The following is a 57,671-nucleotide window of genomic DNA, read 5'->3' as shown; positions in this document are numbered from 1 at the left end:
CTTGCTGTTATCGTCAATAGCGAAGTCAAGGTTGATAATTTAACAACCGAGCAGTTGTGTGATATTTTTACTGGAAAAATCACCAACTGGAAAGAGCTGGGTGGACAAGATTTAGAGATTTCAATCATTAACCGTGCGGCAAGTTCTGGCTCACGTGCAACGTTTGATACGACTATCATGGACGGAAAGAGCGCTATTCGCAGCCAAGAGCAAGATTCAAACGGTATGGTCAAGTCAATCGTCTCACAAACACCTGGAGCGATTTCTTACCTTGCCTTTGCCTATGTTGATGACTCGGTTAAGACACTGAAGTTAAACGGTTATGAGCCAAGAGCTGCTAATGTTGCGACCAATAAGTGGATTTTATGGTCTTATGAGCACATGTACACCAAAGGTGCAGCCAAAGGCTTAACCAAAGAGTTCATCGACTTTATGCTCAGCGATGAAGTTCAAAATCATATCGTTAAAAATATGGGATATATCTCTATAAACGATATGAAAGTCACTAAAGATGCTGATGGCAATGTCACAGCTAAATGATTTTCAGATTGGAAAGAGAACATGGAAAATAAAGAACTGGTCAAACAATTAACCACGCCTTCAAAAAATTCACGCTTGGAAAAGTTTGGGAAAACCATCACTTTTCTTTGCCTAGGACTTATCGTCTTTATCGTTGCGATGATTTTAGTTTTTATCGCACAAAAAGGCTTGTCAACTTTCTTTGTTGATAAGGTCAATATTTTTGAATTTCTATTTAGTGGGACATGGGAGCCAAACAGCAAATCATTTGGTGCTGCTCCGATGATTTTGGGGTCATTTATTGTCACAATTCTTTCTGCTATTGTAGCGACGCCATTTGCCATCGGTGCTGCTGTCTTTATGACGGAAATCTCCCCAAAATATGGTGCTAAGATTTTGCAGCCCGCTGTTGAGCTATTGGTTGGTATCCCGTCTGTTGTTTATGGTTTTATCGGACTACAAGTTATCGTTCCTTTTGTCCGCTCTATTTTTGGAGGTACTGGGTTTGGTATCTTATCAGGGGTGTTTGTCCTCTTTGTTATGATTTTGCCGACCGTTACCTTTATGACAGTAGATAGTCTAAAAGCTGTTCCACGTCATTATAAGGAAGCGAGTCTAGCTATGGGAGCGACACGCTGGCAAACTATTTGGCGTGTTATCCTCAATGCAGCACGTCCTGGTATCTTTACAGCTATTGTCTTTGGGATGGCGCGTGCCTTTGGTGAAGCACTAGCTATTCAGATGGTTGTCGGAAACTCTGCAGTGATTCCTACCTCTCTAACAACACCTGCAGCGACACTGACCTCCGTTCTTACAATGGGAATCGGAAACACCGTTATGGGAACAGTCCAAAATAATGTCCTCTGGTCATTAGCACTTGTTCTTTTGGTGATGAGTCTTGCCTTTAATACAGTGATAAAATTGATTACTAGGGAGGGAAAGAAAAACTATGAACGCTAAAAAATGGGATAAAGTAGCTACGGCAACGCTTTATACGATTGCAGGTATTATCGTTCTTATTCTGGCATCTTTGCTCGTTTACATTTTAGTACGTGGTCTACCGCATGTGTCTTGGCACTTTTTGACTGGTAAATCTTCCTCTTATCAAGCAGGCGGAGGGATTGGTATCCAGTTGTACAACTCTTTCTTCCTCTTAGTGGTTACTTTGATTATCTCTATTCCTTTGTCATTAGGAGCGGGTGTTTATCTCTCAGAGTATGCTAAAAAGGGACGTATGACTAACTTTATCCGTACTTGTATTGAGATACTATCATCACTGCCATCAGTTGTTGTTGGTTTGTTTGGTTATTTGATTTTTGTTGTGCAGTTTGAATATGGTTTTTCTATCATTTCTGGTGCGCTAGCCTTGACGGTTTTCAACCTGCCACAGATGACACGTAGTGTTGAGGATAGCTTGCGTAATGTCCACCACACACAGCGTGAAGCGGGACTCGCACTTGGTATCTCACGTTGGGAGACCGTTCTTCATGTAGTTATTCCAGAAGCGCTGCCAAGTATTGTTACTGGTATTGTGCTTGCTTCTGGGCGTATCTTTGGTGAAGCGGCTGCGCTTATCTACACCGCTGGTCAGTCTGCACCAGCTCTTGACTGGTCCAACTGGAACCCACTAAGTGTTACTAGCCCAATCTCAATCTTCCGTCAAGCAGAAACCTTGTCTGTACACATTTGGAAAGTCAATAGCGAAGGAACAATTCCAGATGCGACACAAGTCTCTGCAGGAAGTGCTGCCGTTCTTTTGGTTGTTATCTTGATTTTCAACTTGTCAGCACGTACTATCGGAAAGAAACTACACAGCAAGTTAACGTCTGCGTAGAGTTAGAAAGTTTTTAAAGGAGTTTTTATGGCAGATTATAATTGGAATGAGCGCCATATTATCACTATCCCTGAAGATAAAATCACCCTTCAAACCAAAGATCTTCATGTTTATTATGGCAATAAAGAGGCGATTAAAGGGATTGATATGCAGTTTGAAAAAAATAAAATCACTGCCCTTATCGGTCCATCTGGATGTGGTAAATCCACTTATTTAAGAAGTCTTAATCGTATGAATGATACCATCGATATTGCCCGTGTGACAGGTGAGATTCTCTATGAAGGGATTGATGTCAATGCTGCAAACATCAATGTCTATGAAATGCGTAAACATATCGGTATGATCTTTCAACGTCCAAATCCTTTTGCAAAGTCTATTTACAAAAACATCACTTTTGCTTATGAGCGTGCTGGGGTGAAGGACAAGCAATTTCTGGATGAGATTGTTGAGACTTCGCTCAAGCAAGCAGCACTGTGGGATCAGGTCAAAGATGACCTTCACAAGTCAGCTTTTACTCTCTCAGGTGGTCAGCAACAGCGTCTTTGCATTGCTCGTGCCATTGCGGTAAAACCAGATATTTTGCTGATGGATGAGCCAGCGTCAGCGCTTGATCCGATTGCAACTATGCAACTCGAAGAGACGATGTTTGAGTTGAAGAAAGACTACTCTATTATCATCGTGACGCACAATATGCAACAAGCAGCACGTGCTAGTGACTACACCGCATTTTTCTATCTTGGAGATTTGATTGAGTATGATAAGACCAATAATATCTTCCAAAATGCGAAATTGCAATCTACTAGCGACTACGTTTCAGGACACTTTGGATAGGAGCATTCATGACAAAAAAGACAATTTTAGAAGTACATGATCTATCAGTTTATTTCAATAAGAAAAAAGCGCTAAACAGTGTGTCTATTGACTTTTATCCGAATGAAATTACGGCGCTTATCGGACCATCTGGTTCTGGAAAATCAACCTTGCTGCGTGCTATTAACCGCATGCATGACCTCAATCCAGAAGTTACTCTGACAGGTGCTGTCGATTACAATGGACACAATGTCTATAGTCCCAAAATGGATACAGTTGCTTTGCGTAAGGAAATCGGCATGGTCTTTCAACAGCCTAATCCTTTCCCAATGACTATCTATGAAAATGTCGTTTACGGACTACGATTAAAGGGAATCAAAGACAAGGAAATCCTTGATCAAGCAGTAGAGACTTCTCTGCGTGGAGCTTCTATCTGGGATGAGGTGAAAGATCGTCTACATGACTCCGCTGTTGGTCTCTCAGGAGGTCAGCAACAACGGGTATGTATCGCAAGAGTTTTGGCTACAAGTCCTAAAATTATCCTTCTTGATGAGCCAACGTCAGCGCTTGATCCGATTTCAGCAGGAAAAATCGAAGAAACCCTCTACGACCTAAAGGATCAATACACGATGTTAATCGTTACACGCTCTATGTCACAAGCCTCTCGTATTTCTGATCGCACAGGTTTCTTTTTAGATGGAAATCTCATCGAGTATGGCAATACCAAAGAACTCTTCCTCAATCCAAAACATAAGGAAACCGAAGAATACATCTCTGGTAAGTTTGGTTAATAAAAATAAAAGGAAAATAAAAGTATGATGTTACGTTCAAAATTTGAAGAAGAATTAGAAAAAATATACAACCAGTTCTACGCAATGGGAACTGAGGTCGTTGGACAACTCAACAAAGCTGTCCGCTCCTTTGTCACACATGATCGTGACTTGGCAAGAGAAGTCATCGAAGATGATGAAGTGGTCAATGAGTTTGAATCAAAACTAGAAAAGAAATCCCTTGAAATCATCGCCCTACAACAACCCGTTTCACAAGATTTACGCACAGTTATCACCGTTTTAAAAGCGTCTAGTGATGTGGAGCGTATGGGAGACCATGCAGCGTCTATCGCAAAAGCTACTATTCGCATGAAAGGTGAAGAACGTATCGAGGTTGTTGAAAAGCAAATCAGTGAGATGGGAAAAGCCGTCAAGCATATGCTTGAAGAAGCGTTTGAAGCTTATATCAATCTTGATAGCAACCGTTCCTATGAAATCGCCGCTTCAGATGAAAAGATTGACGATTACTTCCGTGATATTCAAAATCTAGCCATCGAAGAAATCAAAAAACAACCAGACGCTGTCTTTGCTGGTAAAGAATACTTCCAAGTCATCATGTTCTTGGAGCGCATTGGTGACTATGCTCGCAATATCTGTGAGTGGATTGTCTATCTTGAGACAGGAAAAATCGTTGAAATGTAAGGCTCTTAAAACCCTTATCTACCTCTTAAAACGAGGTAGATTTTTTAATTTTTAGCTAATCATTCACCAGAGATAACTAGCTCTAGCATTCTTCTTTGTTTTATGCTATAATACGGTCTTGAGAGTTGCATTTTTACGATATGAGATAGCTTGTGAGCTATCTTGACTTATAATTTTAAAATATTGAGAAATTAGTGAGGAAAATCATGCAAGTTGAGCATTTTGTAAACACTTTTGTTCCAGAAAATTACAATCTCTTTTTGGATATTAGTCGAAAAGACAAGGTTTTTACAGGTAATGTTGCGATAAATGGTGAAGCTCTGGATAATAAAATCTCGCTTCATCAAAAAGCATTAGCCATTCATTCGATTTTATTGGACAATCAAGAGTTGTCTTTTGAAATGGATGATGCTAATGAAGCTGTTCATATTGAATTGCCAGAGACAGGAAGCATGACACTGGTCATCGAGTTTTCTGGTAAGATTACAGACAATATGACAGGGATTTATCCGTCTTATTATACACTTGATGGTGTGACTAAGGAAATCATCTCAACTCAGTTTGAAAGTCATTTTGCAAGAGAGGCATTTCCATGTGTTGATGAGCCAGAAGCAAAAGCAACCTTTGATTTGAGTTTGAAATTTGACGAAGAAGAGGGAGATTTGGCGCTTTCAAATATGCCTGAGGTCGACGTTGAGCGCAGAAAAGAAACGGGTCTTTGGACCTTTGAGACGACACCACGCATGTCGTCTTATCTCCTAGCGTTTGCTTTTGGCGCTTTACACGGTATAACAACCAAGACCAAGAACGGCACTTTGGTTGGTTCTTATGCGACACGTGCTCACCAAGTGCAGGAGCTCACTTTCTCACTTGATATTGCAAAGCGTGTGATTGAGTTTTATGAGGACTACTTTGGTGTTCACTATCCTATTCCTCAGTCGCTTCATGTGGCAATTCCAGACTTTTCAGCTGGTGCTATGGAAAACTGGGGCTTGGTGACTTATCGTGAAGTTTACCTTTTGGTAGATGACAATTCTACCGTGTCTAGTCGCCAGCAAGTCGCACTGGTTGTTGCTCACGAAGTTGCTCACCAATGGTTTGGTAACTTAGTCACTATGAAGTGGTGGGATGACCTCTGGCTCAATGAATCTTTTGCCAATATGATGGAATATGTTGCTATCGACGCTATTGAGCCAAGCTGGAATATCTTTGAAGACTTCCAAACAAGTGGTGTGCCTCTAGCGCTTAAACGTGACGCGACTGCTGGAGTGCAGTCTGTCCATGTCGAGGTCAACCATCCTGACGAGATTAACACTCTATTTGACCCTGCTATTGTCTACGCCAAAGGAAGCCGTCTCATGCACATGCTTCGCCGTTGGTTAGGTGATGAGGCTTTTGCTAAGGGATTAAAGGCTTACTTTGAAAAACACCAATATGGCAATACTGTAGGACATCAGTTGTGGGACGCTTTGTCACAAGCTTCTGGCAAAGATGTCGCAGCCTTTATGGACTCTTGGCTAGAGCAGCCAGGCTATCCTGTTGTGACTGTTAGTGTCGAAGATGATGTCTTGACGATTTCACAAAAGCAGTTCTTCATCGGTGAAGAAGATGATAAGAACCGTCTATGGCAAATCCCGCTAAACAGCAACTGGCAAGGCTTGCCTGATATTTTCACAGAAGAGAGTATCTCCATTCCAAATTATAGCGCACTCGCTGAACAAAACGACGGTGCCCTTCGTCTCAATACAGAAAATACAGCGCACTACGTCACAGAGTATACAGGCGAGTTGTTAGATAGTCTCCTAGCAGAGCTGCAAGGTTTGGACAATATCTCTAAACTCCAAATCATCCAAGAACGTCGTCTCTTGGCTGAAAGTGGATGCATCTCTTATGCGAGCCTAGTACCTTTAATTGCGAGTCTCAAGCATGAAACATCTTACCTGGTAACGGCTGCTATTAAGCAAGTTATTGATGGATTGAAGCTTTTTGTGACAGAAAACTCAGATGAAGAAGTAGCCTTTAAAGAGCTTGTCGCCTTGATTAGCATAGAAAACTGTGAGCGCCTTGGCTTTGAAAAGCACGAGGGTGAGAGCGATGAGGACGAAAAGGTGCGTCAGCTAACACTTGCCAATATGATTTTTGCAGGTGATAGCACAGCGACTACAAAGGCTAGTCAGATTTTTGCGGAATATGAAAGCCATTTGGTTGATATTCCAGCAGCTGTTCGTTCTTTGGTGCTGATCAATCAAATGCAGACAGCTGAGACAAAAGACTTGGTGGACCGTTACCTTAGCTTATATGCGTCAGCGACAGATGGTTCTTTCCAACGTCAGTTGGCACAAGCTTTATCAAGAACGACAAATACAGAACATCTCAACCTTTTGCTCAGCACATGGAAAGATAAGACGATTGTGAAACCACAAGATTTGGCTATGAGTTGGTACCTGTCATTCTTATCCAATGATTTCACACAGGAAGCAGCTTGGCAATGGGCGCAAGAAAACTGGGATTGGATTAAGGCAGCACTTGGTGGCGATATGAGCTTTGATAAGTTTGTCATCTATCCTGCCAATAAATTTAAAACACCTAAACGTCTAGAAGAGTTCAAAGCCTTCTTTGAGCCACAGTTGGGTGATATGGCGATTAACCGCATGATTTCTATGGGAATCAAGGAAATCTCAGCACGTATTGCTCTGATCCAGTCGGATAAGGAAGCTGTTATTGCAGCTATCAAAACAGCTATCGCCTAGTGAAAAAACCTGCGACAAAGTCGTAGGTTTTTGCTATAATTTAGATGATATTAAGTTTTCTGTGGTATTTTATGGTCAAATAGATTGATTGTAAAGACGCTTGGCGTCACATACTCTTAGAAGGGGACAGCTATGATTAAGATTTTATTGATTGAAGATGACCTAAGTCTATCCAACTCTGTGTTTGATTTCTTGGATGACTTTGCTGATGTTATGCAGGTATTTGACGGTGAGGAAGGTTTGTACGAGGCTGAAAGCGGTATTTATGACCTTATCTTGCTGGATTTGATGTTACCAGAAAAAAATGGTTTTCAAGTGTTGAAAGAACTTCGTGAAAAGGGCAATACAACACCCGTTTTGATTATGACTGCTAAGGAAGGGCTAGATGATAAAGGACATGGCTTTGAGTTAGGAGCTGATGACTATCTGACAAAGCCCTTCTATCTTGAAGAATTAAAAATGCGTATCCAAGCGCTCTTGAAGCGCTCTGGTAAGCTAACGAATAATAATTTGGTGTATGGAGATGTCACTGTAGACACTTCGACCAACACGACAACTGTCGGTGATAAGACGGTTGAATTGCTGGGAAAAGAGTTTGACTTACTGGTTTATTTCCTACAAAATCAGAACGTTATTCTCCCTAAATCACAGATTTTTGACCGCATTTGGGGATTTGACAGTGACACGACGATCTCTGTAGTCGAGGTTTACGTCTCAAAAATCCGAAAAAAACTAAAAGGAACACAATTTGTCGATAATTTACAGACATTGCGTAGTGTGGGGTACATTCTAAAAAATGCTGAAGAGCAATAATGTCAAGAGAGTCTTATCTTCTGCAGGATTTGAACATTTTTTCCATTTTTTTACTGTTTTTTCAGGGATTTTCATCATTATGACAACCCTGATTTTGCAAGTCATGCGAACAGGTCTCTATGCTTCGCCAGATAGCAGCTTAACAGCTATCGCCAAGAATGCAGACCAGTATGTCGCTCTTGCTATGGCTAGGACAATTACAGTGACAGAAACAGATAGCAGCGATGGCGATAATGATACCACCTATGAGCCTAAAGTCTCTATCGCCAAAGTTTCTCCCAACATCGACCTTATCCTTTTTGATAAAAAGGGAAATCGTCTGACGGAAAATACCAGCTTTTCAAAACTGCAGAATTTAGACGTTGACGTTAGAAAGCGTGGAACGATTATTTCAGCGACAGTGCCTAGTCTTTTTGGGCAGGAAAATGAGCATTATCACTACATTACCGTCAAGGTACATGATAATAACTATCCTAATGTCAGATACATGACCATCGCTGTCAATGTCGAGCAGCTCGTCGCAGCCAACGAGCGCTATGAACGTATCATCATCACGCTCATGGTGATTTTCTGGATTGTCTCTATTGGAGCGAGTATCTATCTTGCCATGTGGACAAGAAAGCCAATCATTGAAAGCTATGAAAAGCAGAAGAGCTTTGTTGAAAATGCCAGCCATGAACTGAGGACGCCTCTGTCCGTTTTGCAAAACCGCTTAGAGGTGTTATTACGAAAACCCAACGAGACGATTTTGGATAATTTTGAAAATCTCGCCTCAAGTTTAGAAGAAGTCCGCAATATGCGTCTTTTGACGACCAATTTATTAAATCTAGCGAGACGAGATGATGGTATCAAGCCTGAGTTGACGCAGATTACACCAGAGGAGATTGAGACCATTTTTGAAAATTACAGTCTCATCGCTGAAGAAAGTAGCAAGCAATTCAACTCTGAAAATCTTGTGGCTCGTTCGTTTAGAAGCGACCGCACGCTGTTAAAACAAGTCATGACTATTCTCTTTGACAATGCCATGAAATACACTGGCGATGATGGGGTGATTGATTTCACCGTCAAGACCAATGATCGTACTTTGATACTGTCTGTTGCAGATAATGGTTATGGCATTAGCGACGCCGATAAAAAGAAGATCTTTGACCGCTTTTACCGTGTGGATAAGGCGAGAACACGCCAGCAAGGTGGCTTTGGTTTAGGGTTATCCCTAGCGCAGCAAATCGTCAAATCTCTAAAGGGTTCTATCACCGTCAAAGACAATACCCCACAAGGTACCATCTTTGAGGTGAAGTTGCCAATCAATAAATAAACAAAAGGAACACCGTAGAAGATGTTCCTTTTTTAGGATACTAAAAAAGCTGGTAGACCAGCTTTCAAAAATTAGTTTGCTAATTTTGCTGCAAGACGAGCTTTATCACGGCTTGCTTTGTTTTTATGAATCAAACCTTTTGATTTTGCTTTGTCAATGCTAGAAGAAGCAGCACGGAAAAGTTCTTCACTTGGGTTCGCTTCAAAAGCTTTGATTGCAGAACGCATAGCTGATTTTTGAGCTGAGTTCTTTGCGTTTTGTTTAACGTTAAGTTCAGCACGTTTAATAGCTGATTTGATGTTTGCCAATGTCTTTACCTCCATATTGATTTAACTATCCCATTATATCGAAATAATTCGTATTTGACAAGCCCTTATCATTTTTTGAGGAAAATTTTATCGATTTTGTGGTTATTCGCCTTGTGTAAAATTACTTCAGCTCGATTTCGTGTCGGCTCGATATAATTTTCAAGATTGACAAGATTGATGGTTTTCCAAATATCACGAGCCATGGCTAGAACGTCGTCTTTTGGCATGCTGGTAAAGCGATGGTAGTAGTTTGTCTTATCTTTTTTAGCAAGCTCTAAAAGGCTCTCAAAGCGCTCCAAATACCAAGCTTCAATCTGACGACTATCCGCATCGATATAAATCGAAAAATCAAAGTAATCGCTAATATAGAGACGATTATTTTGTTGATTTTGAAAGACGTTTATCCCCTCAATGATGAGAAAATCGGGTTCAGAGATAGTCTGCATTTGATTTGGCACGATGTCATAGATTTCATGAGAGTAGATAGGTGCCTGCGCTTCTTTGGTGTTTTTGATAGCATCAAGGAAATTAAGCAGCCGCTCCATATCATAGGACTCTAGAAAGCCTTTACGATTGAGGATTTCCTTGCTCTCTAAAACAGCATTAGGATACAAAAAACCGTCTGTCGTGACTAACTCCACACGATTATTTGGGAAAGTTCTATCGAGCAGTAATTGCAAAAGACGGCTTGTCGTTGACTTGCCAACGGCAACTGACCCCGATATACCAATGATAAAAGGGCGTTTAACCTCCTCTTTCTTGAGAAAGATACTTTTTGAAAATGCCAAATTGTCTCTTGTCCGCTTGTAAATCTCAATCAAGCTAATGAGCGGAAGGTAAACTTCCTGCACATCAGTCGTGTCGATACGGTCATTCAGACTTTTGATGGCTTCAAGTTCTTTTTCGGTTAATAAAGGATTGCTTTGTTGATGGAGTTCTTTCCACTCAGAGCGTGACAGCTGTTCAAAATTGATAAATTCGTCAGTCATAATACTTCTCCTAATCTTTTTTATTATATCATCTTGGTGGGAAATTGAAAACCATTTCAAGTTATGATACAATTTGATTAGAAACAAATGGCTTAATGGTCATTCAGGATAAAGGAGTAGCGATGGCTAACATGTATTATGAAGAACACCCAGATGTGGCTCATGACATTCATGAGATTACAGTTGAGCTTTTGGGGCAGACTCTACGTTTATTGACAGACTCTGGTGTGTTTTCCAAGAAAATGGTGGATTATGGGAGTCAAGTGTTGCTGAACACACTTGATTTTCAAAAAGGAGAGCGTCTTTTAGATGTCGGTTGTGGCTATGGTCCACTAGGCATAGCGCTTGCCAAGGCGCAGGGGCTAGATGTTACCATGATTGATATCAATCAACGTGCTATTGCTCTAGCGCAAAAAAATGCTGAGAAAAATGGAGTAAGAGCGCAGATTTTTCAGTCTAATCTCTACGACAATGTCACAGGCACTTTCCAGCATATTATCAGTAATCCTCCAATCAGAGCAGGTAAAAAAGTGGTTCATACAGTCATTGAGGAGAGTATCCATTATCTTGATGATGGTGGCGACTTGACCATTGTCATTCAGAAAAAGCAGGGAGCGCCGAGTGCCAAAGCTAAAATGGAAGACATATTTGGAAATTGTGAGATTGTCAAAAAAGATAAAGGCTATTACATTTTAAGGAGTGTGAAAGATGAGAGCTGTTGATTTAATCCAGAAAAAACGTGATGGTGGCGAGCTATCTACTGCAGAGATTGAGTGGCTTATTTCAGGCTATGTCGATGGCAGTGTGCCGGATTATCAAATGTCTGCCTTTGCTATGGCTGTCTATTTTAAAGGCATGTCTATGCGTGAAGTTAGGGATTTGACCATGTGTATGGTAAAATCTGGCGATGAGATTGATTTGTCGTCCATCCCAGGTATCAAAACGGATAAGCACTCGACAGGCGGTGTTGGAGATAAGGTGACGCTTATCCTTGCTCCGCTCGTTGCTAGCTTTGATGTTCCTGTTGCCAAGATGAGTGGTCGTGGTCTTGGGCATACTGGTGGGACACTAGATAAGCTTGAGTCTATCAAGGGCTTTCAAATTGAGCGCACAGAAGAAGAGTTTATCAACCAAGTTAAGGCTATCAATCTCTCTGTCATTGGGCAATCTGATAAGCTGGTTAAAGCAGATAAACTGCTTTATGCGCTTCGAGATGTGACAGCTACTGTAGACATCATTCCTTTGATTGCAAGCTCTGTCATGAGTAAGAAAATCGCAGCAGGTGCAGATAAGATTTTGCTAGACGTTACTGTTGGTGACGGTGCTTTTATGAAAACGGTCGAAGAAGCTCGAGAACTGGCTAAAACAATGGTAGCTTTGGGTAATGAAGTAGGACGTCAAACTGTAGCGGTTATCACAGACATGTCTCAACCTCTTGGCTGCGCTATTGGCAATCGTCTTGAGGTCTTAGAAGCACTTGATATTATGCAAGGAAAAGGACGCTCTGACGTCACGCAGTTTATCTGTGATCTAGCTAAGATAATGCTGGATTTAGCAGGAGTTGAGGCAAGTGATGAGGTGATTTACGACCACCTTGTCAATGGCGCTGCGCTCAATAAGTTTCATGAGATGGTGTCAGCACAAGGTGGGGACCTAGATGACTTGTATCGTCCTTCTCGTGCAAAATACACCACTGACATTATCGCAGAAGAAGATGGCTATATCGAGGCATTATCAGCATTGGAATTTGGTCTTTTTGCTATGAGACTCGGCGCTGGGCGCTCTGTCAAGACAGATCAACTCAATTATGAAACAGGAATTGTCTTTCATAAAAAGGTCGGAGATAGCGTCAAAACAGGCGATTGCCTAGCGACTATCTACTCAGATAAAATATTAGACGAAAAAGAGGTTACAGAATTCAAAAAAAATGTTAAAATAAATAGAGAGAAATCTGTTCCACAAGAAATTATCGAAATTATCTCATAATAAGCTAATATATTTATAAAATTGGAGACATTATGACTTCTATCAATACGTACATCGATCATACGCTCTTAAAACCAGAGAGCACGCAGGAACAAATCAAACAATTAACAGACGAGGCAAAAACCTATCATTTTGCAAGCGTCTGTGTCAATCCAACTTGGGTAGCTTACGCTAAGGAACAACTAAAAGACAGTGATGTGAAGGTCTGCACGGTAATTGGTTTTCCTCTGGGGGCAACAACTAGCCAAACAAAGGCTTTTGAGACACAAGATGCGATTGCAAACGGTGCTGATGAGGTGGATATGGTCATCAACATCGGAAAACTCAAATCCAAACAATACGATGAGGTTGAAGACGACATTCGTGCCGTTGTTGAAGCAAGTGGCGACAAGCTCGTTAAGGTCATCATAGAAGCTTGCTTGTTAACCTATGATGAAAAAGTTAAGGCATGTCAGTTATCTGTAGCAGCGGGCGCTGACTACGTCAAGACGTCAACAGGCTTTTCTCTTCATGGTGCGACAGTAGAGGATGTGGCATTGATGCGTCAAACCGTAGGACCTGATATCGGTGTCAAGGCAGCAGGAGGTGCTCGCAGTTTAGCAGACGCAGAAGCCTTTATCGCAGCAGGGGCAACACGTATTGGAACGTCTGCAGGTGTTGCGATTGTTTCTGGAGATACAGCTGATGGCGGATACTAGTAGCAAGGAGTTGATTGCGCTAGCTATTAAGGCTAGCGAGGAAGCTTATGTTCCTTACTCGCATTTTCCAATAGGAGCTGCTGTCAAAACAGAAAGCGGTGCTATTTTCACGGGGTGTAATATTGAAAATGCCAGCTTTGGTTTGACAAATTGCGGCGAGCGAACAGCTATTTTCAAAGCTGTTTCTGAGGGACATGTTAAATTATCTGAAATTGCTGTTTATGGGCATTCAGCAGAGCCAATTTCACCATGTGGTGCTTGTCGCCAAGTCATGGCTGAGTTTTTTGAACCATCTGCTAAGGTCATCTTGATTGCAGAAGATGGTGTAACGACGGTCGAGATGACGGTCGGGGAATTACTTCCATATTCGTTTACAGATTTAACGTAAATCTGTTAGGGTTTAAAGTCGTAAGACTTAAAGTATTTTAGTTTTTTTAGGAGGGTTCATTTTGATGAACAAGAAGGTTATCGGTCTAGGTTTAGCGGCAGTTGCTGCTCTTGGTTTGACTGCGTGTGGTAGTCGTAGTTCAAAATCAAGCAGCTCATCAAGTGATAGCTTGAAAGTCGCTATGGTTACTGATGTTGGTGGTATTGATGATAAATCATTCAACCAGTCTGCTTGGGAAGGTTTGCAAGCATGGGGTAAAAAGCACAACCTTAAAAAGGGACAAGGGTATGATTACTTCCAATCAACAAATGAATCAGAATACACCAACAACCTTGATACTGCTGTCTCAGGTGGTTACCAATTGATTTTTGGTATCGGATTTGCGCTTCACGATGCTATTGAAGATGCTGCTGATAACAATACCGACACAAACTTTGTTATTATCGATGACGAAGTCAAAGATAAAGACAATGTAGCGAGCGTTCTTTTTGCTGATAATGAAGCCGCTTATCTTGCAGGTATTGCAGCTGCTAAAACCACTAAGACAAAAACAGTTGGCTTTGTAGGAGGACAAGAAAGCACTGTTATTGACCGTTTTGAAGCTGGTTTTAAAGCTGGTGTCAAATCAGTTGATGACACAATCAAAGTCAAAGTTAACTACGTTGGTTCATTTGGTGATGCTGCCAAAGGTAAAACAATCGCTGCTGCACAATATGCAGACGGTGCTGACGTTATTTACCATGCAGCTGGTGGTTCTGGAACTGGTGTCTTTAGCGAAGCTAAATCTATCAACGAAAGCCGTAATGAAGCCGATAAAGTTTGGGTAATCGGTGTTGACCGTGACCAAAAAGAAGACGGTAATTACACATCTAAAGATGGACAAACATCAAACTTCGTTCTTGCTTCTACTATCAAAGAAGTTGGTAAATCGCTTCAATTGATTTCTAACGATACGCTTGATGGTAAATTCCCTGGCGGAAAAACTACTCGCTATGGTCTTAAAGCAGGTGGTGTAGATATTGCTCTTACAAATACAACTGCTGATACCAACACAGCTATCAAAGAAGCAAAACAAAAAATTATTGACGGTGATATCAAAGTCCCTGAAAAATAATCAATCTTAGAAGAAAAGCGGTCTAAGAGGTCCGCTTTTTTTCAAAGCTGAGATATAAGATTATATCTCAGTAAAGCACGCCTGTAGGTGTGTTTTACTGAACTATAATTGTTATTTCTTGAAAGGGAGAAGATATGTCTAAGCATGTCATTGAAATGAAAGAAATTACCAAAAAATTTGGTGATTTCTTCGCAAATGACCATATCAACTTGTCTATTCAAAAGGGTGAAATCCATGCACTATTAGGGGAAAACGGTGCAGGGAAATCAACTCTGATGAATATGCTGGCTGGCTTGTTGCAACCAACAAGTGGTGAGATTGTGGTCAATGGTGAGAGTGTTACAATTGACTCGCCGTCAAAGTCCTCTCAGCTCGGTATCGGGATGGTGCACCAGCACTTTATGTTGGTGGAAGCTTTCACTGTTGCTGAAAATATCATCCTAGGAACAGAGACCGTCAAAAATGGGGTGCTTGATTTAAAGCAGGCAACAAAAGATATTGAAGAACTGTCTGAAAAGTACGGTTTGACCGTTGACCCTCATGCCAAGGTAGCAGACATTTCTGTTGGAATGCAACAACGTGTGGAAATCTTAAAAACGCTCTACCGTGGTGCGGATATTCTTATCTTTGATGAGCCGACAGCTGTTTTGACACCATCAGAAATCGCAGAGCTGATGGATATCATGAAAAATCTTGTCAAAGAGGGCAAGTCTATTATCCTCATCACGCATAAACTTGATGAGATTCGTGCGGTAGCCGACCGTGTAACGGTTATTCGTCGTGGTAAGAGTATTGAGACGGTTGAAGTGGCAGGTGCAACTTCTGCTGATTTGGCAGAGATGATGGTGGGGCATTCTGTTTCCTTTACGACAGAAAAAGAGCCGGCAAAACCAAAAGATGTTATCTTGTCTATTAAAGACCTCGTGGTCAATGAAAACCGTGGTGTTCCTGCAGTAAAACAGCTCAATCTTGATGTTCGTGGTGGTGAGATTGTTGGTATCGCAGGGATTGATGGCAATGGTCAAAGTGAGCTGGTACAGGCTATTCCAGGACTCAGAAAGGTCAAGTCAGGCAGTATTACCATCAAAGGACAAGACGTGACACATCTAACGACTCGTAAAATTACAGAGCTGAGTGTTGGACATATCCCTGAAGACCGTCACCGTGATGGTTTGGTGCTTGAGATGACATTGGCTGAAAATATGGCGCTACAGACCTACTACAAGGAGCCAATGAGTAAAAACGGTATCCTTAATTTCAATAATATCAATGAACATGCTCGTAAGTTGATGAAGGAGTTTGACGTCCGTGGTGCCAATGAATTGGTGCCAGCAAAGGGCTTTTCTGGAGGAAATCAGCAAAAAGCGATTATCGCACGTGAGATTGATCGTGACCCAGACCTTTTAATTGTTAGTCAGCCAACTCGTGGTTTGGACGTTGGAGCGATTGAGTATATCCATAAACGTCTGATTGAAGAGCGAGATAAAGGAAAAGCAGTGTTAGTGGTCAGCTTTGAGTTGGATGAGATTCTCAACCTTTCTGACCGTATTGCCGTTATTCATGATGGTAGCATTCAAGGTATCGTGACACCTGCTGAAACTAATAAGCAAGAGTTAGGTATTTTGATGGCTGGTGGCAATATTGGAAAAGGAGGCGAGTAATGTCTAAGCGAACTCAACAAATTGCGGTTCCTTTGATTTCAGTACTACTGGGAATCGTTCTTGGCGCTGTTATTATGTTTATCTTTGGTTATGACCCTATTTGGGGTTATGAAGAGCTCTTTAACAAAGCTTTTGGTAGTGCCAAAGATATCGGTGAAATTTTTACAAACATGGGTCCACTGATTTTGGTGGCACTTGGTTTTGCGGTAGCAAGCCGATCAGGTTTCTTTAACGTTGGGCTACCAGGACAAGCCTATGCAGGTTGGATTGCTGCAGGTTGGTTTGGTCTCTCAAACCCTGACATGAGTCGTCCTTTGAGTATCATCTCAACCGTTCTTATCGGGATGATTGCTGGTGGTATTATCGGTGCTATTCCTGGGATTTTACGAGCTTATCTCGGTACCAGCGAGGTTATCGTAACCATCATGATGAACTATATCGTTCTTTATTCAGGAAACGCCATTATTCGTGGTCTCTTTTCTAAAGACATCATGCGTAATGCAGACTCTAGTATCAAGGTCTCTGAAAATGTTTCCTATCAGACAGCTTGGCTAGACACGCTGACCAATCACTCACGGATGAATATCGGTATTTTCATTGCTATTATCGGTATCATCATCATCTGGTTCTTACTCAATAAAACAACCCTTGGTTTTGAAATTCGCTCAGTCGGACTAAACCCAAATGCCAGTGAATACGCAGGGATGTCAGCGAAACGCACCATTATTCTATCAATGATTATCTCAGGTGCTTTTGCTGGTCTTGGTGGTGTTGTCTACGGTCTTGGAACCTTTGAAAATGTCTTTGTGCAAGCAAGCTCAGTATCCATCGGCTTTGACGGTATGGCAGTAGCCCTACTTGCTCAAAATAATCCAATCGGTATTCTCTTTTCAGCCTTTCTTTTCTCATTCCTTAGCGTAGGGTCATCAGGAATGACGATTGCAGGTATTCCAAAGGAATTGATTAGTATCGTGACAGCTTTGATTATTTTCTTTGTTGGTGCACATTATATCATTGAGCGCTATATCAAGCCTAAAAAACAAATGAAAGGTGGTAAATAATGTCGACTACAACATTAGCACTTTTAGTCTCAACGACTTTAATCTATGCAACGCCTTTGATTTTGACCAGTATTGGTGGTACCTTCTCAGAACGTAGTGGTGTTGTCAACGTCGGCTTAGAAGGTATCATGGTTATGGGAGCTTTTTCTGGAGTTGTTTTCAACCTAGAATTTGCGGATGCGTTTGGTAAAGCAACCCCTTGGCTAGGTGTCTTGGTCGGAGGTGTCGTTGGACTTTTGTTCTCCATCATCCATGCAGCTGCGACAGTAAACTTCCGTGCTGACCATATTGTCAGTGGTACTGTGCTCAACCTTTTGGCGCCTGCCCTTGCTGTCTTCCTCTGCCGTGTTATCTACAACAAAGGGCAGACAGATAGTATCACACAATCTTTTGGGAAGTTTGACTTCCCAGTGCTTGCGAAAATTCCGATTATCGGTGATACTTTCTTTGCGGGTACCAGCGCTATTGGTTATGTAGCGATTGCCTTTACTTTCCTGGCTTGGTTTGTCCTTTACAAGACACGTTTTGGTTTACGTTTGCGCTCAGTAGGCGAGCACCCACAAGCGGCTGATACACTTGGAATTAACGTTTATTTTATGCGTTATATGGGTGTTCTCATTTCTGGTTTTCTTGGCGGTATGGGCGGTGCTATCTATGCACAGTCTATCTCAGGAAACTTTTCTGTGACAACAATTACCGGTCCAGGTTTCATCGCTCTTGCGGCTATGATTTTTGGGAAATGGAATCCAATCGGCGCTATGCTAGCTAGTCTCTTCTTTGGTTTATCACAAAGTCTAGCGGTTATCGGTGGCAATCTCGCTTTCTTGAAAGATATTCCAGCGGTTTACTTGCAAATCACACCGTATGTTTTGACCATCATTGTGCTAGCTGCTTTCCTAGGAAAATCAGTGGCACCAAAAGCAGATGGTGTCAACTATATCAAATCAAAATAAAGAGCTTCTCTCGTATGAGAGAAGTTTTTTTAGAGCAATTCTAAAAAGATATGCAAAACAATTGTAAGCGGTTTACAAATATGGTATAATGCTAATTGTAAGATATAGAAAAGAGGAATTTAATTATGAGTAAAATCGTTGTTGTTGGAACAAACCACGCCGGCACAGCAGCTATAAAAACCATGCTTAGCAACTACGGAGATGAGAATGAAGTGGTGACTTTTGACCAAAACTCAAACATTTCTTTCCTAGGATGCGGGATGGCTCTTTGGATTGGTGAGCAAATTGACGGACCAGAAGGTTTGTTCTACTCTGACAAGGAGCAGCTAGAAAGTATGGGAGCAAAGGTTTACATGGAGTCTCCTGTCTTAGATATTGATTTTGATAAAAAAGAAGTCAAAGCGCTCGTTGATGGTAAGGAACACATCGAGTCTTACGATAAATTGATTTTGGCGACAGGCTCACAACCTGTTATTCCACCGATTGAGGGAGTGGAAATCGAAGAAGGGTCTCGTGGGTTCAAAGCGACGCTTGAAAACCTTCAGTTTGTAAAACTCTACCAAAACTCAGCAGAAGTTATTGAAAAATTGGCTAAGCCAGGTATTGACCGTGTGGCTGTCGTTGGGGCAGGCTACATCGGTGTGGAATTGGCAGAGGCTTTCCAACGTATCGGAAAAGAAGTGACTTTGGTTGATATTGCAGAAACCTGTATGGTCGGCTACTACGACCGTGACCTTACAGACATGATGAGTAAGAACTTGGAAGACCACGGCATTCGTCTTGCTTACGGTCAAGCCGTTCAAGCAGTCGAAGGTGATGGCAAGGTTGAGCGTCTTGTGACTGACAAAGAAATCTTTGATGTTGACATGGTCGTGATGGCAGTTGGTTTCCGTCCAAACACAGAACTTGGTAAGGGCCGCCTTGAAACTTTCCGTAACGGTGCATGGGTTGTCAATAAAAAACAAGAAACCAGCATGAAAGATGTCTATGCTATTGGTGATTGTGCGACAGTTTACGATAACTCATTAGACGATGTTAACTATATCGCTCTTGCGTCAAATGCTGTGCGTACTGGTATCGTCGCTGCTCACAACGCTTGTGGTCATGAGCTTGAAGGGATTGGTGTCCAAGGTTCAAACGGTATTTCAATTTATGGTCTACACATGGTGTCTACAGGTTTGACCCTTGAAAAAGCCAAACAAGCAGGATACAATGCCGTTGAAACAACCTATACAGACCTGCAAAAACCAGGCTTTATCAAGCACGATAACTACGAAGTAACCATTAAGATTGTCTATGATAAAGATAGTCGTGTGATTTTAGGTTGTCAAATGGCGTCTTACGACGACATTGCGCTAGCAATCCATCTCTTCTCACTGGCTATCCAAGAAAAGGTAACTATTGACAAATTGGCATTGACAGATCTCTTCTTCTTGCCACACTTCAACCAACCCTACAACTACATTACAATGGCTGCTCTCTCAGCAGAATAACACAAAAATGAGTCGAAACATCGACTCATTTTTTCATGTCCTGTAAGAAAGTATCGATATCTTTTTGACTGGTCAAATGAAAGGTTTTATCAGAATAGTTTTCCAAAACAGACTGAAATCGATCTTGTATTTGCGGGTGTTTGCCATCTATCAAAATCCATTTGATAAAGTCAATATCAAAACGCTCGGGACAACCATCAGCCATGCTATCACGTGTTTGCCCACGGTGCTGTCTATAGCGTTTGTAAGCACGCTTGAGACAGATGAGACGTGGTAGCTATAAGATGATAATCATATCAGCAGCATTTAGTCTTTCTTCAAAGAGACATGAGGATAGATTTCCCTCAATAACCCAACTGTCATGTCTGTCTAAAAAAGCTTGTAGATCAGCAGTTATATCTGCCTTCGAACGAGCTTTTTTTGCTAGTATTGATTTTCTAAAAAAACTCCGCAAGACAGAAGTAGATAAAAAACAGCTGAATGTCAGCTGTTTTTATATCTAGAAACTAGAGATTAGTTTTTAGAAGCTGCTTGGAATTCTGGGTTTTCCCATGCTTCGTCGATTATAGCTTTCAATTCTTTAGCAGATGATTGCATTTGTTGCAATTCTTTATCGTTAAGTGGGATGTTAACTGGACGTACGATACCGTGTGCGCCAACGATAGCAGGTTGACCGATGTAGCAGTCAGTTACACCTTCGTATTGACCATCTTGGAATACAGAAACTGGAAGAACAGCTTTTTCATCATCAAGGATAGCTTTAGTGATACGAGCAAGGGCTACAGCGATACCGTAGAAAGTCGCACCTTTTTTGTTGATGATTGAGTAAGCAGCGTCACGAACACCTACAAAGAGTTCAACAAGTTCTTCAGCGTTGAAGTTTTGAACGTCTTGAAGGTAGCTTTCAAGGTTAACACCCGCAACGTTAGCGTGTGACCAAACAGCGAACTCAGAGTCACCGTGTTCACCCATGATGTAAGCGTGGACAGAACGAGCGTCTACACCAAGTTTTTCAGCAAGTGCTTGACGGAAACGAGCTGAGTCAAGTGAAGTACCTGAACCGATAACACGTTCTTTAGGGAAACCTGAGAATTTCCAAGTTGAGTAAGTCAAGATGTCAACTGGGTTTGCAGCAACAAGGAAGATACCGTTGAAACCAGATTTAACGATTTCAGTAACGATTGATTTGTTGATAGCAAGGTTTTTACCAACAAGGTCAAGACGAGTTTCACCTGGTTTTTGAGGAGCACCAGCAGTGATAACTACAAGGTCTGCGTCTGCACAGTCAGCGTAAGTTGCAGCGTAGATTTTTTTAGGCGAAGTGAAAGCAAGGGCGTGTGAAAGGTCTTCAGCATCACCAACAGCTTTATCAAACAATGCTGGGATTTCAACGATACCCAATTCTTGTGCGATTCCTTGGTTAACAAGTGCAAATGCGTAAGATGAACCTACGGCACCGTCACCAACAAGGATGACTTTTTTGTGTTGTTTAGTTGCAGTCATTATCTAAACATCTCCTTAAATTTATTATGGGGAAAATTCCCGTACATCCTTATTTTAGCATTTTCATACCGTTCTGTCACGAGGAAACGGTGAAAAAAATTGGAAAATGGTAAAAAATTCACAAATAGCTTTCAGAAAAGCGTAGCTCATGACCTGCCACAGTCGTTTGAATGTTCGGAATAGGTCGATAAAAATAAGGGAAAATTAGCAGAAAATATGGTATAATATATAGTAATAAAATGAAGGACAACTGTTCATGAAAGATAAAAATTTAGTAAATGTCAATTTAACAAGTGAAATGAAAACGAGTTTCATTGACTATGCCATGAGTGTTATTGTCGCACGGGCGCTTCCAGATGTGAGAGATGGTCTAAAGCCCGTGCATCGTCGTATCCTCTATGGGATGAACGAACTTGGGGTAACACCTGACAAGCCACATAAGAAGTCCGCTCGTATCACAGGGGACGTCATGGGTAAATACCACCCACATGGTGACTCCTCTATCTATGAAGCTATGGTGCGTATGGCGCAGTGGTGGTCATATCGTCACATGCTCGTTGATGGGCACGGAAACTTTGGTTCTATGGATGGCGATGGTGCTGCTGCTCAGCGTTATACTGAGGCTCGTATGAGCAAGATTGCGCTTGAGATGTTGCGTGACATCAACAAAAATACGGTTGATTTCCAAGACAACTACGATGGTAGTGAGCATGAGCCTTTGGTATTGCCAGCACGTTTTCCAAATCTTTTGGTCAATGGTGCGACTGGTATCGCTGTCGGGATGGCGACTAACATTCCACCGCACAATTTAGGGGAGTCTATTGATGCGGTGAAGCTGGTTATGGACAATCCAGAAGCGACAACGCGTGATCTTATGGAAGTGCTGCCTGGTCCAGACTTTCCAACAGGTGCTCTGGTGATGGGGCGCTCTGGCATTTATAAAGCCTACGATACAGGAAAAGGCTCAATCGTTCTACGCTCACGCACTGAGATTGAAACCACTCGAACAGGTAGAGAGCGTATCGTTGTGACAGAGTTCCCTTATGGGGTCAATAAAACCAAGGTGCATGAGCACATTGTGCGTTTGGTGCAGGAGAAGCGCATCGAGGGAATCACAGCGGTGCGTGATGAGTCCAGCCGTGAGGGTGTTCGCTTTGTTATTGAGATTAAGCGTGACGCTTCTGCCAATGTCATCCTCAACAATCTCTTTAAACTAACACAGCTTCAGACAAACTTTAGCTTCAATATGCTAGCGATTGAAAAGGGTGTCCCTAAAATCTTGACGCTTCGTCAGATTATCGACAACTACATCGAGCACCAAAAAGAAGTGATTGTGCGTCGTACGGAGTTTGATAAGGCTCGTGCGGAGGCGCGTGCTCATATCTTAGAGGGCTTGCTGATTGCGCTTGATCATCTGGATGAAGTGATTAGCATTATCCGCTCTAGTGAGACGGACAGTATCGCACAGGCTGAGTTGATGCGTCGTTTTGACCTGTCTGAGCGTCAAAGTCAAGCTATTTTAGACATGCGTCTGCGTCGTTTGACAGGATTGGAACGTGACAAGATTCAGTCCGAGTACAATGATTTACTAGCTTTGATTGCCGATTTGGCGGATATTTTGGCAAAACCAGAGCGTGTTATCACGATTATCAAAGATGAGATGGACGAGATTAAGCGTAAATACGCTGATGAACGTCGCACAGAGCTCATGGTGGGTGAGGTTTTGACCCTTGAAGATGAAGACCTCATCGAAGAAGAGGATGTGCTTATTACCTTGTCCAATAAAGGCTACATCAAGCGTCTAGCACAGGATGAGTTTCGTGCGCAAAAGCGTGGCGGTCGTGGTGTTCAAGGAACTGGTGTCAACGAGGACGACTTTGTTAAAGATTTGGTGTCTACCAACACCCACAATCCCCTACTCTTTTTCACCAATCTCGGGCGTGTTTACCGTTTGAAAGCTTATGAAATTCCTGAGTACGGTCGCACCGCAAAAGGACTTCCAATTGTCAATCTTTTGCGCCTAGATGAGGGAGAGACGGTTCAGACCATGATTAACCTTGATAGCGATACGAGCGAGGAGTCTTATTTCTTCTTTACGACACGACACGGGCTTGTCAAACGCTCACGTGTCTCAGAGTTTCATAACATCCGCCAAAATGGTCTCAAGGCTCTAACCCTCAAAGAAGGCGATGAGCTGATGAGCGTTGTGGCAACTAACGGTAGCGAGGACATCATCATCGGAACGCGTCAGGCTTACTCTGTGCGCTTCAATGAAGATGGTATCCGAGTGATGGGACGTAGCGCAGCAGGTGTCAAAGGGATTACTCTAAGAGAAGATGATAGCGTTATCGGCGTTTCTACGATTAAAGATAATCAAGACGTTCTTATCGTAACTGAAAAAGGTTTTGGTAAGCGAACACCAGCAAGTGCCTACCCAACTAAAAACCGTGGTGGTAAAGGTATCAAGACAGCTAATATCACTGAGCGAAACGGTAGCCTAGCAGGTCTCGCTACGGTGACAGGTGATGAGGACTTGATGGTTATTACCGACACGGGCGTGGTTATCCGCACCAGCGTTGCTACTATTTCTGAGACGGGACGTAGTGCTCAAGGGGTCAAGTTGATGCGCTTAGCAGATGAGGCTAAGATTGTCGCTTTTGCCTTGGTCGCTAGCGAAGAGGACGTGCAGCAGGAGAATGAGGAATAATTAGAGACAATTTATGGCAAAGCAGAAAACGAAAAAAGGAAAAAAACTCTTTAGTGTCTTACGAACGGTACTCTTTGTCGTTCTATTGCTTGTCGGCTTGGTTTTGGTTTTTAATAAACCGATTAGAAACTATCTGATTGGGATGAATACCAATAAATACCAGATTACCAAAGTCAGCAAGAAAACGATTGAAAAAAATAAGAAGGCAAAGACGACCTATGATTTTGACTCGGTGCAGTCTATCAGTGCGGAGTCTATCCTAAAAGCACAGATGGATGCGCAGCAGCTGCCTGTTATCGGTGGTATCGCTATTCCTGATGTGGGACTCAATCTGCCGATATTTAAAGGTGTCGGCAATACTGAGCTCTCCTATGGTGCTGGTACCATGAAGGAAAATCAAGTAATGGGCGGGGAAAATAACTATGCTCTAGCTAGTCACCATGTCTTTGGCATGACAGGCTCAACAGACATGCTTTTTTCCCCTCTTGATAGAGCTAAAAAAGGCATGAAAATCTACCTGACAGACAAGGAAAAAGTCTATACCTACGTCATTACAGATGTGACTGTGGTAACACCTGATCGTGTCGAGGTGATTGATGACGAGGCTGGTAAGAGTCAAGTAACCTTGGTGACTTGTACTGACGCAGAAGCTACCGAGCGTACTATTGTACATGGTGAGCTGACCGAGACGGTTGACTACAGCAAGGCTAGTCAAGAAATCCTAGACGCCTTTAGCAAATCTTACAATCAAATGACAACGTAAATCAGAAACTTCGGTTTCTGATTTTCTCTATGAGAAAGGAGACTAATATGCAGTGGAATGCTATTCATCATGTGGCGATTATCGTTTCGGATTATGAGGCCTCACGTGCCTTTTACGTGGACAAGCTGGGTTTTGAGATTATTCGTGAAAATCATCGCCCAGACAGAGGAGACTACAAGTTAGACTTGAGGTGTGGGAGTGTTGAGTTAGAGATTTTCGGACAGAAAAAAACGGATAAGAGCTACACCGAGCCGCCGAAACGGCTTAGCTACCCTGAAGCTTGCGGGCTGCGCCATTTAGCCTTTTATGTCGATGACATCCAGACCCGCAAAAAAGAATTGGAGGTTTTAGGGATTTTTGTGGAGCCTGTTCGTAGAGACACTTTTACCGGTGAGAAGATGACCTTTTTCTTTGACCCAGACGGTTTGCCCTTAGAACTGCACGAATGAGAGAAAACTGTTTTCTAGCGCTACTTTAAGCAAAAGATGTTATAATAAGTCATAAGATTTTGGAAAAAAGTTAGGAAAAAAAGAAAAACGAGGATATTATATGCGTTTGAAAAAACTGATTATGGGTGTTGGCTTAGCCCTGATGGCATTTTCTTTTGCGACCAAAGCCCAAGCAGCGACCAGTAGCGTGCAAGAGGTCATCGATGAGTCTTATGTACAGCCGGACTATGTGCTGGGCTACTCGCTCTCAGACAGTCAGCGTAGCGAGACGCTTTCTCTTTTAGGCTATGATTCGTCAAAAGACACGAGTGTCAAGACGTTAACGACAAGTGCCTACGCTTCGATTATGGATGTGGCAGATGATAGCAGTTTGCAGCTCTACTCATCCGTGAAAATCAAAAAGCTAGGCTCGTCTAAAGGTTTGAGTGTCTCTATCGTGACGCCAGAAAATATCACCAAGGTCACTGAGGACATGTACCGCAACGCCGCTGTTACACTGGGGATTGAACACGCTGAAATCACGGTTGCCTCACCTATCCAAGTAACGGGAGAGAGCGCACTTGCAGGGATTTACTACTCTCTAGAGCAAAATGGAGCCAGCGTCTCTACTGAAAGTAAAGAGCTCGCGCAAGAAGAGCTCAATGCCCTCTCTGATATTAACGCTGAAAACCAAAATAAAGAAGGCTACGACGCGGATAAACTGAACGTTGCCATGACAGATATCAAGTCTGCTGTAGCAGATGGCGGCTCTAGCCTGTCTGAGTCTGACATCCGAAAGATCGTCGAGGACACACTGTCCAACTACGGGCTCAAGGACTCTATGACCAGCAACCAAATCACTGTCATCGTCAACTTTGCTGTTAATTTGTCAAAAAGTTTTGTCATCAAAAACAGTAACTTCAAGTCAACTTTGACTTCTCTTAAAAACAGCATTGTCTCAAAGGCTAAGTCAACCTTTAGCGGTATCAATCTCAACTTTGACGCCAACAGCGCTATCGAGTCTGGAAAAGGCTTCTTTGCTAACTTGTGGCAACAAATCGTTAACTTCTTTACCAATTTATTTTCATAAGATATAGACAGCTAGACAAGTTTTAGCTGTCTTTTTGTTTCAAAAAATTTTCAGAAAGCATTGACAAGCTTTCGATAAGTTGATACAATTCTATTAAATTCAGAATTATCTGACTATAATTTGGGAAAGAGGTTTATTTATGGACAGTACAGACAGTCAATCAAAGTGGAAAAGTCGTCTTCGGGCAATGGGACCTGGTATCCTCATGGCGTCCGCAGCGGTCGGCGGCTCACACATCGTCTCTTCAACGCAAGCTGGTGCTATCTACGGCTGGCAGTTGGCTATTATCATCTTACTTATCAATTTGTTTAAGTATCCTTTCTTTCGATTTGGGACACAGTACACGCTAATGACAGGAAAAAGCTTGATAGAGGGCTACAGCGAAAAGGGAAAGGGCTATCTGGTTCTCTTTTTTGTGATGAATATCTTCTCTGCCCTGGTCAATACTGCAGCAGTTAGTATCCTAGCGGCAGCTATTCTCTATAATATCTTTCCAAATGGTTTTGGCTTGTCTATCTCGCAGTTGACGACCATGATTATCGTGGTGACTTGGGCGATGTTGCTCATTGGTGGTTATCGCTTTATAGACGGACTGTCTAAGTGGGTCATGACAGCTTTGACTCTGGCGACAAGTTTGGCGGTTATCATTGCTCTTTTCCAACACAGAGAGTACGCTCCAAACTTTGTCGCTCCTAGCCCTTGGCAGTTGTCTGCTCTGCCTTTTATCGTTTCTTTGATGGGCTGGATGCCTGCGCCTATTGAGATTTCAGCTATTAACTCCATGTGGAGTGTTGAAAAGCAAAAGAGTGTCAAGGTGTCTTATAACGACGGATTGTTTGACTTTAACGTTGGTTATATTGGCACAGCCATTCTTGCCTTTATTTTCCTAGCGCTTGGGGCGCTCATCCAGTTTGGCTCTGGTGAGAAGGTGCAGGGGGCTAGCGCTGCTTACATCCAGCAGTTTATCGGCATGTACGCTAAAGCTCTTGGTAATTGGTCACGTCTCTTGATTGCCTTTATCGCTTTCTTATGTATCTTTGGTACGGTCATCACGGTTATCGACGGCTATTCACGAGCTAATAACGAGACCCTGCGTTTGCTTCTAGGTGAAAAAGAGGCCAAGCAGAAAAATCTCAACATCTGGATGACGCTCACTTCAGCGATAGCTCTTGTCATTGTCTTTTTCTTCTCAGGAAATGTCGCTATCATGCTACGTTTTGCCATGATTGCTTCTTTCCTCACAACGCCATTTTTTGCTTATCTCAACTACATTTTGGTTAATAATAAAGAACACCGTATCGCCAAATGGCTGAACGTCCTATCCATTGTGGGGCTTATCTATCTCTTTGGCTTTGCCTTGTTCTTCCTTTATGCCATGATAACAGGAGCGGTTTAGCAAATAAAAGTCAGTTTGTCGAGCTGGCTTTTTTGCTTATCGTAGAATAGTATCAGTTTTTCTAATCATAGTGTAAGCGCTAGATTTTTGAAACCGCTATAATAAAGACAACTTAATGAAAGCGGTAAACACTATGACAAGACAATTTCCTAAAAACTTTTTATGGGGCGGAGCAATTGCTGCCAATCAAGCTGAAGGCGCATGGAACGAGGACGGGCGTGGCATGGCAAAGACCGATGTCACAACAGGCGGTAGCGTTGACAGTCCACGCTATGTGACCTATATTGACAAAGATGGCAATCCTGGAAAAGCACCAGCCATGGGGCATAACGGTGTCATCCCAGAGGGTGCACACTATGCAATTTTGGAGGATGAATACTATCCAAATCACCTCGGTGTGGACTTTTACCATCACTATAAAGAAGACATCGCTCTTTTAGCTGAGATGGGTTTTAAAGTCTTTCGTCTCTCCATCTCTTGGTCACGTATTTTCCCAAATGGGGATGAAAAAGAGCCTAATCAAAAGGGGTTAGACTTTTACCGTCGTGTCTTTGAGGAGTGCCATAAGCATGGCATTGAGCCTTTGGTATCTATCTGGCACTTTGACACGCCGCTCTATTTAGAAGAGCACTATGGTGGTTGGAACAATCGCAAGCTGATTGATTTTTATGTGCACTATGCTGAGACGATTTTTAAGGAATATAAGGACTTGGTGACCTACTGGTTGACCTTCAATGAAATCAATAACACCGTCATGTTTCTGGATATGTTTGGCGGACAAGGGGATGACAAGGCTTTTCAAGAAGGCTATCAGCAACTGCATTATCAGTTTGTTGCTAGCGCAAGAGCTGTTAAGCTTGGACATGAGATTAACCCAAACTTTCAAATCGGCAATATGATTTGCGGGATTACCTTTTATCCAGCGACTTGCGACCCTCATGACGTTCTAGCCAATCGCCACAAGTGGGAGCAGGGCATTTACTACTGTGGGGATGTGCAGGTCAAGGGCAAGTACCCAACATTTGCTAAGCGTTTGTGGAAAGAGCACGATGTGCACCTAGACATCACCGAGCAGGACGAGAAGGACTTGAGAGAAGGCACTGTTGATATGTACACCTTTTCTTACTACATGTCAAATAACGTCACAACACACACTGGTGTAGAGCAGGTGTCTGGTAATTTCTCAACAGGAGCTAAAAATCCTTATCTGACTTATTCAGACTGGGGTTGGGGATTTGACCCGATAGGATTACAATACTATCTTGAAAAAATGTATGACCGCTATGAGCTTCCGATGATGGTCGTTGAAAATGGCTTGGGAGACTTTGACACGGTTGAGGAAGACGGTAGCATTCATGACCAGTACCGTATTGACTACTATCGTCCGCATATTGAAGCCATGGCAGCAGCCATTGAAAATGGTGTAGACTTGCGTGGTTACACGACTTGGGGTTGTATCGACCTTGTATCCGCTGGGACTGGTGAAATCCGCAAGCGCTACGGTTTTATCTACGTTGATGTGGACGACAAAGGGCAAGGCAGCCTTAAACGCACACCAAAAGATTCATTCTATTGGTACAAGAAGGTTATTGCGTCTAACGGAGCGGATTTAGACTAAAAAGTATTTCAATACTAAAATAAGAGGGAGACAATCATGACACGATCAGCATTTCCAAAAGATTTTTTATGGCGTGGCGCAACAGCTGCCAATCAGTTTGAAGGGGCTTATAACAGCGACGGCAAGGGGCTAAGTGTGCAGGATGTGACGCCAAAAGGCGGCGTTGCCATGCCAGGAAGTTCTAGACCAGTCATCACAGACCAGCCGACGCCAGATAATCTCAAATTAGAGGGTATTGACTTTTACCACCGCTACAAGGAGGACATTGCTCTCTTTGCAGAAATGGGCTTCAAGGTCTTTCGCATGTCGATTGCCTGGTCACGTATTTTCCCAAACGGAGACGATGAACAGCCAAATGAAGCAGGGCTAGCCTTTTACGATAAGGTCTTTGATGAGTTGGCAAAATATGGTATCTAGCCACTCGTGACACTATCTCACTACGAAACACCGCTGCACCTAGCACGTGCCTACAACGGCTGGGCAAATCGCGATTTGATTGGCTTTTATGAGCGCTATGTGCGTACCGTTTTCACCCGCTACAAGGACAAGGTCAAGTACTGGCTGATGTTCAATGAAATCAACTCTGTGTTGCATGCGCCGTTTATGTCAGGTGGTATCGTGACAGACCCAGAGAAACTCAGCAAGCAAGACCTCTACCAAGCAGTGCACCATGAGCTGGTCGCATCAGCACTCGCCACAAAAATTGGGCACAGTATCAATCCTGACTTTAAGATTGGCTGTATGGTGCTTGCTATGCCAGCTTACGCCATGACGGCAAATCTACTTGACCAGCTAGCGGTGCGTGATTTTGAAAATCAAAATTATCTCTTCTCAGACATCCACGCACGGGGCAAATATCCAAATTATATTAAGCGCTATTTTAAGGAAAATGACATCATGATTAACTTTGCGCCAGGGGATGAGGAGCTTTTGAAGAACACTGTTGACTTTATCACCTTTTCTTACTACATGAGCGTGGCGCAAGCGCACAATCCAGAAGACTACAGCACTGGTCGTGGCAATATCATGGGCGGTATCAGCAACCCTTATCTAGAAAGCTCTGAGTGGGGCTGGCAGATTGACCCGATTGGTCTGCGTCTTGTCCTAAATGCTTTTTATGACCGCTACCAATTGCCGCTCTTTATCGTTGAAAATGGTTTGGGAGCTAAGGATGTCTTGGTAGAAGGACCAAACGGTCCAACGGTGGAGGATGACTACCGTATTGATTACCTGCAAAAACATCTGGTGCAGGTCAATGAAGCGCTTAAAGACGGCGTCGAACTTCTAGGTTACACCACTTGGAGACTAATTGACCTTGTGTCTGCGTCAACAGCAGAACTCAGTAAGCGCTACGGCTTCATCTATGTTGACCGCAATGATGACGGCACAGGTAGCCTAGCACGCTACAAGAAAAAATCCTTTGATTGGTACAAGAAAGTCATCGCAAGCAATGGCGAAGCTTTGTATGAGGGATAAGCATAAAAACGCTTTATCTTATGCGACACGGTCAGACGCTTTTCAACTCTCTTGGCAAGATTCAAGGCTGGTGTGACTCCCCTTTGACAGAAGCGGGAAAGAGCGAAGCAAAGCGAGCACGTGACTTTTTTGAAAAGGAAGGCATTCGCTTTGACAAAGCCTATGCTTCAACGCAAGAGCGGGCTTGTGACACGCTAGAGCTCGTAACATCACAAGACTATCAGCGCTTGAAGGGGCTCAAGGAGTGGAACTTTGGTTTGTTTGAGGGAGAGAGCGAGCGACTCAATCCCAAGGTTCCCTACAGCATAGAGTTTATCGCCTATGGTGGTGAGAGTGTGGATGAGATTAGCTGTCGTATGCTTGCGACCTTGACGAACATCATGACAGACTTGTCAGAAAATGAGACAGCTCTTGCGGTTAGTCACGGTGGCGCTTGTTTTCGCTTTTTGAAAACTTTTCGTGATTTTTCAACGGACGAGCGCCCATTCTTTAGTAATTGTGCCATTCAAGAGCTTGTTTTTGAAGAGGGGCAATTTCATTTGAAGCGCTCTATTGACCCTATCCATCAAGAAATCAAGCTTTATGACTAAGAGAACAGCTAGTTTTACTAGCTGTTTTTGGCAATCTCAAAAATCTTGCTATTCGTTAGAAAAGTGTTACAATAAGAGTAAAAGAAACATTAGAAAAGAGGCAATAGTATGGAAGAACTCAAAAAAGTATTGTTAGCCGGTATTGGCTTAACCTCAATGACGCTTGAAAAAGCGGATGCTTTTGTCAAAGAACTGGTCGACAAAGGGCGTATCAGCATGGACGAGGGCAAAGAACTGCAACAAGAGCTGAAACGTAAAGGTGAAGTAGAAGCACAGGCTGTCATCGACGAGGTCAAAGCAAAGGCAGAGCCTTACCAATACGCTACTAAAGAAGACCTAGCACGCCTTGAAGCGAAGCTAGACCGTCTCCTCTCAAAAGACGACACTAAAGACTAAGAGCGCCTATGTCAACCAAGCGCCTTAGAGAAATTGTCGGAGCCTTCTCCTCTGTCGGGCTGACCAGCTTAAAGGACAGACGAAAAGCAGATGAGGATAAAGAGGCTCCGCAAAAACTGCGTCTTGCCTTTGAGCAGCTGGGCCCTAGCTTTGTCAAGATTGGGCAAATCCTCTCCACACGAGATGACCTTTTGCCAGAAGCCTACATCACTGAACTCAGTAAACTGCAAAATAATGTTCTGCCACTAGAGACAGATGTGGTTATGTCTGCTATTCAAGTAGAGCTTACTCAGCCCATAGCGGACGTTTTTGAGGAGATTAAGAGCGAGCCTTTGGCGAGCGGTTCCGTTGCTCAGACACATCTTGCTACCCTCAAATCTGGTCAGCAGGTCGTCCTCAAAATCCAGCGTCCGCACTTAGCAGAGATAGTTCAAGAGGATCTGAATCTCCTTATCAAGCTGTCACGTCGCATTCCAAAGCATTTCATTCCCATGGTGGACTTGACAGAAGTGCTCTTGCAATTAAAAGCGTCGCTGCTGTACGAGATTGATTTTCGTCACGAAGCGCAAGCCATGATACACTTTAAAGAGACTAACCGTTCGGTTCGCTGTGTTGGCGTGCCCAAGGTTTATAACAACTACACGACGGAGCGTTTGATTGTTGAGGAGTATATTGAGGGCATTCCTATCAATCACTACGACCAGCTTTTGCTTTCTGGCTATGATTTGGAGGATATTGGGCGTAAGCTCATGCTGAGCTTTATCAAGCAGGTCTTTAAGGATGGTTATTTTCATGGCGACCCGCACCCAGGCAATCTCATCATCAGTAACAACAAGATTTACTTTATTGACTTTGGGATTATGGGGCAGCTTGAGGAGGGCATGCGCTCGGCGCTAAATGATATTCTCTATGGTTTTACAGCGCAAGATGTGGACGGCATGACACGGGCTGTGCTTGCGATGACTAGCTTTGATACCTCCCTCAACAAAGTAGAGCTTAGTCAAGATATCGAGCGGATGTTGGCAAAGTATGGCAATCTCGACTTAGGCAAGCTGTCTATCACGGATTTGCTGGAGGATTTGGTGTCGATTTTTGTCCGCAATCGCTTGAAAGCGTCTGCTCAGATTACCATTTTGGAAAAAGCTGCGCTACAGGTCGAGGGGATTTTTCAGACCTTGGCACCAAATGTGGATCTTATGACCCTTGCAAAAAACTACTTTTTGCAAAATATGGGTCCAGACATGCTCAAGCAGTCGCTTAATAAAGAAACGCTGCTGATTGAGCTTTTTTACCTGCTTAAAAACGGCAAAAACGTCCCAAGACGCCTCAATCAGCTCTTAGAGCAAATCCTAAATGGACGTATTCTCGTCAATCATGATTTCTATGATTACTCTAATCGTATCAAGACCTTAAAAAATGTCGCTAATCGCTTTGTGCTAGCCCTGCTCTTTTTGACCTTTATGCTGACAGGCGCTCTGCTGTCCTTTTCAGCACAGTTGGCTGGAGTCATGTGGCTCTGTTTTGGCTTAGCGCTACTCGTTTTTATCGTCCTTGTGGTCACGCTAACCAAATAAAAACTGGTCTTGAAATTTTACTAGATAATCGGTACAATAAAAAGGTAGTGATTTTTTTAGAGGAGTCAGATTTCTTGGAAAAACAAACATTTCGTATCTTTGAGCGTCTGCGGTTTGCGGCGCTCTTAACCTTTGTCAGTGGCTTTTTAGACGCTTACACCTTCACCACGCAAAATCAGCGCTTTGCAGGTCTTCAGACTGGAAATCTCATCAACATGATGGTGCATTTGGCAGACGGGCACGTCTTTTTATCGCTGACTTATCTTGTGCCGGTGCTCTTTTTTGCTCTGGGGCAGTCGGTTAACGTCTTTTTAGAGCCCTTGGTTCGGCAAAAAGGCTACCATTGGCACTTTGTCAGTAGTTGCTTGATAACGATTGGTGTTGCTATTGTCGCTGTCTATTCGCCATTTGTAGGGCACAATGCTACCATCTCAGGTTTGTCCTTTTGTGCAGCCATGCAGCTGGATACCTTTAAGCGTGTGCGTGGGCAGGCTTACGCCAATATCATGATGATTGGAAACATCAAACGTATCTCCCAGCAGCTCACAACAGGCTTTCTCCAAAAGGACCGCAAAGCCATCTCAAAAGGCTTACACATCGCTTGGGTCCTTCTGACCTTTTGCCTAGGCGCCTTTGCAGCAGCACTGCTTACGCAAATCATCGGCGAGTATGCGCTCTATACCGTCCTCATCCCCCTCTTGATGATAAACGCCTACCTTCTCTTTGAAAAACATCCAGAGACAGCTAGCAGTCAGTATGAAGGTTCACTGATGGAGAATATAAGGTAGAAAGCGAGTACAAGTGTACTTGCTTTTTTTGTGTAAATGCTAAGGATAATTTTTGAGAACAGTTTGTCCATAAGAGACGAAACTTTATATTCTTTTTCAAAAAAAGTCAAGATATCTTAGGTTTCTTGGAAACAATAAAAGGAAAATATGTTGAATAATTAGAAAATTATTATAACAAATTAATGAACTATTATTGGAAGGAAGATAAGTAAATTTGATTATGATATGAAGCAAGCAGCCCAAGATTATCTTGACTTCTTTTTTTTAGCTGTAATAGAATAATACTGTCGAGTGGTTAACATGTAGTGTGCTGTTAAAGTTAGATTTTATTTAGAGTAAGAAGAGGAAATGTTTTGGAAACGATATCATTGATTATTGCTGGAACTATAGCTGTATTCATTTTGATGTGGGTATGGAGTTCTATTCGTATTAAAATTTTTAGAGCCATTTACATCTGTACTATATTTCTTATTTTGCTTGTTAGTTTTTCTTGGTTACAATTTAATACAAGCATAGTGAACGACGAGGGGACTTCAAGTACTTTAGAAACTGAAACCGATGGAACTAATGTAAAAGAGCAAGGATTAAAACAAGACAAATCACAGGCAGAGATAGTAACTGAACAAAGTACAGAAGCAAGCAAACAAGGCGTTTCAGAGCAAACAGAAAAAGTAGAATCTTCCACTGAGCAACAGGTGAGTCAAGAAAGTCAATCTGAGATATCAGAGTTTCGTAAGGCACAATTAGAAAGTCAATCTGAGATGTTTAAACAGTCAACTGAGTCAACACTGACACCAGATGGTTCTGAACTTCAGGGTGTTCCATATAACTATAGAACCGAAGTCGCAAGACAGCAGCAAGCAGTGTCAAACGGAGTTTCATCTTCTGTAGAAAGTGTGCAATCAGATGGTGCTAGAATTATTTCTAGTATTAATACTGGTGGTACTATAATTACTACTATTGAGATGCAACAGTCTGATGGAAGTGTAACAAAAATTCATATAATAAAATATTCAGATGGACAAGTGATAACAATGGGAGATATGTTTTAATAAGATTTTTGTTGATGAAGCATGCTTTTTGGATAGTGCTAACTTCAATATCTCAAGCACCCGCAAGTGGTGCTTTTTCTTCTCTCCACATATTTCTTTGCCTATTTACTGATAAAGGGGGCATTTTTGTTTAAAATCGTGTATAATTGTAACAGATGTACTTTTAGAGAGGATTGAGCCTGTGAACTCTTCAATTCATTTGTTATTTGCTATTGATGACCACTACGTTGAGCAGTTTATGGTGACGTTGTATTCCATTGTGACCAATAGTTCTAAGGCGTCGTTTGATGTCTATGTCATGCAAAAGAAGCCCCTAGCGCAAAATGAGACGATTGCCCTTTTTTGTGAGCAATTGGGTGTGTCTTATCATCCTGTTGTCATGGGGGACGATGCTTTTAAGGATGCGCCAACGACAGACCGCTATCCAGAGACGATTTACTACCGTCTGCTCGCCCATGAGTTTCTCCCAGCAGACCTAGAGCGTATCCTGTATGTGGATGCTGATATTTTATGTCTTAATGACATTGTGCCATTTTACGAGATGGATTTGTCAGGTAAATGCTACGCTGCTAGTAGCCATACCGCAGATAGCAATATCCCAGAGCTTGTCAATAAGCTGCGCTTACAAAATTTTGAGACAGACGGCTATTACAACACTGGCGTTTTGCTGATGAATCTCACTGAAATCCGAAAAAACGTCAAACGCTCTGCCATTTTAGACTATATCCAGAAAAAAGGAGCGCTCTTGTTGCTTCCTGACCAGGACATTTTAAATGCGCTTTATGGGCACTTGGTGGAGCTTGTCCCAGATAGTATCTATAACTATGACGCACGCTACAACACACTCTACTATGCTAGGAGTTTTGGGGAATGGGATCTGAACTGGGTGATTGAACACACTGTTTTCTTGCATTTTTGTGGTCGTGATAAGCCGTGGAAGGACAGTTATAGAGGGCGCTATGCTGCTTTGTATAAGCACTATTATCACCATGTGAGACATTTGTCTACAACATTATAATTGAGGTATTGAAAAAATTATGCGTTTTGGAAAAAAACAAGTTTACTATTTACTTGCTTTGTTTATACTCTTTTTGGCTGTTTTAAATTATTGGGATGTGGCAGCCTCTATTGTGAGCACTGTTTTTAAAGCAGCGCAGCCATTCTTGATTGGAGCAGCAGTGGCTTATGTGGTCAATATTGTCATGTCTCTTTACGAGATAGGCTATGACTGGCTGTTTAAGAATGTTGCCTTTATGAAAGGGCTCAAGCGTCCGCTGTCTATGATTTTAGCCTATACGACCTTTGTGGTTGTCATTATCTGGCTCTTTTCGATTATCCTGCCAGACCTTATCGCAAGTATCAGCTCGCTGATGAATATCGATACCTCCATCATCACAAAGCTCATCAAAGAAATCAATCAAAATCCGCATATTGCAAGAGTGATTAACTATGTTGGCTCAGACAAGGAGATTGTCTCACAAGTCACAAACTTTGGGCAACAGATTTTAAAACAAGTGCTGACAGCCTTGATGTCACTCATGACCTCTGTCACCTCTATCGCACAGACCTTTATCAATGTCTTTATGAGCGTGATTTTTTCTTTCTACGTTCTAGGCAATAAGGAAAAGCTTGGGCGTCAGTTTAATCTCTTGATTGATACCTTTGCAGGTAAGTATGCCAAAAAAATGCACTATGTCATTGGGATTTTGCACAAACGTTTTCACGGTTTCATCGTAGGGCAAACACTAGAAGCCATGATTTTAGGGGCCTTGACGGCTATTGGTATGATGATACTAAGTTTTCCTTATGCTAGTACAATTGGCGTTTTGGTCGCTTTTACAGCCCTTATCCCTGTGATTGGGGCATACATTGGTGTGACGATTGGCTTTTTCCTTATCGTTACCCTGTCTGTCCCTCAGGCGGTTGCCTTTGTTATCTTTATGATTATCCTGCAGCAGTTTGAGGGTAATCTCATCTACCCTCGTGTCGTTGGTGGCTCTATCGGGCTTCCTGGAATGTGGGTCTTGGTGGCTATTACTATCGGTGGAAGTCTCTATGGTTTTCTGGGAATGCTTATGGCGGTCCCTATTGCAGCTAGTATCTACCAAATCATCAAAGACCAAGTGGCCAAGCGCCAGTCAGTGGACTTAGACAACCCTGACCAAAAGATACCATTTGAAATTATTGACGAATAAGAAATACCTTCACTTACCTGTCCTTTTACGGATAGGATAAGTGGAGGTATTATGTTTATGTACACGATTAGAAACCAAGCTGAGCAATTACGCCCAAGAGAACGACTGCAAGCTCTAGGAGCTGACAAATTAAGCAATCACGAATTATTAGCTATCCTGTTAAGAACAGGTACCAAGGAAATGCCTGTCCTTGATGTTTCAACGCAAATCATCAATCAGATGACCTCTCTAGCTGACTTTAAACACCTGTCTTTACAAGAATTACAGCAAATCAAAGGAATCGGCAAGGTCAAGTCTATCGAGTTAAAAGCCATGATTGAGCTGGCAAGGCGTATCCAAGATTCTGAGTATAAGCGTGCAGACCAGATTTTAAGCAGCCAGCAGTTGGCACGCCGTATGATGTTAGAGCTCTCTGACAGCAAGCAAGAGCACTTGATTGCCCTCTATCTGGACACGCAAAATCGTATTATCGAGCAAAAGACGATTTTCATCGGAACAGTGCGACGCTCGGTCGCTGAACCTCGTGAGATTCTTTATTATGCCTGTAAAAATATGGCGACGAGTCTTATCATCGTCCACAATCATCCCTCAGGCAGCGCCACACCAAGTCAAAATGACAAAAAGTTCACTGAAAAAATCCAAGCAGCCTGCCAGATGATTGGCATTGTCTGCTTGGATCATATCATTGTCGGTCAAAAAGAGTATTACAGTTTTCGAGAAGAAGGAGAGGTGCTTTGCGATTAGAGTTCATTGACAAAGTAGTCAAAGAGCGCCATATCCTTGGCACTATCATCAATGAGCAATTCTGGATGCCATTGAACACCTAAGAAAGTGATGGTTTTATCCACCGAAACTGCCGCCTCAACAATCCCTGTATCGGGGTCAAAAGCGATAGGTTTTAGAGACTCTGCCATTGTTTTGATACTTTGACGGTGAAAAGAGTTGATCTGCGCATGCGCACCATAGATTTTTGAGAGAATGCAGTCGTTTTTGATGACGACAGGATGTGTTCTGACGTTGCCCTCTTCACTTTGCCAATGCCCCTTAATGTCTTGGTTAAGCGTACCACCAAGTGCCACATTCATCAGCTGCAGTCCACGGCAAACACCAAATATGGGCTTTTTCTGCTTGATAGCTTCTTTGATGACAGCTAGCTCAAAGACATCACGTTCAAGAAAGAAATCGTTTTCACTAGCATGGCGTTCTTCTTGATAAAATTTGGGGTCAACATTTTGCCCACCAATCAACAAGACCTTGTCCACCATAGAGACGTAGGTTTTAGCGTCTTCTTCGCTACTGATTGGCAGGATAAGCGGTAACCCTCCAGCTCGTTGTACCCCCTTGACAAAGCCCGTTGGGGCGTATGACCACGGCAGGTTGATGTCTTTTTTAATGCGTTGGTTTCCCATAATCCCAATAATTGGTTTTACCATGTTCTCTCCTTTCTCTAAGTCGTTTTTGCTAGCTTGTCTGGTCATGGGCTTGACTCATAAAGTACAGTAAGGTCTGCAACTCACTTGTCAAATCCACATACTGGACAATCACATCTTTTGGCACATTGAGGTGAACAGGTGAAAAGCTCAAAATGCCTTTGATACCAGCGTCAACGAGAATATCAGCCACTTCCTGAGCCTGCAAGCTAGGAACGGTCAAAATCGCTGTTTCGATATACTGGTCTTTTAAGTGCTCTTTTATGGTTGAAATCCCATAGATAGGAATGCCATCTTCGGTTTTAGTGCCGACTAGGCTATTATCATCACGGTCAAAAGCGAGCGTGATTTGCATTTTATTGCGGTCATGAAAGCGGTAGTGTAGAAGCGCTCGTCCGATATTACCACACCCCACCAGCATGACATTGGTCGTCGAGTGGTCGTTTAGAATGTCGGCAAAAAAATTCATGAGTTTTTTCACATCATAGCCAAATCCACGACGTCCCAGCTCACCAAAATAGGAAAAGTCACGACGCACCGTCGCTGAGTCAATACCAATAGCGTCTGCAATCTGTTTTGAGCTGGCTTTTTCAAAATTGTTGGTGTTAAACCGTTTAAAAATCCTGTAATAAAGTGGCAGGCGTTTTGCCGTTGCCTTTGGGATAGACTTATCAATAGTCATGAAACAACACCTCCTAGATGTAAGGAATTTACTATAGTTGATAAGTGTCATCTCTTTTATTGTATCAAAAAGTTTGTGAAAATAGCAACAAATGGAGCCTTTTATCTAAAAAAATCTTATGTTGGCATAAGATTTTTTCGTGTTATTAAGCCTCTCTTTTGGTAAAGACATCACGCTCTACCAGGCTATCCATTAAAAAGTAGAACTTGTCTTGCAAAATTTTGAGGTCTTTATTTTTGAAAATATTGACCAAGCGAAGCCCTGACTTGTCTGTAATGACAAGTTTAAAAGCTGTTAAATCTTTGTTAATCGTGATTTTAAGAGGAAAGCCGTCACCAGAATTGGGCACTTCCTCAAGCAGTCGTGTTAATTCAAAATTGCCGACTTTATTTTGCACAAAGGTCGTATCACGTAGTGTGTATTTTTTGATGTTTGGGCTGATAGTGTAGATAAACGGGCAATCAGCCAGATGAATTTCAGTTTCAAAAGCCATGGTTATCTCCCTATGATTTCTTTTAAAGCTTGGGCAAGAAGTGTGACTTCCTCTAGGGTGTTGAGGTCTGAGATGCTGATACGAATAGATTCCGCTAAACGCTTAGAGTTGCTGCCGTAATAGCTGGTTAGGACATGACTAGGCTCAACCGTCCCAGCTGTACAAGCAGAGCCAGTGGAGACAGCAAAGCCTTTCAAATCAAGCAGTGTCAAGAGCACACTGTTTGACTGATTAGGAAAACCAATATTTAAGACATGCGGCATTCTTGTGTCGCTACCGTTGATGTAGTAGTCCACACCGTCTAGCTCGGCTAGGAAGGTATCTTTGAGTTGTTCTACCTTGTGGTAGTTTTCCTCCAAATGAAGCATAGCGTCAGCAGTTGCCTGCGCCATACCGGCAATGCCTACCATATTTTCAGTGCTAGCTCGGCGCTTTTCCTCTTGCTCGCCACCGTGAAGAAGACTATCCGTGTGATGTGCCTTAGCAAATAAAATGCCGACACCTTTTGGTCCATGAAATTTATGCGCAGAAGCAGAGAGAAAATCAATCCCCAACTCATGCGGTCTTAGCGCTAGCTTACCAAAAGCCTGCACAGCGTCCACGTGAAAAACAGCTTGGTGGTCTCGAAGCACCTCCGCCATTTCAGCAATAGGAAGCAAGTCCCCTGTTTCGTTGTTAGCGTACATGACACTGACTAGGATAGTGTCATCTCGTAGCGCTTCTTTGAGCATATCAGCTGTAATCTGACCGTTTTGTGGCTTGAGATAGGTCACCTCAAAGCCAAAGCGCTCCTCCAGATACGCCATAGTATGCAGGACAGAATGGTGCTCAATCTCTGTTGTGATGAGGTGTTTTCCCTTTTCTTGATTGGCAAGAGCATAGCCTTTAATGGCGTGGTTATTACTTTCTGTAGCTCCAGAGGTAAAGATGATTTCATGACTTGGGACATCAAGCGCTTGTGCCAAGGTTTGACGATAAGTGCGTAGCCTTTGGCTTGCCTGTCGTCCAAAACTGTGGATACTAGAGGGGTTGCCAAAGTCTGCTGTCATCAGCTCAGTCATCGCTTCAATGACTGAGGGTGTCATAGCAGTAGTAGCAGCATTGTCTAAGTAAATTGGTGTGTGTGTGATAGTGGTCAAATCCTTTCTTAAAGACCTAAATTAGTCTTTTTGGTATGCAAACAATGGGCTGAGCGGACGGCGCTCGTGGATGCGCACAATTGCTTTTGCAATAAGGTCAGCCGCAGAGAGGTAGGTCACATTTTCTGGGACACGCTCTTTTGTAAGAACAGAGTCTGTAACGACGATGTCTTTGATTGGAGAAGCTTCCAAGACATCAGCAGCACCGCCAGCAAAGAGACCGTGGCTAGCAACAGCGTAGATGTCTGTAGCGCCACCACGCTCTAAAATTTTCGCTGCTTCAGCAAATGTTTTTCCAGTATTTAAGATGTCGTCGATGATGATGGCTTTTTTACCTTCGACCTCACCGATGATGTAGCCCTCTTCACGAGAAGCGTCGTCTTGAGCGTAGTCAATGATAGCAATCGGTGCGTCTAAAACTTCAGCAAGACTACGGGCACGCTTGATACCTGAGTTTTTAGGGCTAACAACGACAACATCCTCACCAGTAAAGCCAAGGCGTGAGTAGTGCTCAGCAAAAAGTGGCACAGTAAAGAGATTATCAACTGGGATGTCGAAAAAACCTTGTACTTGAACAGCATGAAGGTCAAGTGTCAATAAGCGGTCAACACCAGCTTTGACTAGCATATTAGCAACCAGTTTTGCTGTGATTGGCTCACGAGACGCAGCGATACGATCCTGTCTAGCATAGCCAAAGTATGGAATGACAACATTGACAGAGTTGGCACTAGCACGCTTACACGCATCAATCATAATCAATAATTCCCAAAGATTGTCATTGACTGGAAAACTAGTCGACTGGATGATGTAAATATCATCACCACGAACGGTTTCCTCAATGTTAATCATAATCTCGCCATCTGAGAACTGACGGCAAGAAACCTTTCCAAGCGGGATTCCTGAGACTTCAGAAATCTTCTCAGCAATTGGAAGGTTGGAAGTGAGTGAAAATAACTTGATAGGTTTGTCGGCATATTGTTCGACCATTTCTTGGAAACTCCTTTAATTATAAACCTTATAAAAGTAATACTTTCATTTTATCAAAAAAGAGGAGAAAATTCACCCTCTAGCGTCAAATTACTTGCTTTATGTTTTCTTATTTGGTATCATTCTAAATAAGAAAACATAAACAAGGAGTTAAAATGCGATTTAGAAAATTTATCATCACGGCACTGATTGGTGTCTTTGCGCTTGTTATGGAGTTTGGCTTTGACCAGCCTCACATTGCTTATCTTTTGGTGGCTATTGCAGGTGGGTGTATGGCATTTGTCATGTTGGTTGATATGATTAAGACGCTTCGTCATGGTCAGTATGGTGTTGACCTTTTAGCTATCGTGGCTATTGTGACGACGCTTTTAGTCGGTGATTACTGGGCGAGTCTGATGATTTTAATCATGCTGACAGGTGGTGAGAGCTTAGAAGAGTACGCAAGCCGTCAGGCTGGTCGAGAACTGCGAGAGCTTTTGGACAATTCACCGCAAGAAGCGCACCTGAAAAAAGGAGAAGACTGGGTAGATGTCCCCGTTGATGACGTAGCGATTGGCGATATTATTTTAGTGAAACCAAACGAGGTCATCCCTATTGACGGTGTGGTAGTGCAAGGAGAGACCAGCGTCAACGAATCTTCTCTGACAGGTGAGTCACTCCTAGTAGATAAAACGATTAACGACGAAGTGCTATCTGGTTCGATAAATGGCGACAATGCCATTCGGATAAAAGCAAGTCGTCTAGCTAAGGACAGTCAGTACCAAGTCTTGGTCAATCTCATCAAGGAAACAGAGCAAAAGCCTGCCCGCTTTGTGCGTCTGGCAGACCGCTATGCGGTGCCATTTACCGTTGCTGCCTTTGTCATTGGTGGGCTTGCTTGGTATATTAGTGGTGATGTCATGCGCTTTGCGCAGGTCTTGGTGGTTGCTTCACCTTGTCCTTTGATTTTAGCAGCGCCCATTGCCTTTGTGGCAGGGATGAGCCGCTCAAGCCGTTCTGGTATTGTCATCAAGTCAGCAACCAGCTTTGAAATGCTTGAAAAAGCAAAACTAATCGCCTTTGACAAGACAGGTACAATCACCAATGGTCAGCTCATGGTGGATAAGATTGTTCCAAATACTGGTGTCTCAAAAGAAGAGCTCTTGCAGATTGCAGCTAGTAGCGAGCAAGAATCTACACACATTTTGGCTCGTTCTTTGGTTGATTACGCTAAACAAGAAGGCATAGACTTGTTACCACTGACTTCTAGTAAAGAGCTAACAGCTATGGGAGTGGAAAGTCAGATTGATGGGCACCTCGTCCGAGCAGGAAAGGCGAGCCTGATGGCTGACTTGCCTAGTGATTTGCAGGCGCATGAGACCGCTATCTACGTCTCAAAAGACGACCACTATCTAGGGTATATCGGCTTTAAGGATACCATTCGCCCAGAGTCTAAGGAAACCATAGAGCGCCTTAAAAATTATGGCATTCAAAACGTGCTTATGCTGACAGGGGATAAAAAAGCTGTCGCTGAAAAAGTCGCCAAAGAAGTGGGTATCACACAAGTGCAGGCAGAGTGTCTGCCCCAAGATAAAATCAAACGTCTGCAGGACGCTCCAAGTGATCAACACCCAACAGTCATGGTAGGAGATGGGGTCAATGACGCTCCAGCGCTTGTCGCAGCTGATGTTGGCATTGCCATGGGAGCGCACGGTGCGACAACGGCTAGTGAAAATGCAGATGTTGTCATCCTCCAAGATGACCTCAGTAAAGTGGCTGGCTTGGTTGGTATCTCAAAAGATACGTTGCTTGTGGCAAAACAGTCTGTATGGATTGGTCTTGGTATTTGTTTCCTATTGATGTTGATAGCAAGTACTGGTGTTATCCCAGCTTTACTAGGTGCTATTTTACAGGAGGTTATTGATACCATATCTATTTTATCAGCGCTAAGAGCGAGAAAAGACAGATAAAAACAGCTAATTCTAGCTGTTTTTATCTGTCTTTTGGTGTCTAAGTGTGGCACTGAATCTGGCAACCTTGCTTTTAGCGTATTTAAAATTGATACTTTGCTCGGCTAAGAAGTGGTCAAAATCATCCTTACCTTTTTTAGCGTCAAGCACTTCTAGCTCAAGCTCATAATCACGAATGCCAGCGTATTGATTGTCATCTAAAGCCATGAGCCCAATCGCCGTTTGGCATTCTCGTCTGGTGGTAGTGAGATAGCCAAAAACAGCTAACTGACTTGGGTCAACCCCTTGGTCTTTGATACGCTTTGTGATGTCATTTTCGGGCAATTGTCCTGTTTTAATCATCTCTTTAGCCTCATCAATAGGCAGAGCGATATTGTACTCCCAGTTGCCGACATCTTTTGGGATTTTTAGGGTCAACTCGGCTGCGTTTGAGATGGTGCGGATACGCAATGACATGCGGTGGGCTTTCATGTCGAAGTTTTCAGTATCAAAGTAGTAGTTGGTTTGTGTGACAGGTGCTACGTGTGAAAATTGCGCCTTGAGACGATTAAACTCGTCTTTTGTCAGCATCGTTTTAAATTCTATCTCAAGATGGTTCATAGTTCACGTCCTTTGGAAATTTTATGGTATAATAAACGTTAAGTTTATTTTATAAGAAATTGGCTCATTTGACAAGGTTTTGTCATGGGCTTAGAGGAGAGAGTGTATGGGCATGGACTGGGAAACCTTTTTAGACCCTTATATCCAGACAGTTGGTGAGTTGAAAATCAAGCTGAGAAGTATTCGCAAGCAATTTCGTAAGCAAAATAAACACTCGCCCATCGAGTTTGTGACAGGACGTGTCAAGTCTATTGAGAGTATTAAGGAAAAGATGGTCTTGCGTGATATTCGTTTTGAAAATCTAGCGACGGATTTGCAGGATATTGCTGGGCTTCGTATCATGGTGCAGTTTGTTGATGACGTTGATGATGTGCTGGAGCTTCTACGCAAACGTCAGGACATGACTATTGTGCAAGAGCGTGATTATATCCATCATATGAAAGCTAGTGGCTACCGCTCTTATCACGTGATTGTAGAGTACCCTGTTGATACCATTCATGGGCAAAAAAAGATTTTAGCTGAGATACAGATTAGGACTTTAGCCATGAATTTTTGGGCGACTATTGAGCACTCGCTCAATTACAAATACCAAGGTGACTTTCCAGAAGAAATCAAAAAACGTTTGGAAGTGACGGCTAAGATTGCTTTTGAACTAGATGAGGAAATGCGTAAAATCCGTGAGGATATTCGTGAAGCGCAGCTTTTATTTGACCCTGAAAATAGAAAGTTAAGTGATGGTGTAGGAAATAGCGATGACACAGATGAATTATACCGATAAGAAAAAGCCCACTCGTGTGGCGATTATTAGTAACGGCAAGTACCAGAGCAAGCGTATTGCAGGTAAGCTCTTTGCGATTTTTAAGGACGCTGATGATTTTTATCTGACCAAAAGAGATCCAGATGTGGTGATTAGTATTGGTGGTGACGGCATGTTGCTGTCTGCTTTTCACATGTACGAGAAGGCTCTAGACCATGTGCGTTTCGTCGGCATTCACACGGGGCACTTGGGTTTTTACACGGACTATCGTGACTTTGAGGTGGATAAACTGATTGAAAATCTCAGACAGGATAAGGGAGAGAGCATTTCTTATCCTATCGTTAAGGTCAAGATTACCCTGGCAGATGGGCGTGTTATCAAAGGGCGTGCGCTCAATGAGTCAACTATTAAGCGTATCGAAAAAACTATGGTGGTTGATGTCGTCATCAACAAGGTCAAGTTTGAGCGTTTTCGTGGAGATGGTCTGTCTGTCTCAACGCCGACAGGCAGCACGGCTTACAATAAATCGCTGGGCGGAGCCATTTTACACCCAACCATTGAAGCGCTGCAATTGACTGAAATCTCAAGTCTCAATAATCGTGTTTATCGCACCATTGGCTCCTCCCTTATCATCCCTAAGAAGGATGCTATCGAGGTGGTGCCAAAGCGCTTGGGGCTCTATACCATTTCTATTGACAATAAAACCATGCAGTACCGCAATGTCAAAAAGATTGAGTACAGTATTGACAGCAAGAAAATTCACTTTGTGGCGACACCGAGTCACACCAGCTTTTGGGAGCGTGTCATGGACGCCTTTATCGGAGAGTGCGATTCATGAGATTTGAGTTTGTAGCAGACAGACAAGTCAAGGTCAAAACGCTTCTCAAAAGCCATGATATTTCAAAAGGCTTGCTGGCTAAGGTCAAGTTCAAGGGAGGCAATATCTGGGTCAACGGTGTGGAGCAAAATGCTATTTATCTCCTTGATGTCGGCGATAAAGTAGCCATTGACATTCCTGACGAAGCGCCTCATGAAACGCTTACTCCAGTCAAAAAAGAACTGAATATTGTCGCAGAAGACGACCATTTTCTCGTCCTCAATAAACCCTACGGTGTGGCAAGTATCCCTAGTAAAAACCACACCAACACTATGGCGAATTTCATCAAGCACTATTATCAAGAAAAGGGTTACCCAAACCAGCAGGTGCATATCGTGACACGGCTGGATAAGGATACCAGCGGGCTCATGCTCTTTGCCAAGCACGGTTACGCCCATGCGAGACTGGATAAGCAGTTGCAGACAAAGTCTATTGAAAAGCGCTACTATGCCTTGGTGTCTGGTGAGGGGGACTTGCCAGACTCTGGTGAGATTATCGCACCGATCGCAAGGGATGTCTATAGTATCATCACGAGACGTGTGCACAAGTCTGGAAAGTATGCGCATACTAGCTACCAAGTGGTGGAGCGATTTGGAGATGTGGCTTTGGTGGATGTCTGGCTGCACACAGGGCGCACTCATCAGATACGTGTGCATTTTTCGCATATTGGTTTTCCGCTTTTGGGCGATGATTTGTACGGCGGGAGGATGGATCTTGGTATCACTCGCCAAGCTTTGCATTGTCATTCTCTTAGATTTACAGACCCTTTCACAAAAAAGCAGCGCTGTCATGAAATTGGCTTGACAGATGATTTTGATAGCGTTATCATAGAACTGAAAGAAAATAATAGAAGGAGTTGACTATGCGCTCTTTATTTGGAACTTTACGTGAAAAAGTAGCTAGTAACTATGTCAAGATTGTCTTTCCAGAGGGAAATGACGACCGTGTCTTGCGAGCTGCAGCACGCCTTAAGTTTGAAGGCTTGATTGACCCTGTGATCCTCGGTGAATATGACGAGGTGCACGACTCACTAGCTCGTCTAGGCTTTGTAGACCAAGACTACACCATTATCAATCCCAATGACTACGCAGACTTTGAGAACATGAAAGAAGCCTTTGTTGAGATTAGAAAAGGAAAAGCGACCCTAGAGGATGCGGATCGTCTCTTGCGTGATGTTAATTATTTTGGGGTCATGTTAGTCAAGATGGGCTTGGCTGATGGTATGGTGTCTGGAGCCATTCACTCGACAGCGGACACTGTGCGCCCAGCACTTCAAATCATCAAAACTAAGCCAGGGATTTCAAGGACATCTGGTGTGTTCTTGATGAATCGTGAGTCCACTGAGCAGCGTTTTCTCTTTGCGGACTGTGCGATTAACATCAACCCAAATGCTCAAGAATTGGCTGAAATTGCAATCAACACTGCGGAAACAGCAGCTATATTTGGCATTGACCCTAAAGTGGCTCTCTTGAGTTTTTCAACCAAAGGTAGTGCCAAAGCGCCGCAAGTCGACAAGGTACAAGAAGCCGTTCGACTGGCAAAAGAAATGGCACCTGATGTTGCCATTGATGGTGAGTTGCAGTTTGACGCTGCCTTTGTTGCAGAAACAGCAGCCATCAAAGCACCGGACAGCCCTGTTGCGGGACAAGCCAATGTCTTTATTTTCCCAGATTTGCAGTCTGGCAATATCGGCTACAAAATTGCACAACGCCTAGGAATGTTTGAGGCGATTGGACCTGTCCTTCAAGGGCTCAACGCACCTGTGAATGATTTGTCACGAGGCTCTAGTGCCGAGGACATTTACAAACTGTCTATTATCACAGCAGCGCAGGCGCTGGATAGACACTGATGGAGACAAAAGAAGCGAGAAAGTAAACTCGCTCTTTCTTTTTAGAATTGAGGTAAAACATGACAGATATTGCTTTAGTGACAGGCGCTTCTGCAGGCTTTGGCATTGCCATTGTGGAGCGCTTAATAGCGGATGGCTACAAGGTCATCGGTGCCGCAAGGCGCTTTGAGAAATTGCAAGAACTGGCAAAAAGACTCGGTGAGGATTTTTACCCGCTGGAGATGGATGTGACTGATAGAAGCTCTGTTGATAGGGCGCTAGCGTCTTTTGAGCCCATTTCCCTTTTGGTCAATAATGCTGGCTTGGCGCTGGGGCTTGATAAAGCTTATGAAGCGGATTTTGAGGATTGGCTAACCATGATTGAGACCAATGTGATTGGCTTAGCCTATGTGACACGAAAGCTCCTGCCTGATATGGTCAAGCGCAATCACGGTTTGATTATCAATCTTGGCTCAACAGCAGGCACCGTGCCTTATCCTGGTGCTAATGTCTACGGCAGCACCAAGGCTTTTGTCAAGCAGTTCTCGATCAATCTGCGGGCGGACCTTGCTGGGACACGCATTCGTGTATCCAACATCGAGCCTGGGCTTTGTGAGGGGACTGAGTTTTCCAATGTCCGCTTTAAGGGTGATGATGAGCGTGCTGAAAAGCTCTACGAGGGAGCGCACGCCATTCAACCAAAAGACATCGCAGAGACTGTCTCTTGGATAGCCAGCCAGCCTGAGCATGTCAATATCAACCGTATCGAAATCATGCCCACCTCGCAAACCTTTGGAGCGCAGCCAGTCTATCGTGACCTGTAAAAAAACAGTTTATGAAAAATAACGGAAACATTCGATTACAAAACCATGTCACTCTCATAACATTTCTGTTATGATGAGAAAAGAAAAGGGATAGTGACAGCCAGAATGCCTAGTTATTTAGCTGTCTTTTGTAATAATTGGAATATTTAAAATAGCAAGCCCTCTATTAGGGCTTTTCTTTTTGAGCGTCTGTGCTATAATGGTTGGGTCATAAAAAATGGAGGCTAAACATGAAAAATGGGACAAACACAAGTATCAGCTTTTGATAAAGCGACACGCTCAGGTTTTTTGGTGGCTCTAGGGATTGTCTACGGTGACATTGGGACAAGCCCGCTCTACACCATGCAGTCCTTGGTGACCAATCAAGGAGGTGCAAGCCACATCAGCGAAGCTTTTATACTAGGGTCCATTTCTTTGATTATCTGGACTTTGACCTTGGTGACGACTATCAAGTATGTCTTGATTGCGCTAAGGGCGGATAATCACCATGAGGGTGGGATTTTCTCGCTCTACACCTTGGTGCGCAAGATGAGCCCGTGGCTGATTATTCCAGCCATGATAGGCGGTGCGACTCTCTTGTCAGATGGTGCGATGACGCCAGCTGTTACGGTGACAACGGCTATCGAGGGCTTGCGGGCGGTGCCTTTCTTTAGTCATTTTTATAGTGACCAATGGCATGTGGTGGTGACAACGCTGTGCATTTTGTTGCTTCTTTTTAGCATTCAGCGTTTTGGAACACGCTTTATTGGACGGGTTTTTGGTCCAGTCATGATGACTTGGTTCTTTGTTTTGGGGCTGAGTGGGCTGTTGAACAGTTTTTCTTATCTGGCTGTTTTTAAAGCCATTAATCCCTATTATGCTCTTCATTTTTTGCTGAGTCCTGAAAATCATCGTGGTATTTTCATACTAGGGTCTATTTTCCTAGCGACAACAGGTGCAGAGGCGCTTTACTCGGATATGGGGCATGTCGGACGTAGCAATATCTATGTGTCTTGGCCTTTTGTCAAGATAGCTATCATCCTCTCCTATTGCGGTCAAGGAGCTTGGCTTTTGAGCCACAAGGGAGAAGACATAGCCCTCAATCCATTTTTTGCTAGTATCCCAGAGCAATTTCGGATTTTCCTCGTTCTGCTTGCGACACTAGCCGCTATCATTGCGTCGCAGGCGCTGATTTCAGGTTCTTTTACCTTGGTGTCTGAAGCCATGGGGCTAAAGCTCTTTCCGCTCTTTAAAACGACTTATCCAGGGGACAGTCGTGGGCAATCTTATATTCCAGCTATCAACTGGATATTATTCACCTTGACCAGTTGTGCCGTGCTTTTCTTCAAATCCTCCTCGCATATGGAGGCAGCTTACGGTCTTGCTATTACCATTACCATGCTGATGACGACGGTTTTACTGACCTATTATCTCATGCAAAAGGGTGTGCGGCCGCTCTTTGCTCGGTGTGGTATGGCAGTGTTTGCCGCTATTGAGTTTGTCTTTTTTGCGGCGTCTGCAGTCAAATTTTTAGAGGGTGGTTATGTCGTTATCGTTCTGACCTTAGCCATTTTGAGTTTGATGTTAGTCTGGTATCTCGGCGCTAAAATCATCTCTAGACACGTCAAACTCCTAGACCTCAATGACTATACAGAGCAGCTCTGTGAGCTAAAAAATGACAGCCAGTACCCACTTTATCAAACCAACATTGTCTATCTGACCAACAGACTTGAGGGGGATAAGATTGACCGCTCTATTCTCTACTCTATCTTAGACAAGCACCCAAAACGTGCTTGCGTTTATTGGTTTGTCAAGGTCAATGTCACAGATGAGCCTTACACCTCAAACTACAAAGTAGATATGATGGGAACGGACTTTATCGTCAAGGTCGAGCTCAATCTCGGCTTTAGGGTGCGCCAAGCAGTGCCCAAATACCTGCGCACGATTGTGCAGGAGCTGATGGCAAGCCACAGATTGCCTAAGCAAAAGCAGAAGTACACGATTGATGAGGGGCGTGAGGTTGGTGATTTTCGCTTTGTCGTTTTAGATGAGCGAGTGGAGGATACCAGCAGTCTGTCAGCGGGTGCCAGCTTCATTCTCCAGCTAAAGGCAGCTATCAAGCACTATACAGCCAGTCCTATCAAGTGGTTCTCACTGCAGTTTACTGATGTTTCTATCGAGCATGTGCCGATTTTGATTGAGGATGCGGGTGGATATGCTATCGAGGAGGAGCGTCCTTATAGGTCGAAGTCATCGGATGCTATGGATGCGCCAGAAGTCACATCTGACCAGCCAACCAAGGCTTGCGCAGAGTCTGCTAGGTAGGCTTCTAGTAGTGGTTTGATGTCTTGGACGATTTCTACATAGCCTTTGTCTCCATGAAGACTTGTGACCTTGTAGTAAGAGTCCATGAGAATAGCAGAAAAGGCAGATTGAGCCAAGGGCAGGTGTAACTGCCCTTTTTCTGTACTGTCTAGCTGGTCTTTAATCCAGCCATCAAGCGCTGTGGCGTTGTCTGCGAGCTCAAAAGGACTGCTAGGTTTGTGATTGTCATAAGCAACCGCACCAAAACCATTGTAAAAAGCCACTTGATAAGGCAAATGGTCAAGAAAATGCATCTCCATGTAATGATAAAAGGAAGTCAATTGCTGGGTGAGAGCGATGGTTTTCTGAGTGTCAGAAAAAGGGTGCAGCTTAGCAAAGACATAGCCTTTCTTTTCCTCAAAGCTAAAAAGCAGCTGTGGCACGCCAAGCTCTTGTCTTTCAAAGCAGAATAGTCCATCATAGTCATGATTTTCTGGATAACTGTCCGCAATACTGATGGTAAAAAGTTCAGAAAAGGCTTCTATCAGCTTTTCAAAGTAAGTACGCTCTGCTGTGTTTCTAGTCAGCGCTAAAATATTTTTTGCTTTCATAGTGCTATGATAGCGATTTTTAGGCTATTAAGCAAGAAAGCTGTTTGTCGCTAGGATAGTATCAGTTTAGCGCAGGATAGCACTATCTTTTATGGAACGACCTGTTACAATAGAGTAAGAACAAGACAAGGAGGTACGCTATGGAGCGCAAGGTGATTTTTTTAGATGTGGACGGCACGCTGGTGGATTACCACAATCAATTTCCAGCGTCAGCTATTACTGCCGTAAAAGAGGCAAGACAAAAAGGACACTTGGTCTTTGTCTGTACAGGGCGCAGCAAGGCTGAAATGCAAAAAGACATCTGGGAGATGGGCATTGACGGTATGATTGGAGGCAACGGCTCTTACATCGAGTATAGGGACGAGGTCATCTACCACCAGGTCATCCCAAAAGACGAAGCGAGAGACATCGTTGACTGGCTCAAAGAGCGTGATTTGGCGTTTTACCTAGAGAGTAATAACCGGGCTATTTGCCAGCGAAAACTTTAAAGAAAAGGCACAGCCAGCGCTGAGAGAGTACATGCTAGGCAAGGGCAAGAGTGCAGAAGAAGTGGCACATCTAAAGACCGATGACGTCATACACGGTCTCGTCTACGGGGGCGAGCTCTACCGAGACGACCTCAACAAGGTCAGCTTTGTCCTCTCTTCTTATCAAGACCATTTGGACTCTAAAGCTGCATTTCCAAATCTCAAGGCAGGTACTTGGGGCGGACGAGGTGAGAGCGCACTCTTTGGCGACTTGGGCGTCAAAGACATTGACAAAGCTCAGGCAATTCGCCGTATTCTTGACCACCTTGGTGCTAGCCAGAAAGACACTATTGCCTTTGGTGATGCCAAGGTTGACATTCCTATGCTGGACTATTGCGCTGTAGGAGTGGCTATGGGAAATGGTGGTCCTGAGATTCTAGCCATGGCAGATATGATTACAGACGATGTTGAGCATGACGGCCTTTACAAGGCTTTTGAGCAATTAGGATTATTAGACGATTAAAAAAGGTAACACATTGTGTTACCTTGAAGAGAAGTCGTTACAATTGGTGTTTTTTAGCTTTTTCTTCGTAGATATCTTGCATGAGTAAGACAAAGTCGGCTAGGCTTTGTCTTTTATCGTTTTCATGGGTAACTAGGACGCAATCAAAGTGTTCCTGCGTATCAAAAGGCACCCAGACGAAGGCACTGGAGAAATCTTTGAGGTAACCTGGGCTAAGACAAACGGCTTGCCCTGATGCGACAGAAACCATGGTAAAGTCATGTGTTGGGCTGTTGAGTGTTTGGAGTGGCACTTGGTCAAGCACTTGCTTTTGTACTCTACGAAGTGTCTGACTAGAACCACCATTAACCAAAAGCGTGCGTCCGTCTAAATCTCTAGCCTGTGCTTTTTGCAGTTGAGCAAGAGTATCATCGGGATTTACTAGAAGATAGATGTAGCTGGTATACAGCGGGTGGATACGTGCATTTGGTAATTTTTGAGCTTCCTCTCTGGTGGTGAAAATCATGTCCACACTGCCTTCTCTAAATCGGCTAAACCAATCTTCTAAAGCGATTTGAGGTGTAATCAAAACGTCGGGGTGTAATTCCCTAAATTCTCTGATGACCTCTGGCAGAAAGTGCAGATGAGACCGCAAAGAGTAGCTGATAGTGAGATTTTGACTATAGCGAGAAGAAAAATTTTGCCCTTATTCAATGGCGGACTGTAACTCTTGTTTGATATGTGTTATCTGTTGGTAAAATTGTTGCCCTGCAGGTGTCGTCAGATGGACGGATTTTCCAACACGCTCAAAGATGGCAAAACCAACCTCTTCCTCAATCACTTTAATCTGATAAGACAATGCAGGTTGTGAGATAAATAGATTTTCAGCTGCACGGTTGAAATTTAGCGTTTTTGAAAGCTCTATTAAATAATCCATTTGTTTAGAATTCATTTGTAGCCTCTTTAATAAAAAAAGGGAACTATATATCAATTTACACCAAGCGCAATATATAGTATTTGCGTGAATATCAAAAAAGGCGACTTCCAAGAGGAAATCGTCTTTTTCTACTAGTTTACAATATTTTGAGTCGCAGTTATAATTTTATCCTTATATCGAACAACATCTTCAATAGATACTTTTTTGATAGCTTGTATATATTGGCTCATATATTCAAAATCAATATTCCCATGAACATTAACAGGTAATTCTACTGGTATTTCTGAAATAACATCCAAAGCAAATGATTGCTGTCCCCAAACAAAATTAGCAAATGATTTTTTCATTGAACTGATAATGTACAGAGCTATATTTTCAGTCAAAGTACCGTAAGCTTCATTTAATTTGAATACTTGTATTTTATCTCCTGTAAAATAAGCATTTGGCTGATAATACATGGTAGCAGTATCTTGTCCAAAAGAGATGGTATCTTTAGGGTTGAGATATTGTTCATCAAAGTTGATATACCCTCGAATGCCATTTTTACTTTCCCCTCTTGCTACATAAGGAAATTGACCATCAAAAGTGATGCTATTGGCATTTATCTTCTTTTTGGTTGGAACAATATCAAACAATCCTTTTTCGTCCACCTCAATCAATTTACCACGCATAACATAAGTCGAAGCTAATTTGAAAGACTTAAATTTTGGCTTGTAATCTAATAAAGTGTGTTCTTCATCAGTCAAATGATAGTCATTTAAGCTAGTTGCTATCAAATAGGCTTCCAGCTCTTGGATGTATTCGGCTTCCAGCTCTTTTATAAACTCTTCCATAAACTGCCAGTCAATATCAGATTTGTTATAGTTATTTAGGTCAGAACTGGTTTTTAATGGCAAATCAATAGTTTCGTTCTCAACTTTATCATCCCAACTTGCTTTATTATAGTAATCAAATTTGAGCTGAATATTTGTTTGTAAGCATCGTTGTAAAAATAAAAGCTGTCTATATGTAGGAATCCTGTCTTTTAATCGAATCTGATAAGCATTATACAAAGTACCTGTTCTTTGTGGTTGAGCATAGACCATTCCAGTTGATATTGCTCCATCATTTACAACATCTAAAGTAAGTTCTTCTGATTCCCAATCACATTCTCTACCATAATACATGATACCATTGTCGCCAGCTTTAGCATTTATAAGTGGTAAATTATACTCTTTCGTTCTCTTAGTAGAAACATCATTTTTCTTGTCAAATGTCTTTTTTAACCGTTTTAATGGTAATTTTTCGAAAAGTTCATTATTTTTGAATGTCCCCCAATTTCTATCTAACAGTCCTTCCATGACTACTTACCTTGACCTTTCATAAGTTGACTTACTTGCCAAGATAAAAAATCGCCAACAGACTTCTTAAAATCTTCTAGCTGTGGAATACGTTCAATTTTTGCATGCTGATTAAAGGTCCAGTCATCTCCTCTTAGAGTAATTCTATCTCTGATAACTTTCCCATTTTCTACCGTATAGTAAGCTGTATCAGGTAAGTTTCCTAAAACGATGTCCACAACTTCTTGATACCTTGCTTTAGCATTATCAGTATCACGAAGATTGACGGCTTGGCTAGATTTTTTGCGATTTTGACGAGTATAGCCATCTTCAGAAAAATCAATAAAAGTTACTGCCTGTTTTTCATTATGTGGTTCATTTACCTTGAATACATAAATAGCTGTTTGTACACTTGCTTTTCCACCAAATAAATCGTTTGGCATGCGAATTGATGCAATTAAGGAACTTTTCTCTAAGATGCGTTTTGTATATGGTAGTCCTTGGCTTGAGCCAGCATTTTCTTGTATTAAAACCGCTCCATAGCCCCTCTCCATTTTTGAAAAGGCTTCTTCAACAAAATTAAATCCTTTACCAGATGCAGAGTATGGCGGATTCAACAAGAAGACATTAGCTGGGAAACTCTCTCTATGGTATAACTCATGAGAGTTTCCGTTTTTCATATTACTAGAGCCATCTCCCATCAAAATCATATTAAGAATAGCTAAAATATAGATATTTCCGAGAAGTTCAATTCCTAGTAATTGTTGCTCTTTGATGTGCGAAATCTTATTAGATAATTTTTCCTTGTCTTGAATTTTGGAACGTGCATCTTTTAGCATGGCATCCATTGCCGATACTAAGAATCCACCTGAACCCATCGCAGTATCCCAAACATAGGAATCCATATCGGTACGTGTCAACTTGACCATCAATTCTGTAACATAACGTGGTGTTAAGACGACATCATTAGACACATCATTTTCAATAGATACCCAGTCGTTGAGGGAATTTAGGATTTTTCCTGTGAAATCAAGTTGTAAATCTGATTCTAGTAATGGAATGATAGTATTATAAACATCAGTAAAAATTTGTTTAATTAAGGATTCTCCATTACGAGTTTTCCAAAGAACTTGTTTTGTGAAGATTGGTCTCAGCAAATCTTCAATCATTGTTATTTTATGAGAATCTGCTTTGCGTTTCTTCAAAAATGTTTTGATTCTGCGTAGAATTGTCTGACCGTCATTCTCTACTTTATCGTCATTTCCTTCAAGGGCTTTTGGGGTTAATCGGCTAACTCCACTTGTTTGTAAACCTGCCATGATAAGACCAGAAAAGACATATAATTTTTCATTAGTGGTTAGAGCATTTTTTAAAGATGCGTTTTCATAAATCTCTTGATGTATTTTCTTGACTGCTTTTTCAAGTTCATCTTCCGTCTTATGGGTTAAGGCTTCTAATTCCTCTTCGGATAGTGTCAGTCTATCTAAAATATCAAAGAATTTTTCTAAATTAGAATCTTTCAATAAATCCTACGATTTATCCAAATCAGCAACATGCTTAGGTTGGAGTTTGTTCAACTTCGATAGATAGTAAGCTTTTTGTTCAGGATTTTTTACTTTGTTATCTTCATCGAGTTCAGTTCCGTTAATCCCTATGAAAATAATCTCATCATAAATTGAAAACTCACTTTCTAATATGTTTTTTGCATAATGATAGGCTCCATTTACAGCAAACTGGACAATAGCAGTTGTGTTAGGGTCACCTTTCTTATGTGGATTCTTAGCACTTTCTTTTGAATCAGATGCCCATGGTACTATTTGAACGATGTTCCCATCTTTATCAATTTTTTCCAGTTTGTTCTTAGAACCCTTTGCTTCAATAATAACTGGAATATGCCTGTTTAATGTCTTAGAATTAAGCATTAGCATAATATCAGGGTAATTACTGCCTGTTCCACCAGATTTAGAAGGAGCTGAGGTCAAAGCATCAGAAATACTTTTACTCATCAAATTTGCTTGTGTTTTACCATAGTATGTAATACCTAAGTTATCAAGATTTGTTTTGTAAAATTCTTCTACTTTTTCTTCGATAGACTTAGGCATTGCACACCTCGATTCTAGCAAAACAAAAAACTCCTCCACAAAAACGTGAAAAAGTCTGTTTTAGGGGTTGACAAAAAACACGTCCGATTACATAATCAGCGTGAGCTGTGAGCTGTGAGCTGTGAGCTGTGAGCTGTGAGCTGT

The 57,671-nt window shown here is 42.6% G+C and carries 55 protein-coding genes and 2 pseudogenes (1 of these 57 running past the window's edge); 41 read left to right on the top strand and 16 right to left on the bottom strand.

Annotated features, from left to right (window positions below; all coding sequences use genetic code 11):
- The 9 genes from AALA56_RS02780 to AALA56_RS02740 form a co-directional block, all read left to right on the top strand.
- A protein-coding gene (locus tag AALA56_RS02780; RefSeq protein ID WP_369908656.1) for a phosphate ABC transporter substrate-binding protein PstS crosses the window boundary here: on the top strand, window positions 1-540 show its 3' portion. 327 nt of this gene lie to the left of the window's left edge; only the last 540 of its 867 coding nucleotides appear in the window; its start codon lies beyond the left edge, outside the window; its stop codon occupies window positions 538-540.
- A 21-nt stretch (window positions 541-561) separates the two neighbouring features.
- Window positions 562-1,479: a phosphate ABC transporter permease subunit PstC gene (pstC, locus tag AALA56_RS02775; RefSeq protein WP_115269868.1), complete on the top strand. Its 918-nt coding sequence runs from the start codon at window positions 562-564 to the stop codon at window positions 1,477-1,479.
- Window positions 1,469-2,353, top strand: a complete 885-nt coding sequence (gene pstA, locus AALA56_RS02770) for a phosphate ABC transporter permease PstA (RefSeq protein WP_115269866.1) — start codon at window positions 1,469-1,471, stop codon at window positions 2,351-2,353. The genes pstC and pstA overlap by 11 nt, the downstream gene beginning before the upstream one ends.
- Before the next feature lie 27 nt (window positions 2,354-2,380).
- Window positions 2,381-3,184 carry a phosphate ABC transporter ATP-binding protein PstB gene (gene pstB / locus AALA56_RS02765; protein ID WP_115269864.1) on the top strand — a complete coding sequence of 268 codons (804 nt, stop codon included), beginning with the start codon at window positions 2,381-2,383 and terminating at the stop codon, window positions 3,182-3,184.
- 8 nt (window positions 3,185-3,192) lie between these two features.
- Entirely contained in the window at window positions 3,193-3,954 is a 762-nt protein-coding gene (gene pstB, locus AALA56_RS02760; protein WP_276761548.1) for a phosphate ABC transporter ATP-binding protein PstB, read from the top strand.
- Between the two features lie 27 nt (window positions 3,955-3,981).
- Complete coding sequence (phoU, locus tag AALA56_RS02755; protein WP_369908673.1) at window positions 3,982-4,635, top strand: phosphate signaling complex protein PhoU; 654 nt, start codon at window positions 3,982-3,984, stop codon at window positions 4,633-4,635.
- 203 nt (window positions 4,636-4,838) lie between these two features.
- Entirely contained in the window at window positions 4,839-7,385 is a 2,547-nt protein-coding gene (locus tag AALA56_RS02750) for a M1 family metallopeptidase (protein WP_369908672.1), read from the top strand.
- A 132-nt stretch (window positions 7,386-7,517) separates the two neighbouring features.
- The gene (locus AALA56_RS02745) at window positions 7,518-8,198 is read left to right on the top strand and encodes a response regulator transcription factor (protein ID WP_115269858.1); all 681 of its coding nucleotides are present in this window, start codon (window positions 7,518-7,520) and stop codon (window positions 8,196-8,198) included.
- On the top strand, window positions 8,182-9,513 hold the full coding sequence (locus tag AALA56_RS02740) for a sensor histidine kinase (protein WP_369908655.1): 1,332 nt from the start codon (window positions 8,182-8,184) through the stop codon (window positions 9,511-9,513). Before AALA56_RS02745 ends, AALA56_RS02740 begins: the two co-directional genes overlap by 17 nt.
- Window positions 9,514-9,584: 71 nt before the next feature.
- Here the strand turns inward: AALA56_RS02740 and rpsT are convergent, their stop codons facing one another.
- The gene (rpsT, locus tag AALA56_RS02735) at window positions 9,585-9,836 is read right to left on the bottom strand and encodes a 30S ribosomal protein S20 (protein ID WP_115269854.1); all 252 of its coding nucleotides are present in this window, start codon (window positions 9,834-9,836) and stop codon (window positions 9,585-9,587) included.
- Window positions 9,837-9,889: 53 nt separating this feature from the next.
- The gene (gene coaA / locus AALA56_RS02730; RefSeq protein ID WP_369908654.1) at window positions 9,890-10,810 is read right to left on the bottom strand and encodes a type I pantothenate kinase; all 921 of its coding nucleotides are present in this window, start codon (window positions 10,808-10,810) and stop codon (window positions 9,890-9,892) included.
- A gap of 122 nt (window positions 10,811-10,932) precedes the next feature.
- On the opposite strand from coaA, the gene AALA56_RS02725 reads away from it, so the two are divergent.
- The 9 genes from AALA56_RS02725 to nox all read left to right on the top strand — a co-directional run bounded on the left by AALA56_RS02725 (window position 10,933) and on the right by nox (window position 20,164).
- On the top strand, window positions 10,933-11,532 hold the full coding sequence (locus AALA56_RS02725) for a class I SAM-dependent methyltransferase (protein ID WP_369908653.1): 600 nt from the start codon (window positions 10,933-10,935) through the stop codon (window positions 11,530-11,532).
- Window positions 11,519-12,796: a pyrimidine-nucleoside phosphorylase gene (locus tag AALA56_RS02720; protein WP_369908652.1), complete on the top strand. Its 1,278-nt coding sequence runs from the start codon at window positions 11,519-11,521 to the stop codon at window positions 12,794-12,796. Before AALA56_RS02725 ends, AALA56_RS02720 begins: the two co-directional genes overlap by 14 nt.
- 32 nt (window positions 12,797-12,828) lie before the next feature.
- On the top strand, window positions 12,829-13,494 hold the full coding sequence (gene deoC, locus AALA56_RS02715) for a deoxyribose-phosphate aldolase (protein ID WP_369908651.1): 666 nt from the start codon (window positions 12,829-12,831) through the stop codon (window positions 13,492-13,494).
- Window positions 13,481-13,882: a cytidine deaminase gene (locus tag AALA56_RS02710; RefSeq protein WP_369908650.1), complete on the top strand. Its 402-nt coding sequence runs from the start codon at window positions 13,481-13,483 to the stop codon at window positions 13,880-13,882. Before deoC ends, AALA56_RS02710 begins: the two co-directional genes overlap by 14 nt.
- A gap of 64 nt (window positions 13,883-13,946) precedes the next feature.
- Window positions 13,947-14,996 (top strand): BMP family lipoprotein, encoded by a 1,050-nt coding sequence (locus AALA56_RS02705; protein WP_369908649.1) that lies wholly within the window; start codon window positions 13,947-13,949, stop codon window positions 14,994-14,996.
- Between the two features lie 134 nt (window positions 14,997-15,130).
- Window positions 15,131-16,657 carry an ABC transporter ATP-binding protein gene (locus tag AALA56_RS02700; RefSeq protein WP_369908648.1) on the top strand — a complete coding sequence of 509 codons (1,527 nt, stop codon included), beginning with the start codon at window positions 15,131-15,133 and terminating at the stop codon, window positions 16,655-16,657.
- The gene (locus AALA56_RS02695) at window positions 16,657-17,718 is read left to right on the top strand and encodes an ABC transporter permease (RefSeq protein WP_369908647.1); all 1,062 of its coding nucleotides are present in this window, start codon (window positions 16,657-16,659) and stop codon (window positions 17,716-17,718) included. The genes AALA56_RS02700 and AALA56_RS02695 overlap by 1 nt, the downstream gene beginning before the upstream one ends.
- Window positions 17,718-18,671: an ABC transporter permease gene (locus AALA56_RS02690; RefSeq protein ID WP_369908646.1), complete on the top strand. Its 954-nt coding sequence runs from the start codon at window positions 17,718-17,720 to the stop codon at window positions 18,669-18,671. The genes AALA56_RS02695 and AALA56_RS02690 overlap by 1 nt, the downstream gene beginning before the upstream one ends.
- A 125-nt stretch (window positions 18,672-18,796) precedes the next feature.
- Window positions 18,797-20,164, top strand: a complete 1,368-nt coding sequence (gene nox / locus AALA56_RS02685; protein ID WP_369908645.1) for a H2O-forming NADH oxidase — start codon at window positions 18,797-18,799, stop codon at window positions 20,162-20,164.
- Window positions 20,165-20,189: 25 nt separating this feature from the next.
- Here the strand turns inward: nox and AALA56_RS02680 are convergent, their stop codons facing one another.
- On the bottom strand, window positions 20,190-20,369 hold the full coding sequence (locus tag AALA56_RS02680; protein ID WP_369908644.1) for a hypothetical protein: 180 nt from the start codon (window positions 20,367-20,369) through the stop codon (window positions 20,190-20,192).
- A 308-nt stretch (window positions 20,370-20,677) separates the two neighbouring features.
- Window positions 20,678-21,667 (bottom strand): L-lactate dehydrogenase, encoded by a 990-nt coding sequence (locus AALA56_RS02675; RefSeq protein ID WP_115269830.1) that lies wholly within the window; start codon window positions 21,665-21,667, stop codon window positions 20,678-20,680.
- Window positions 21,668-21,923: 256 nt separating this feature from the next.
- Here AALA56_RS02675 and gyrA point away from each other — a divergent pair, with 256 nt between their 5' ends.
- The 15 genes and pseudogenes from gyrA to radC all read left to right on the top strand — a co-directional run bounded on the left by gyrA (window position 21,924) and on the right by radC (window position 38,484).
- Entirely contained in the window at window positions 21,924-24,374 is a 2,451-nt protein-coding gene (gyrA, locus tag AALA56_RS02670) for a DNA gyrase subunit A (RefSeq protein ID WP_369908643.1), read from the top strand.
- A gap of 13 nt (window positions 24,375-24,387) precedes the next feature.
- Entirely contained in the window at window positions 24,388-25,137 is a 750-nt protein-coding gene (locus tag AALA56_RS02665) for a class A sortase (protein ID WP_369908642.1), read from the top strand.
- Window positions 25,138-25,184: 47 nt separating this feature from the next.
- The gene (gene gloA2, locus AALA56_RS02660; protein WP_369908641.1) at window positions 25,185-25,586 is read left to right on the top strand and encodes an SMU1112c/YaeR family gloxylase I-like metalloprotein; all 402 of its coding nucleotides are present in this window, start codon (window positions 25,185-25,187) and stop codon (window positions 25,584-25,586) included.
- Window positions 25,587-25,686: 100 nt separating this feature from the next.
- A complete protein-coding gene (locus tag AALA56_RS02655) occupies window positions 25,687-26,655 on the top strand; it encodes a DUF1002 domain-containing protein (RefSeq protein ID WP_369908640.1) in 969 nt (322 codons plus the stop codon).
- 139 nt (window positions 26,656-26,794) lie between these two features.
- Entirely contained in the window at window positions 26,795-28,051 is a 1,257-nt protein-coding gene (locus AALA56_RS02650) for an NRAMP family divalent metal transporter (RefSeq protein ID WP_369908639.1), read from the top strand.
- 133 nt (window positions 28,052-28,184) lie between these two features.
- Complete coding sequence (locus AALA56_RS02645) at window positions 28,185-29,669, top strand: glycoside hydrolase family 1 protein (RefSeq protein WP_369908638.1); 1,485 nt, start codon at window positions 28,185-28,187, stop codon at window positions 29,667-29,669.
- Between the two features lie 36 nt (window positions 29,670-29,705).
- Window positions 29,706-31,145, top strand: a pseudogene (locus AALA56_RS02640) (glycoside hydrolase family 1 protein).
- A 20-nt stretch (window positions 31,146-31,165) separates the two neighbouring features.
- Entirely contained in the window at window positions 31,166-31,735 is a 570-nt protein-coding gene (locus AALA56_RS02635) for a histidine phosphatase family protein (RefSeq protein ID WP_369908637.1), read from the top strand.
- A 108-nt stretch (window positions 31,736-31,843) separates the two neighbouring features.
- The gene (locus AALA56_RS02630) at window positions 31,844-32,131 is read left to right on the top strand and encodes a phasin family protein (protein ID WP_164682933.1); all 288 of its coding nucleotides are present in this window, start codon (window positions 31,844-31,846) and stop codon (window positions 32,129-32,131) included.
- An 8-nt stretch (window positions 32,132-32,139) separates the two neighbouring features.
- Window positions 32,140-33,705: an ABC1 kinase family protein gene (locus AALA56_RS02625; RefSeq protein WP_369908636.1), complete on the top strand. Its 1,566-nt coding sequence runs from the start codon at window positions 32,140-32,142 to the stop codon at window positions 33,703-33,705.
- Window positions 33,706-33,779: 74 nt separating this feature from the next.
- Window positions 33,780-34,493, top strand: coding sequence for a YoaK family protein (locus AALA56_RS02620; protein ID WP_277280705.1), 714 nt, complete (start codon window positions 33,780-33,782; stop codon window positions 34,491-34,493).
- 353 nt (window positions 34,494-34,846) lie between these two features.
- Window positions 34,847-35,545, top strand: coding sequence for a hypothetical protein (locus tag AALA56_RS02615; protein WP_369908635.1), 699 nt, complete (start codon window positions 34,847-34,849; stop codon window positions 35,543-35,545).
- A gap of 181 nt (window positions 35,546-35,726) precedes the next feature.
- Entirely contained in the window at window positions 35,727-36,563 is an 837-nt protein-coding gene (locus AALA56_RS02610; protein WP_369908634.1) for a glycosyltransferase family 8 protein, read from the top strand.
- Window positions 36,564-36,582: 19 nt separating this feature from the next.
- On the top strand, window positions 36,583-37,740 hold the full coding sequence (locus AALA56_RS02605) for an AI-2E family transporter (protein WP_369908633.1): 1,158 nt from the start codon (window positions 36,583-36,585) through the stop codon (window positions 37,738-37,740).
- A gap of 57 nt (window positions 37,741-37,797) precedes the next feature.
- Window positions 37,798-38,484, top strand: coding sequence for a RadC family protein (radC, locus tag AALA56_RS02600; protein WP_369908632.1), 687 nt, complete (start codon window positions 37,798-37,800; stop codon window positions 38,482-38,484).
- Here radC and AALA56_RS02595 read toward each other — a convergent pair.
- From AALA56_RS02595 to AALA56_RS02575, 5 genes are all read right to left on the bottom strand, one after another.
- Window positions 38,481-39,173 (bottom strand): gamma-glutamyl-gamma-aminobutyrate hydrolase family protein, encoded by a 693-nt coding sequence (locus AALA56_RS02595; protein ID WP_115269802.1) that lies wholly within the window; start codon window positions 39,171-39,173, stop codon window positions 38,481-38,483. The two genes, radC and AALA56_RS02595, sit on opposite strands and share 4 nt — an antisense overlap.
- 28 nt (window positions 39,174-39,201) lie before the next feature.
- Window positions 39,202-39,852 (bottom strand): redox-sensing transcriptional repressor Rex, encoded by a 651-nt coding sequence (locus tag AALA56_RS02590; protein ID WP_172605561.1) that lies wholly within the window; start codon window positions 39,850-39,852, stop codon window positions 39,202-39,204.
- 145 nt (window positions 39,853-39,997) lie between these two features.
- A complete protein-coding gene (locus tag AALA56_RS02585) occupies window positions 39,998-40,345 on the bottom strand; it encodes a DUF1831 domain-containing protein (protein ID WP_115269800.1) in 348 nt (115 codons plus the stop codon).
- A gap of 2 nt (window positions 40,346-40,347) precedes the next feature.
- Window positions 40,348-41,460 (bottom strand): cysteine desulfurase family protein, encoded by a 1,113-nt coding sequence (locus tag AALA56_RS02580; RefSeq protein WP_369908671.1) that lies wholly within the window; start codon window positions 41,458-41,460, stop codon window positions 40,348-40,350.
- A 45-nt stretch (window positions 41,461-41,505) separates the two neighbouring features.
- Window positions 41,506-42,471, bottom strand: a complete 966-nt coding sequence (locus AALA56_RS02575; protein ID WP_115269798.1) for a ribose-phosphate diphosphokinase — start codon at window positions 42,469-42,471, stop codon at window positions 41,506-41,508.
- 155 nt (window positions 42,472-42,626) lie between these two features.
- On the opposite strand from AALA56_RS02575, the gene AALA56_RS02570 reads away from it, so the two are divergent.
- Window positions 42,627-44,420, top strand: a complete 1,794-nt coding sequence (locus AALA56_RS02570; RefSeq protein ID WP_369908631.1) for a heavy metal translocating P-type ATPase — start codon at window positions 42,627-42,629, stop codon at window positions 44,418-44,420.
- Window positions 44,421-44,432: 12 nt separating this feature from the next.
- Here AALA56_RS02570 and AALA56_RS02565 read toward each other — a convergent pair whose 3' ends face one another.
- The gene (locus AALA56_RS02565) at window positions 44,433-45,020 is read right to left on the bottom strand and encodes a CYTH domain-containing protein (RefSeq protein ID WP_369908629.1); all 588 of its coding nucleotides are present in this window, start codon (window positions 45,018-45,020) and stop codon (window positions 44,433-44,435) included.
- A gap of 106 nt (window positions 45,021-45,126) precedes the next feature.
- Here AALA56_RS02565 and AALA56_RS02560 point away from each other — a divergent pair, with 106 nt between their 5' ends.
- The 6 genes from AALA56_RS02560 to AALA56_RS02535 all read left to right on the top strand — a co-directional run bounded on the left by AALA56_RS02560 (window position 45,127) and on the right by AALA56_RS02535 (window position 51,610).
- The gene (locus AALA56_RS02560) at window positions 45,127-45,798 is read left to right on the top strand and encodes a GTP pyrophosphokinase (protein WP_115269792.1); all 672 of its coding nucleotides are present in this window, start codon (window positions 45,127-45,129) and stop codon (window positions 45,796-45,798) included.
- The gene (locus tag AALA56_RS02555) at window positions 45,773-46,615 is read left to right on the top strand and encodes an NAD kinase (protein ID WP_369908628.1); all 843 of its coding nucleotides are present in this window, start codon (window positions 45,773-45,775) and stop codon (window positions 46,613-46,615) included. Before AALA56_RS02560 ends, AALA56_RS02555 begins: the two co-directional genes overlap by 26 nt.
- Window positions 46,612-47,514 carry an RluA family pseudouridine synthase gene (locus AALA56_RS02550; protein WP_369908627.1) on the top strand — a complete coding sequence of 301 codons (903 nt, stop codon included), beginning with the start codon at window positions 46,612-46,614 and terminating at the stop codon, window positions 47,512-47,514. Before AALA56_RS02555 ends, AALA56_RS02550 begins: the two co-directional genes overlap by 4 nt.
- A gap of 2 nt (window positions 47,515-47,516) precedes the next feature.
- Window positions 47,517-48,503: a phosphate acetyltransferase gene (pta, locus tag AALA56_RS02545; RefSeq protein ID WP_369908626.1), complete on the top strand. Its 987-nt coding sequence runs from the start codon at window positions 47,517-47,519 to the stop codon at window positions 48,501-48,503.
- 59 nt (window positions 48,504-48,562) lie between these two features.
- The gene (locus tag AALA56_RS02540) at window positions 48,563-49,306 is read left to right on the top strand and encodes an SDR family NAD(P)-dependent oxidoreductase (RefSeq protein ID WP_369908625.1); all 744 of its coding nucleotides are present in this window, start codon (window positions 48,563-48,565) and stop codon (window positions 49,304-49,306) included.
- Window positions 49,307-49,543: 237 nt separating this feature from the next.
- A complete protein-coding gene (locus tag AALA56_RS02535; RefSeq protein WP_369908624.1) occupies window positions 49,544-51,610 on the top strand; it encodes a KUP/HAK/KT family potassium transporter in 2,067 nt (688 codons plus the stop codon).
- Here the strand turns inward: AALA56_RS02535 and AALA56_RS02530 are convergent.
- Window positions 51,523-52,200, bottom strand: coding sequence for a hypothetical protein (locus AALA56_RS02530; RefSeq protein ID WP_369908623.1), 678 nt, complete (start codon window positions 52,198-52,200; stop codon window positions 51,523-51,525). The genes AALA56_RS02535 and AALA56_RS02530 overlap by 88 nt on opposite strands.
- A 140-nt stretch (window positions 52,201-52,340) precedes the next feature.
- Here AALA56_RS02530 and AALA56_RS02525 point away from each other — a divergent pair.
- A pseudogene (locus tag AALA56_RS02525) lies at window positions 52,341-53,190 on the top strand (Cof-type HAD-IIB family hydrolase).
- Window positions 53,191-53,227: 37 nt separating this feature from the next.
- On the opposite strand, the gene AALA56_RS02520 reads toward AALA56_RS02525, so the two are convergent.
- From AALA56_RS02520 to AALA56_RS02500, 5 genes are all read right to left on the bottom strand, one after another.
- Window positions 53,228-53,836: a LysR substrate-binding domain-containing protein gene (locus AALA56_RS02520; protein ID WP_369908670.1), complete on the bottom strand. Its 609-nt coding sequence runs from the start codon at window positions 53,834-53,836 to the stop codon at window positions 53,228-53,230.
- A gap of 39 nt (window positions 53,837-53,875) precedes the next feature.
- Window positions 53,876-54,121: a LysR family transcriptional regulator gene (locus AALA56_RS02515; RefSeq protein WP_369908622.1), complete on the bottom strand. Its 246-nt coding sequence runs from the start codon at window positions 54,119-54,121 to the stop codon at window positions 53,876-53,878.
- A gap of 116 nt (window positions 54,122-54,237) precedes the next feature.
- Window positions 54,238-55,446 (bottom strand): restriction endonuclease subunit S, encoded by a 1,209-nt coding sequence (locus AALA56_RS02510; RefSeq protein ID WP_369908621.1) that lies wholly within the window; start codon window positions 55,444-55,446, stop codon window positions 54,238-54,240.
- Window positions 55,447-55,448: 2 nt separating this feature from the next.
- Entirely contained in the window at window positions 55,449-56,948 is a 1,500-nt protein-coding gene (locus tag AALA56_RS02505; RefSeq protein ID WP_369908620.1) for an HsdM family class I SAM-dependent methyltransferase, read from the bottom strand.
- Window positions 56,949-56,954: 6 nt separating this feature from the next.
- Window positions 56,955-57,527 carry a hypothetical protein gene (locus AALA56_RS02500; RefSeq protein WP_369908619.1) on the bottom strand — a complete coding sequence of 191 codons (573 nt, stop codon included), beginning with the start codon at window positions 57,525-57,527 and terminating at the stop codon, window positions 56,955-56,957.
- Window positions 57,528-57,671: the final 144 nt, after the last annotated feature.

This window comes from Streptococcus hyointestinalis (assembly GCF_041225505.1).
GTDB classification, from domain to species: domain Bacteria; phylum Bacillota; class Bacilli; order Lactobacillales; family Streptococcaceae; genus Streptococcus; species Streptococcus hyointestinalis_B.
Note: the sequence above shows the minus strand (reverse complement) of the source record. Positions and strands in the feature narration are given on the sequence as shown.

What these genes read in the sequence shown, in the direction of transcription:
- AALA56_RS02625 (WP_369908636.1), top strand. Translation starts at nt 32,140, where the DNA reads ATGTCAACCAAGCGCCTTAGAGAAATTGTCGGAGCCTTCTCCTCTGTC.
- nox (WP_369908645.1), top strand. Translation starts at nt 18,797, where the DNA reads ATGAGTAAAATCGTTGTTGTTGGAACAAACCACGCCGGCACAGCAGCT.
- AALA56_RS02515 (WP_369908622.1), bottom strand. Translation starts at nt 54,121, where the DNA reads ATGAATTCTAAACAAATGGATTATTTAATAGAGCTTTCAAAAACGCTA.
- AALA56_RS02705 (WP_369908649.1), top strand. Translation starts at nt 13,947, where the DNA reads ATGAACAAGAAGGTTATCGGTCTAGGTTTAGCGGCAGTTGCTGCTCTT.
- AALA56_RS02585 (WP_115269800.1), bottom strand. Translation starts at nt 40,345, where the DNA reads ATGGCTTTTGAAACTGAAATTCATCTGGCTGATTGCCCGTTTATCTAC.
- AALA56_RS02510 (WP_369908621.1), bottom strand. Translation starts at nt 55,446, where the DNA reads ATGGAAGGACTGTTAGATAGAAATTGGGGGACATTCAAAAATAATGAA.
- pstB (WP_115269864.1), top strand. Translation starts at nt 2,381, where the DNA reads ATGGCAGATTATAATTGGAATGAGCGCCATATTATCACTATCCCTGAA.
- phoU (WP_369908673.1), top strand. Translation starts at nt 3,982, where the DNA reads ATGTTACGTTCAAAATTTGAAGAAGAATTAGAAAAAATATACAACCAG.
- AALA56_RS02540 (WP_369908625.1), top strand. Translation starts at nt 48,563, where the DNA reads ATGACAGATATTGCTTTAGTGACAGGCGCTTCTGCAGGCTTTGGCATT.
- AALA56_RS02555 (WP_369908628.1), top strand. Translation starts at nt 45,773, where the DNA reads ATGACACAGATGAATTATACCGATAAGAAAAAGCCCACTCGTGTGGCG.
- AALA56_RS02560 (WP_115269792.1), top strand. Translation starts at nt 45,127, where the DNA reads ATGGGCATGGACTGGGAAACCTTTTTAGACCCTTATATCCAGACAGTT.
- AALA56_RS02500 (WP_369908619.1), bottom strand. Translation starts at nt 57,527, where the DNA reads ATGCCTAAGTCTATCGAAGAAAAAGTAGAAGAATTTTACAAAACAAAT.
- AALA56_RS02645 (WP_369908638.1), top strand. Translation starts at nt 28,185, where the DNA reads ATGACAAGACAATTTCCTAAAAACTTTTTATGGGGCGGAGCAATTGCT.
- AALA56_RS02720 (WP_369908652.1), top strand. Translation starts at nt 11,519, where the DNA reads ATGAGAGCTGTTGATTTAATCCAGAAAAAACGTGATGGTGGCGAGCTA.
- pta (WP_369908626.1), top strand. Translation starts at nt 47,517, where the DNA reads ATGCGCTCTTTATTTGGAACTTTACGTGAAAAAGTAGCTAGTAACTAT.
- AALA56_RS02710 (WP_369908650.1), top strand. Translation starts at nt 13,481, where the DNA reads ATGGCGGATACTAGTAGCAAGGAGTTGATTGCGCTAGCTATTAAGGCT.
- AALA56_RS02725 (WP_369908653.1), top strand. Translation starts at nt 10,933, where the DNA reads ATGGCTAACATGTATTATGAAGAACACCCAGATGTGGCTCATGACATT.
- AALA56_RS02535 (WP_369908624.1), top strand. Translation starts at nt 49,544, where the DNA reads ATGGGACAAACACAAGTATCAGCTTTTGATAAAGCGACACGCTCAGGT.
- AALA56_RS02550 (WP_369908627.1), top strand. Translation starts at nt 46,612, where the DNA reads ATGAGATTTGAGTTTGTAGCAGACAGACAAGTCAAGGTCAAAACGCTT.
- pstC (WP_115269868.1), top strand. Translation starts at nt 562, where the DNA reads ATGGAAAATAAAGAACTGGTCAAACAATTAACCACGCCTTCAAAAAAT.
- AALA56_RS02680 (WP_369908644.1), bottom strand. Translation starts at nt 20,369, where the DNA reads ATGGCTGATGGTTGTCCCGAGCGTTTTGATATTGACTTTATCAAATGG.
- AALA56_RS02665 (WP_369908642.1), top strand. Translation starts at nt 24,388, where the DNA reads ATGGCAAAGCAGAAAACGAAAAAAGGAAAAAAACTCTTTAGTGTCTTA.
- AALA56_RS02700 (WP_369908648.1), top strand. Translation starts at nt 15,131, where the DNA reads ATGTCTAAGCATGTCATTGAAATGAAAGAAATTACCAAAAAATTTGGT.
- AALA56_RS02690 (WP_369908646.1), top strand. Translation starts at nt 17,718, where the DNA reads ATGTCGACTACAACATTAGCACTTTTAGTCTCAACGACTTTAATCTAT.
- AALA56_RS02740 (WP_369908655.1), top strand. Translation starts at nt 8,182, where the DNA reads ATGCTGAAGAGCAATAATGTCAAGAGAGTCTTATCTTCTGCAGGATTT.
- gyrA (WP_369908643.1), top strand. Translation starts at nt 21,924, where the DNA reads ATGAAAGATAAAAATTTAGTAAATGTCAATTTAACAAGTGAAATGAAA.
- pstB (WP_276761548.1), top strand. Translation starts at nt 3,193, where the DNA reads ATGACAAAAAAGACAATTTTAGAAGTACATGATCTATCAGTTTATTTC.
- AALA56_RS02590 (WP_172605561.1), bottom strand. Translation starts at nt 39,852, where the DNA reads ATGACTATTGATAAGTCTATCCCAAAGGCAACGGCAAAACGCCTGCCA.
- AALA56_RS02605 (WP_369908633.1), top strand. Translation starts at nt 36,583, where the DNA reads ATGCGTTTTGGAAAAAAACAAGTTTACTATTTACTTGCTTTGTTTATA.
- gloA2 (WP_369908641.1), top strand. Translation starts at nt 25,185, where the DNA reads ATGCAGTGGAATGCTATTCATCATGTGGCGATTATCGTTTCGGATTAT.
- AALA56_RS02595 (WP_115269802.1), bottom strand. Translation starts at nt 39,173, where the DNA reads ATGGTAAAACCAATTATTGGGATTATGGGAAACCAACGCATTAAAAAA.
- pstA (WP_115269866.1), top strand. Translation starts at nt 1,469, where the DNA reads ATGAACGCTAAAAAATGGGATAAAGTAGCTACGGCAACGCTTTATACG.
- AALA56_RS02650 (WP_369908639.1), top strand. Translation starts at nt 26,795, where the DNA reads ATGGACAGTACAGACAGTCAATCAAAGTGGAAAAGTCGTCTTCGGGCA.
- AALA56_RS02675 (WP_115269830.1), bottom strand. Translation starts at nt 21,667, where the DNA reads ATGACTGCAACTAAACAACACAAAAAAGTCATCCTTGTTGGTGACGGT.
- rpsT (WP_115269854.1), bottom strand. Translation starts at nt 9,836, where the DNA reads ATGGAGGTAAAGACATTGGCAAACATCAAATCAGCTATTAAACGTGCT.
- AALA56_RS02630 (WP_164682933.1), top strand. Translation starts at nt 31,844, where the DNA reads ATGGAAGAACTCAAAAAAGTATTGTTAGCCGGTATTGGCTTAACCTCA.
- AALA56_RS02655 (WP_369908640.1), top strand. Translation starts at nt 25,687, where the DNA reads ATGCGTTTGAAAAAACTGATTATGGGTGTTGGCTTAGCCCTGATGGCA.
- radC (WP_369908632.1), top strand. Translation starts at nt 37,798, where the DNA reads ATGTACACGATTAGAAACCAAGCTGAGCAATTACGCCCAAGAGAACGA.
- AALA56_RS02565 (WP_369908629.1), bottom strand. Translation starts at nt 45,020, where the DNA reads ATGAACCATCTTGAGATAGAATTTAAAACGATGCTGACAAAAGACGAG.
- AALA56_RS02530 (WP_369908623.1), bottom strand. Translation starts at nt 52,200, where the DNA reads ATGAAAGCAAAAAATATTTTAGCGCTGACTAGAAACACAGCAGAGCGT.
- AALA56_RS02695 (WP_369908647.1), top strand. Translation starts at nt 16,657, where the DNA reads ATGTCTAAGCGAACTCAACAAATTGCGGTTCCTTTGATTTCAGTACTA.
- AALA56_RS02570 (WP_369908631.1), top strand. Translation starts at nt 42,627, where the DNA reads ATGCGATTTAGAAAATTTATCATCACGGCACTGATTGGTGTCTTTGCG.
- AALA56_RS02635 (WP_369908637.1), top strand. Translation starts at nt 31,166, where the DNA reads ATGCGACACGGTCAGACGCTTTTCAACTCTCTTGGCAAGATTCAAGGC.
- deoC (WP_369908651.1), top strand. Translation starts at nt 12,829, where the DNA reads ATGACTTCTATCAATACGTACATCGATCATACGCTCTTAAAACCAGAG.
- AALA56_RS02575 (WP_115269798.1), bottom strand. Translation starts at nt 42,471, where the DNA reads ATGGTCGAACAATATGCCGACAAACCTATCAAGTTATTTTCACTCACT.
- coaA (WP_369908654.1), bottom strand. Translation starts at nt 10,810, where the DNA reads ATGACTGACGAATTTATCAATTTTGAACAGCTGTCACGCTCTGAGTGG.
- AALA56_RS02745 (WP_115269858.1), top strand. Translation starts at nt 7,518, where the DNA reads ATGATTAAGATTTTATTGATTGAAGATGACCTAAGTCTATCCAACTCT.